We start from the raw sequence: 55672 nt of genomic DNA on the forward strand, positions 1-55672 counted from the left end.
GCCGCGAAAGCCAGCAGTATCTCAGCCCCTTGCCGGGACCCCCCTGGTGAATGGGTCAAATTGAGCGGGCGATCGCCATTTTGTCAAGCGCATTCGGCCCATCAATCGGCAACGCTTGCTGGGCGCGCGCGGACGAACTATTGAGCCTGCGTTAGCCATTTGGGCTGCGGCACAGCCTGCAGCAGGCTTTGCGTATAGTCGTGGCGAGGCGCCCCGAACAGCGCCGCGGTTTGGCCTTCCTCGACAATCCGTCCGTCTTTCATGACCATGATCCGGTCGGCAAAATGGCGCACGATCGGCAAGTCGTGTGTGATGAAAATATAGGAGAGGCCGAGCCTCGTCCTGAGGTCGGCCAGAAGGTCGATCACCTGCGCCTGGATAGAGACGTCGAGCGCCGAAACCGCCTCGTCGCAGACGATCAGTTCCGGCTCGCTGGCAAGCGCGCGCGCAATGGCGATGCGCTGTCGCTGGCCGCCGGAAAACTGGTGCGGGTAGCGCTCGGCGTGCTCCGGCAAAAGCCCAACCAATTCCAGGAGCTCTGCCACTCGAGCCTTCCACTTGTCCTTCGGCAGGATATCGCGGTGGATCACCCAGGGTTCGGAAATGATCGAATAAACGCGCATGCGCGGATTCATCGATCCGTATGGGTCCTGGAAGACCATCTGGACCTTGCGCCGAAACGCCATGAGGCGCTTCCCATTCATGTCGAAGATGTTCTCACCGGCAAAGACCGCCTTGCCGGCGCTTGGCGCGTTCAGCCCCAACAGCATGCGCGCGACGCTCGATTTGCCGGACCCGGACTCGCCGACGATGCCGAGCGTTTCTCCTCTCCTGACCTCGAAGCTTATGTCGTCCACCGCCTTGAACGTCCGCTTGCTGCTAAAAGCTCCGGAAGCAAGCTCATAGTGTTTGGTGAGATGTTCCACCTTGAGCAGCGTCTCGCCGGCGATCGCCGTCGAACGCTTGTTGGGCGCCTCCGCTGCGTTACCGTGGGGCAGGGCGGCGATGAGGCGGCGGGTATAGGCGTGCTGCGGATTGCTGAAGACCTCCCTGGCGATGCCCGTCTCGACGACCTTGCCGCCGTTCATGACGATAATCCGGTCCGCCATGGACGCGGCGACTTCGAGGTCATGGGTGATCATGATCAACGCCATGCCGGTTTCGCGCTGGAGATCGCGCAGCAGATCGAGGATCTGCGCTTGCACGCTGACGTCCAGAGCGGTCGTCGGCTCATCGGCGATCAGGATGTCCGGTTTCAACGCGATCGCCATGGCAATCATCACGCGCTGGCGCTGTCCGCCCGAGAACTGATGCGGATAGAAGTCGACGCGGTTTTGCGGCTCTGGAATGCCGACGCGCCGAAGCAGTTCTATCGTCTTGGCGCGTGCGCCCTTGCCGCTCTCTGCGCCGTGGCTCTCATAGACCTCCTCGATCTGGCGCCCCACCGTGTAGACCGGGTTCAAATAGGCGAGCGGATCCTGAAAGATCATCGCTATCCTGCGGCCGTTGATGCTTCGGCGCGCCTCGGCACCGAGGCCTGACAGTTCGACGCCATCGAAGAGGCAGGAGCCGGCCACGATGTCGCCTGGCGGACAGTCGATGAGATCCATCACCGTGCTGGTGCTGACGCTCTTACCCGAACCGCTTTCGCCGAGGATCACCAGCGTCTCGCCACGGCTGACGTGGAAAGAGACATCGTCGACGGCGCGTATCGGTTCATCGTTCGAAAGAAAATCGACGGTCAGACACTCCACCTTGAGAATGGTCGCGTTGCTCATCGGGCAGCTTTTCGCAATGTCTGAAGGCGCCAGCGTTGCTGCGGATCGGCGACGGTGCGCGCCCAGTTCGAGAGGATGTTGAGCGACAGCGTCGTCAGCATGATTGCAAGGCCCGGCCAGAATGCGATCCACCAGGCGGTGGCGAGATAGCCGCGGCCGTTTGCGACCATTGCGCCCCAGGTGAAGTCGGGTGGCTGAATGCCGAGGCCAAGGAAACTCAGCGCCGATTCCGACAAAATGACGGTCGCGAAATCAATGGCTGAAATCGTCATCAATGTCGGCAGGACCAGGGGGGCGATGTGCCGGATGATGATCCGGGCCGGCTTCGCGCCCATGGCTCGCGCCGCGCTGACGAACATGCGCTCGCGCAACTCCAGCACTTCCGCGCGCGCCGTTCTGAGGTAGATCGGCATGCGCGTCACGGCGAGAACGATCACCAGGTTGGTGATGCTCGGACCCAGCGTGTAGAGCACGATGAGCGCCAGCAGCAGCGAGGGAAAGCTCATGACGACATCGGCGAGGCGCAGGATGAGATGGCTGTACCAGCGCTCCGAATAGCCCGCTATCAGGCCCAGCGTTCCACCGACCAGCATCGACGCGAACACCGCCGCCGCGGCAATGCCGAATGTGTTCTGCGCGCCGACAATCAGCCTGGCCAGGATGGGCCGGCCGAGGGTGTCGGCGCCAAGGACGTAGATCCAGCCACTGGCCAGCGAGAACGGGGCAAGATTGCGCTGGCGCAGGCCCAGCCGCGAAGCGGCATCGCCCACCAGCCACGGGCCGAGGACCGCAGCGAGCACGACGATCACCAGGAAAATGGCGGCGGCGAGCGCAAGCCTGTCGCGCTTCAAATAGGCGAAAAGCACGCGGCCGCTGCCTGGAACGGCCGCCGGCTTGATGTCGGGGGTGATGATCGTCATGGCTCAGTACCGGATGCGCGGATCGAGAACCGCGTAGAGGAGGTCGATCGCGATGTTCAGGATGAAGATGGCGGTTGCCGTCACCAGGATGGTCGACTGGACGACGGCAAAATCGCGCTGGATGATCGAATCGATCATCAGCTTGCCGATGCCGGGCCAGCCGAATATCGACTCCACGACGACGGCGCCGTTGACGAGGCTGGTCGCCAGGTCGCCGGCGACCGTGACGACGGGCAGCAGCGAGTTGCGAAGCGCATGGCCGAAGATGATCTTCTGCCGCGGCAGGCCCTTGGCCCTTGCGGTCTTGATGTATGGAGAGGCAAGCGCCGACAGCATGGTTCCGCGCACGACCTGCACCAGGAGACCGAAAGGGCGAAGCATCAGCACGAAGGTCGGCATGATCCAGTGGACCCAGGTGCCGGTGCCCGATGTCGGCAAAAGCCCGAGCCCCACGGCGAAGACAAGGATGCCGACGATGGCGACCCAGAAATCCGGCGCGCTTGCGCCGGCCAGCGAGACGAGGCTGGCGATACGGTCGAAGATGCTGCCTGGCCACGCGGCCGCCAGCGAGCCGACAAGGATTGCCAAGGCGGTCGACAGCGTGATCGCGACGACGGCCAGCTTCAGCGTTTCCGGGAACGCCTCGAGCGCGACCTGCATCGCCGAGCGGTTCTGGCGCAGCGATTCACCGAAATCCAGCTGCAGCAGATCGCGCAGATATCCCAGAAACTGCCAATGGATCGGCTGATCGAGGCCGTTCAACCGCGCGAACGCGGCCCGAGCTTCTGCAGTCGAGTCCAGAGGCAGGTACAAGGCGGAAGGATCGCCGGTGAGCCGTGTCAGGAAAAAAACCAAGGTCAAAAGACCGATGACCGACAGGATGCTGTGCGACGCCCGGCGTCCAAGATAGATTATCATTTCGGATGCCCTTCGGCGGATATCGACGGAGGCAGCGGGTCAGGGGGCGCAGGGCGACGACCGCCTGGCACCCCCGTATCGCTCAGTCTTTGATGGCGATATTGGCCAGCGGTATTTCGCTGTTGGTGGTGATATCGGGCTTCCATTCCAGCCTGGTGCCAACCCGGGTATAGCCGATCATGTGGAACATCGGGATGTCCGCCACCACTTCGTTGCGGGCCTTGCCGAAGATCGCCTTGAAGCTGTTGGTGCGGGCTTCGCCGGTCGCCGCCAGTGCCTCGTCTATCTGCTTGTCGAATGCCGGATCGGCCAAGGTCGAGTAGCTGCCGCTCGATCGATAGAAGATCGGCACCGTGAAGGCCGCATCGCCCTTGTTGTTGTCATGCATCATCTGCAGGAGATTGGGGCCGCGCTCCGCCGGGAACGGCTTTTGCAGATAGCGCAGCCAGTCGGCGACATCGAGCATGGTCAGCTTCACGTTGAGGCCGGCATCCTGCCACATCGTCATCATCGCCTCCATCGCTTCGGCGCCGTTCGGATAGATGCCGTTTCGCCCGATGAGCTTGATCTCGGTGTCGACCGCGACGCCCGCCGCGCGCGCCTCTTCGATGAGCTTTTTCGCCTCTTCCGGATCATACGACCAAGGCTCGAGCGCATCGTCATGGCCGTTGATCCCGGAGACGACCATCTGCGACGCACGCTTGACGTCGTCGCCGAACAGCTGGGCAAGGCCTTCCCAGTCGATCGCCAGGTTGAGCGCCTTGCGCACGCGCAGGTCGTCGAGCGGCGGCTCGGCGGCATCGATGCGGATGGCGGTGGTTTCGGAGTTCAGGTAGGCGAAATCCGTCTCCGGATTGCTGGCGTCCTGGATGGCAATCGACGGTGTCAGGTCGGCTTCCCCGGTCTCCACCATGGCGGCTCGAATCGAGGATTCGGGTCGCCAGACATAGGTTGCCTTGGTGATCTGCGGCTTGTTGCCCCAATAGCCGTCGAACGCGTCCAGCACCACGGTCTGCGGGGAAAAGGTCGACAGCGTGAACGGGCCGGTGCCGACCGGATCGTTCACCGCCTGGTCGACCGGCGTCTTCGGCGAGACGATCATGACCACGCTCAACAGCGTCGGCATGATGGGCTCGGGCCTGTCCGACTTTATTTCGACGGTCAGCTTGTCGAGCGGCGTCAGCGTCAGTTTGGCATCGCCGAATTTCGCAATGTTGCTGCAGGTAAGCTTGCCGCTGATCATCCTGTTGATGGAGAAGACGACCGCATCCGCATTGAGTTCGGTTCCGTCCTGGAATTTGACGCCTTCGCGCAGCTTGATCCGCCAGGTGGTAGGATCCACGCTGGTCCACTCGGTCGCCAGTTTCGGCTGGGGCTGTCCGCTGTTCGGATCGATGACGGTCAACGATTCAACTACGTTTTGGCTGAGTATCTGGCCGACATTGGTGATGATGGTGCCGCAGGGCTCCAGATTGGCCGGCTGCTCCGGCAGGACGATACGGATCTCCTGCGCCGCTTCCTGTGCGACGGCCGATGGCGCGGCAGCGGTCATCATTGCGACAGCTGCAATCGTATGAATGCTTCTGTTCATGTCTCTCCTCCCTTGTTCTTCCATTTGGGATCTTCCGTTTTGGCTGTCGCACGAGACGATCCTCCTCATCCCGTGCTGCCGACAACTTGCCGATCTCGCGGCGGCTAGGCGGCGATCTTCTCGATCAGTCCGCGCAGCGCGTCTTTCTCCTGCGGCTTCAGATCCGTCAGCGGCGGCCGAAGCGGGCCGGGTGTTCGTCCGATGAGTTCGACGCCTGCCTTGATGATCGACACCGGATAACCTTGCTCGCGATCGCGCAGAGCCGCGAAGGGAAAGAAGAAGCTGTGCAGGATTTCTTCCATTGCAGCGCGATCACCTGTCCGCATCGCCCTGTAGAAGCGCTGTGCCAATTCCGGCACGAAATTGAAGACCGCGGAGGAATAAGTCGTCACGCCGGCGCCGTTGAAGCCCTCGGCAAACAGCTCATGCGTGGGCATGCCACCGATGTAGCAGAGCCGATCGCCGAGCTTTGCAGTGACGTGGCGGACAAGATCTATCTTGCCTGTGCCGTCCTTGAACCCGATGAGGTTTGGGCACGCGTCAGCAAGGCGGGCGACCGTGTCGGCATTGGCGACCGAGTTCGCACGGTTGTAGATGATGACGCCGAGGCCGGTGGACTGGCACACGGCCTTGACATGCCGAAAAATCCCCTCTTGCGAGGCCTCCATCAGATAGTGAGGCAGAAGCAGGAGACCGTCGGCTCCCGCAGCCTCGGCGCGGCGGGCGATTTCCGTGGCGAGCGCCGTGCCGTAACCGCAGCCGGCGATGATCGGCACGTCTCCCGAGGCATCCTTGGCCGCGCGGGTAACGTCGGCGACCTCTTCCGGCGACAGCGAGAAGAATTCACCGGTGCCGCCGGCCGCGAACAGGGCAGCGGCACCGAACCCCGACAGCCATTCGACATGCGCGCGATAGCTTTCGAGATTGAGGCTGAAATCCTCGTTGAAATGCGTGACCGGAAACGACAGCAGCCCTGAAGCGACACGCGACTTGATTTCATCTGGCGACAAAGGAACTCATCCCACAAATTAATATGATGTCACCTAGATTCATATGATGAGTATCCAGACGAGTCAACCGCCGGTGTTGTCCTGATTTGTCGGGCGCCGGACGGTCAGGGCGCGATAGCGCTTTATCCCGGTCACCAAATGGCGGCGCATCGCCTCACGCGCCTTTTCCGGGTCGCGGGCGAGGATCGCATCGGCGATTTCCCTGTGCTCCTGCAGAATCGGATGGTCGCGATTGGGCAAGGGGTCGACGCCGCCCATCATCGTCTTGAACTTCACCCGCGGGATCATCCGCCGGCCGACATGTTCGAGGAAGGCCTTGAACCTGGCGTTGTTGGTTGCGGCGGCGATCGCCATGTGGAACTGGAAGTCGGCATCGTCCGTGGGTTGCCCTTGCGCCATGAGGTCGGCGAACCTTTCGACCTGGGCCTCGATTTCGGCCTCTTGCGCCGGCGAACTGCGGGCGGCGGCAAGGCCGGCGGCCTCGACTTCGATGCCGATGCGCAGCTCGAGCTCTTCGATGATGTCCGAGATCTTGTTGGTTTCGTCGGTGAACAGCTTCAATCCCTCGTCGACGGGTTTCGGGCCGAGAACGAAGACGCCGGCGCCCTGCCGCGATTCCACCAGCCCATCGGCACGAAGCGCGGCAATGGCCTCCCGGACCACGGTGCGGCTGAACCCGAACCGGTCGATCAGCGCTGGTTCTGTCGGCAATTTATCGCCAGGCGCATAAAAGCCGGCTTCGATCTGGTCGCGCAGCGCATCGGCAACTTGAGAGACGAACGACCGCCGGGACGTTCGATGTTCGGCCTGCTGCATGGGTCCTCCCAACTTTGCCGGATCCTGAGGATCCATACTCCCAGTGCGGGCCAAAAGCGAGGTCATCATATGAAAATTCGTCGTCCGATGTCGAATATCTTAAGGTCATCGTATGGCTTCTGTGTTCAGCGTCGGCCATCAGATCTCCCGTCGTGCTGGGCACCGCGATCAGTGAAATCCACGCAGTGGCAGCTTTCAGGCTGCAGCCGGCAGGTGATCGCGGACCCACCTGACGATCTGTCCCGCCGTCATTGCGCCGGATGTGCGCGCAACCTCCTGCCCGCCATGGAAGAGGATCATGGTCGGGATGCCGCGGATGCCAAGCCTGGCTGCAACGGCCTGCTCATTGTCGGAATTGAGCTTGATCAGGCGAACATGCGGCTCCAGTTCGTTGGCTGCCGCTTCATAGGCCGGCGCCATCATCTTGCACGGGCCACACCATGGTGCCCAGATGTCGACGACGACGGGGAGGCTGCTTCGCGTGACCTGGCGATCGAAACTCTGTGCATCGACGTCTGCCGGGTGACCCGAGAACAGCTTGGAGCCGCACTTTCCGCATTTCGCGTCCCCGGCATCGCGTGCTGGCGGCAGGCGATTGACCCCGCCGCATTTGCCGCAAACCACCAGATTTTCCTGCGCCATGCCCATTTACCCGTCTTTATGCGCGTCGATCGTCGCCGTCACGATGCGGTCTTGAGTGGAGGATTCTGCGCAAAAGCGACCGCGTCCGAAACCTTGGCCAATTCTGCGGCGATATCGGCGAGCTTTCGATCGGCGTCGACATTGCGCCAGTTGGACGGGGTAGCCTTTCGCTGCAATTGCCGCGACAAGATATCGACTGTGGCGTCAGAAGGACCGCCACTGCGCTCGCTCACCCGCTGCCAAAGAACGAGCGGATCCGCCTCCAGCCAGAATCCGGCGAAAGCAACGTCTCTGCCGTTTGCAGCTTTCTCGATGCGGTTGCGATCGGCCGGCCGGTCAAAGACGGCATCGGCGACCACCGAACCGCCTTCGGCAAGGATCAAGTCGGCGCGCCATGCCATTTCGCGGTAGACGCGGTCCGACACATCAGGTCGATAAGCCCTGTCCGGCAGCTTCGTCTCGGCTGGCACCCCATGCAGGGCTTTGCGGATGCGGTCGCTTTCGACAATGCGTGCGCCGGGCGGCGCGCCAACATGTGCGGCGAGTGCCTCGGCAACGGCCGTCTTGCCGGAACCGCTCAAGCCGCCGATGGCGATCAGCCGAGGCGGCTTTTCCTGGAGAAGTGTTCGGGCAAGCTCGAAATAGGATCTGGCCTCGGCAAGCAGGCCGCCGGGCATGTCACCGCCTTCCTCGATCTGGGTTGCGGTGACATGCGCGCGCACCGCAGCCCGCACTGCCATGAAAAAAGGCAGGAGGATGAAGCCGTCCTCGTCGTCTGCTTCGTCGAGATAGCGGTTCATCACCAGGTTGGCGAGTTCCGGAAAGCCGCGATGCCAGAGGTCCATCAGCAGGAAAGCCAGGTCGTAAAGCACGTCGATGCTGGCGATCTGGTCGTTGAATTCGATGCAATCGAAGAGGCGGGGCTCTCCGTCGAAGAGACAGATGTTGCGCAGATGCAGGTCGCCGTGGCATCGCCGGATCTTGCCTGCCGCCTCCCGCCGGTCGAGCAACTCGCAATGACGGGCGAGGGCGGTGCGAAACATCCCGGTGAATGGCTTTATCTCGGCTTGCTCGAAAACATGGTTGGTGGCAAAGCCGGCTTCGTTGATGGCGAGCACGCCTGCCAGGTTCGAGGATCCGCTGCCCTTGTGGACCTCCGGCGCGCCGCGATGATAGCGCACGATCATGCGCGCGACATCCGTCATCAGCGCAGGCGTCAGTTCGCCACCGACTGCCATTCCGTCGAGCAGCTTCGACTGATCGAAGCGGACCATTTCGATCGCCGCATCGACCAGTTTGCCGCTTCCGTCGAAGGCCAGCTCGCCGCCGGCCTCGCGGGTGACGCGCCGCACCCCCAGATAGAGGCCGGGGGCAGTCCTGGAGTTGAGATCGACCTCCTTCTCGCAAGCGGCGAGCCGCAGCGCCGGGGTCGAGAAGTCGACATAGGGCAGCTTGACCGCTCGCTTGATCTTGTAGGCGCGCTGGCCAACCAGGAATATCCGCGAGATATGGGTCTCGATCGCCTCGACCGGTCCGCTCTCGCCATATGCGGCAGGGTCCATCAACATCGCGGCCACGGATTGCTGATCCTCGACGATCATCGGATGCCTCTTTGTTTTGTACCCAACCTGGGGAAGCCAGCGAGCGTGGTCGCTGAAATTCCACGCCATCAGGCCCTTGCTGCCACAGCGCCTGGATATAACCAGCCAGGTCACGAATGCGTTCCGTGATGCTGCTGCTCCGGTGTTCGGGGCGTATTCTTGGCGTCCTCCAGCGGCCTGAAACCTGTTGGCGTCGGCACGTGGGCATGTTGATACGGATCAAATGATGACCGGCGGCGTTCTTGACTCAGCGCTAGCAGCGCGCCGAGCCGTCTCGCTGTTGTTGCAACGACGATTGGGCTTTGGGGCAAAATCGGGAGCAGCCGCCATGGCTTTCAGGACGATACTTGCCGTTACGGGACCGCACGAGGGAGACGGTGATCTCAAGCCTGCCGCCGACCTGTGCAACGAGATCGGCGCCTATTTTGCTGTTCTGGTCGTTGCCGTAGCTGCGCCGCCACCAGTCGGGGAGTATGCCGCGGTCGTTTCAGAAGCCTGGCTCGACGAGCGTCGGGCCGTCGAGGATCTGTTGAAGAAGCGGACTGCTGACCTGTCGGCTTTTCTCGCCGGCAGCGTGCTTTCGGCCGATGTCTCCAGCGAATATCCGGAAGCCGGCTGGGCCGACGACACCATCGGCCGCCGTGCCCGCTATGCCGACATTACGGTCATTGGACCGGAGCTGCTCGCCAACGAAACGCTGAAAAGCAAAGCGATCGAAGGCGCATTGTTTTCTTCGGGAAAGCCCTTGCTGCTAATCCCCGCGGGGGCGCAGCCGACCCTGAAGCCGAAACGCGTGCTGATTGCATGGGACGCCCGTCTGGAGGCATCGCGTGCCGTCCGCGAATCCCTCGGCCTGCTGCCAGGCGCCGATGAGGTGCACCTCGTCATGGTCGATCCGGTGGAGGACGAGTACCGCCACGGGGCCGAACCCGGAGCCGACGTCGCCGCCTATCTCGCGCGGCATGGCGTGAATGTCACAGTCGACCGGCTGCCCAGCCTGGACCATTCAGTCGTCGACGTGCTTCGCCGGCACGCGCTCGACATCGCCGCCGACCTGATGGTGATGGGCGCTTACGGTCATTCCCGGTTGCGCGAGCGCATCTTCGGTGGCGTCACCGTCTCGATGCTTGAAGACCCGTCGATGCCGATCCTTATGGCGCGTTAGCCGCCGGCGCCCGTCATTGGCATCCCTTTTAAGTCCCAAGGGACACTGTTGCCGCCCATCTAGCCGTCTCATCGGTATCGGCGGAGCCGCGAATCTGTGGTAAGCCGCCGCTCAACCAACCAAAGGACGACACCTGTGAGCGAACCGACCGTGGCCGAGGCGACCGAAAGTATCTATGCCTCCCTCCGGGCGGACAATGCCGACATCGACGCGCATATCGCGACGCTTAAGGCGGCGATGACACGAGAAGGGATAAAACAGGCGGTGTTCGATCCGACCAGGCTTGCGCAGAACAACCGTTCGGGCCGCAAGCTGATGCAGGCTTATTTTCGGCAGCGCGGCGTGAGCGTGAGGTTTTCGGCCTCGTAGGGCGCACGCTGAGGCGCCACGGCCCGCCGGCAACCATTGTGGTCCAGGATCCGCCGGGGGGCTCAGGCAAGTCCGCTTTTGGCTTCTACCTTCTGTAGCCCGACTTTTGGCTTCCGACCCGCCCGACGTCAAAGTATGTGGGAAATCGGCCGCCAAATGGTCAATTCAATCACTTGCGCCGGCTGCCGAGTACATCGGTGACCGATTCGCCGCCTCTGGCCTACGGATTTGACCGGCTCGATCGCATGAATCTGCCGCTTTAAGCGCTTCAGCGCGGTAAGCCTTGTCTAACGCTCCGATCCGTCGAACCGACGCGAAGAACCGTGGATAGTCGCCCGAACACAAATCGAGCAAGCGGAGAAACGTCGCCACCTGATCGCCGTAGACGGAAGTCGCCGCGAGCTTCGCGTTGTTAATCGGAGCATTGAACCAGACATCGTATCCCCGGTATCCACGCCAGCGACTGTCGCGCATCTCTCGGTAGCGCATCCGCAGCCGTTCGATCGCGGCCATCTTCGCGGCCCGCTTCTGCTCAGAGGTAGCGCTGCCGTCATAGACATGGCTTAGCTCGTCCCGGGTCTGCGACACCAGCGCAAGAAATTGAGCTCTGCGCCTCCGGTCGGCTTTGTAACGGCGCAACTCGGCGGTATCACCAGCCGCGCGCAGCCATTTTCTCACGCCGGTTGTTTCGACGGCGACAGCGAACGCCTCGTTGAATGCGGAATCGTCCTTCACATAGACGCGTTGGTGGGCCAACTCGTGGAAAACTAGCCCTGCAAGATACGTTTCATCTTGGCTGAGCATCGTGCTTAGCAGCGGGTCACTTGACCAGCCAAGCGTGGAATATGCAGTGATGCCCGTCACATAGACGTCCAGGCCCTGTCTCTGAAGTTCGACAGCGGTTTCAATCGCAGACCTTTTGGAGAAGTATCCTCGGTACGGAACGCATCCGAACACCGGAAAGCACCATGTTCGTGGCGTCAGCGAGAATTCCGGCGCGGCGAAGATGGCCCATGTCACCGCGTCCCGACCAACGTTGACATAGCTGCGGTAGCTATCGTTGTCCGGCAGCGCTAGTTCATCTATCGCAAACTGTCGGATGGCGCTCGCCGATTCCATTCGAGCGCGCAATGTCCCAGGGATCGAAGGATCGTCGATCAGCTCTTCGACATCCTGGCGCGCCGCCATGATCTCCACGTGACCCTTCAAGGATTGTGCATAGTAGGAAATGCTCGTGCAACCTGCCAGGCCGGACATCACGATCGTCGCAGCAACCGAACGAAAAAATGCACGCATCACGGTTGCCCACGGCATTTGCTCACACGTCCGGATAGGGCAAACGTCGCAACTACGCCCGGTCCCAAACAGTGGCTCCAATTTGGTTGATGTCCTGGGATGAGGTTTAGGTTAGACGTTCGTCTTCGGCAAGATTGTCACAATGTGGTCATTCGCTGCCAAATTGCCGAATGTCCGCTATAAGCCGGACACGGCGGCATGCGAACTATCCGCCTAGCAGGTCTTTTTGTCCTGAAGCTTCCGGTCGCATACGGCCCAACGCTTGGTCCGCAATGCGCCTAATCTCTGTCGTAGGGGTAAACTTTGCCTTCGCCTGGAAGCGGACAACGCGGCAGACCCTGACGGGGTCGCGTTTGCGGCTCGAAGCCGTCATCCGAGTCTTCGCTCAGTTTATGGGTCCCGACCCGTGTTCCGCCTTTCGCAGCAGGCCCTCGAGGCGAGCCGCCCATTCCCTGTTCCCATCTCTGAACGGACCAAGCGCGTCGCCTGCAGGCTCCGGGAGATCGCTTGCAGCGACGGCGAGGCGGCGAGCCTCCTGATTATGTCCCGCGGCTGCTTGGCAGCATGCCTGAATGCGGAGGAGCGCCGGCCAATCAGGCCGCGCCTTAAGCGCCGCGCGTCCCGAGTTGAGCGCGCCCTCGACGTCGCCCGAAAAGAACAGCGCAAGCATCAAGAGGCTAAACCAGACCGCATTCTGGGGATCGTGGGGGTTGAGTTCGAGGCCGCGAGCCAACGGCTTTCGCGCACCGGCCGCATCGCCCACGAAAAGACGGGCCATACCGAGGACGAGATACCCCAAGGCAAAGCTCGGACCGAGTTCGATGGACCGTTCCGCTGCGAGGATCGCATGTTCGGCCCTGCCTGTGTAGGCTGACACAATCGCCAACGCATAGTGGGCATAGGGATTTCGAGCATCGAGATATATCGCCCGCAGGGCCGCATCGAGTCCTTCCTTCCCGTCTGCGGCGAGATTTTCCGTCCAACCATAGGCGATGAGGCCTGCGTTGACCCGCGCCAGCCAAATCTGCGCCTCGGGAAGCATGGGATCGAGTTCCGTTGCCCCTCGGAAGAATTGTCGTGCGAGACTGTGCGTCGGCTGCGTGACCTTGTGAAAGTTGAATGTGCCTTGCCGTACGAGATCCCAGGCGGTCACGTTGCCGGTGTGCGGAGCAACCTGAAGTCCATGGCGCAACAGCAACTCGGGCTCGACCGCCGCTGCGATCCGCTCGGCGATGGCGTCCTGCACAGCAAATACCTCGGCCACCGGAAGATCGTAATGTTCGGACCAGATGGTGGCGCCCTTCATTGCGTCCGCGAGGTGCACCGATATCCGCATCCGATCGCCGGCGCGACGGATGGCTCCATCGACAAGAAAATCGACGCCAAGGTCGCGCGCGATAGACTTCGGGTCCTTCGAGACATTCCCCCTTGCGAAACTCGCCCCGCGCGACGCGACGCGGAACCATCGGAACCGAGCGAGTGCCATGATCAGGTCGTCGGCGATACCGTCGGCCAGATACTGTCTCTCTGCACCGCCGCCGAGATTCTCGAAAGGCAGTACTGCAATAGCGGAGCTGGATCTCGCCTCTGAACGCCCTTCGCTACCGAGTCCGGCGGACCGGCTCTCTACCGGACCGGAAAATCTGTATCCGACCCGTGGGACCGTGACGATCCAGTCGCCGCCGTCTGATGCCGGGCCAAGCAGCTTGCGAAGGGCAGCAATCTGAACGGAAAGATTACTCTCCTCGACAGCGAGCCCAGGCCAAACGGCATCCATCAGCGCCGACTTGGTGATGACACGCCCATCTGCCGCGAGCAGAGCGGCAAGTAATGAAGCGCCGCGGGTGCCGATGGAGACGTGCCGATTCTCACGGTGAAGGCATCCGTCCTCGATAATGAACTCAAAGGGGCCGAATACAAGGTGCTGGGCGCTCATATTGGGAATGATACGCCCGATTTTGCAGTTTTTCGGAATTTTTCGGCGTCGTTTCAGGACTTGTGCCGACTCCGCGCGCAGATTCAGCTCCATGCAGCAGTTGAGGTGGTGAGAGCGATGAAGAACGAAACAATGCAACCGAAAAATGCTTCTTCGTTATCCGCGAAAATCGCACGCGGGAGTGACAGCTATATCGCCGAGCAAGGATCTGTCTATCGCTCGGGAGTGTCGGCGGAGAGCGTCGGATCTAGCATGCTGTGGCTCGGAACAATCTCGCTACCTGCAGGGCGACGAACCAGCGCCCATCGCCATCAGGGGCACGAGACAGCCCTTCTTATGACCGCAGGCAAAGAGATCGAGATCTGGTCGGGGGCCGCGCTCGAACGGTGCGATATGGTCCTTCCCGGCGACTACCTTTTCATTCCGGCCGGCGTTCCGCACGTGGCCGTCAATCGCAGCACGGAAAATGCCGAGTTCCTCGGTGCCCGCAACGACCCCGCAGCAAACGAGAGCGTCGTGCTGATGCCGGAGCTCGACGACATCGTACCCTAATCGGGCCGGGAGGTGCTCTATGACCATCATCGAACAACGTCTAGCTGCTATGGGCCTGGAACTGCCCGAGCCTCTGAAAGTTCGCGAGGGGCTGCATATGCCTTTCGCCTGGGTCCGGGTGCGCGGCAGCCGCGCCTACATCTCGGGTCACGTCGCGTGTAACCGGGATGGAACATTGGCAAGACCCCTCGGCAAGGTCGGGACCGAGGTTTCGCCAGAACAGGGTTACGCATCTGCGCGGCTCGTTGCCCTAGCCCATCTCGCGAGCCTCAAGCGGGCCGTCGGAAACCTCGATCGGGTTACTGCTTGGCTGCGCGTCTTCGCCATGGTGAATGTTGCTCCGGGTTTCAATGAGACACCACTGGTCACAAACGGCTATTCCGATTTGATACTGCGCCTATACGGGCCTGACGCTGGCGCCCACGCCCGCTCGTCCATCGGCATGGCCATCCCTTTGAATGCGCCCGTAAACTGCGAAGCCGAAGTGGAAATTGACGGGTGACCGCGTGCGGTTACAAGCTTTTAGAGTCCCTCTGATTGGGCCGATACCTGTGACCCCAGACGCAACCGCTTCCGACTCTCCACAACAGACGCCGGCGCAATCCTAGTATCGGCATTTATCCCATGTCCCGCGCAGCGGAACGGCAACTTCTCGACATCGCATTCCCGAAAGCTGACGGACGCCTCTCGGCCCCAAAATGACCATGAACGCCGAGGTTTGGTGGAAAACGAAACGTCCGCTGTCGGCGCGCCCTCCAGCAAATTTCCACCACATCCCAGAACTAACGATCGCTTCATCGGGATTGGTTGATAGTTTCGGCACGTCTTGGCATGACATGACTGCGGGAGGATGCCCCCTTGAGAATGAGATATCTGCTAGCAGCCTCACTCGTTGTGGCGATCGTCCTGACGCTCAGATGGGAATGGCGGGAGCCCCATCACTTCGAGGATGAGGTCATGCGAGCCGCGCTGGCGGAGGAAGTTCGCCGGGACGACACCCGTTGCCCGCTCAGCAGCAAAGCTGTGGAGCAGGCTCGGCCATGGGTTCTTGCAGCCTGCGCGGCAGGCGGGCTCGGCTGGCATGAGGCAGCGAAGAAATATGGCGACGATGCAGCCAGAGTGTTCCTCGTCTATGGCGAGGATGCGGATTTCGTGGAGGTTTTCGACCGCCTCGGCCATCCGGTCGTGCCGGTGATTGCTTACTTCGTGAAGAATGGATCGTCGCAGTACTTGTTGCAGGAAACCGTCGGTCAGGGCCTCTCGAGCCTGTGGGACGACCGGCAGGTGGGATTCGGCCTCGCCCAGATTTCGCCGGAGCAATATGGGCTTATTGCCATTCACGAGCTCAAGGATCGCGGGCATGAGATGCTGTCGGAGTTCGAGATCGTTGACGGAACAGCAGTCCGCAGACAGTTCACCCGCACGCTGCTTGGTGCGAAGAACATAGTCCTGGGCGGCGTTTCCGATCTGGAAGGGGTGATCACCCGCGGCGAGCGGCTTCCGACCTGGGGCGAGATGGGTTGGGCGGCCTTCGATGCGGCAATAGTCGTCGGGGGCATGGGCGCCGCAGCCAAGGCATTGCGCGTTGCGAGGGCACCGGTGGCCGCAGCTGGTCGCGGAACTGTGCGGATAGTACATCTGAGGGCTGCAGGCAAAGGTGCGTTCCAATCGCTTTCCGCCGTCGGTACCGCAGCCGGTGTCGCCGCCGTCGTCGCACTTCCCTATGTGGCGATCACGCGACCTCACCTTCTGACAAACGCAGCCGGTTGGATAGCCGAACAAGCAGGTCTCCCGGCCTGGCTCGGCGCCTTTGCAGCCTACCTTATACTCTGTCTTGTCCTGGCTTCTCTGCTGAGGATGGTTCTGGCGCCGCTGGCCTGGACGCTGCGAACGCTGGGCAAGATCGTTGGACGATTCGCCGGTGCCGGCGGTGTCCGATCCGCCTAAATCCCGCGCACAGCGCCAATGGTGCGCGAAGCAGACATAGTTTAGATGGCGCGGCCTCAGATTCTGCAAAATCGCGAGTGGGTATGTGCCGGAACAGCCGACCTGGGTTGGCGGGTGAAATGGCAGCAATAGCGTGTCGCAGTTAAATAGTTATGCGTCTGCCAGCTCCATCGAGCGGCCTAGATACTTTTCCATCTTTTCAGTGGGGATATCTGTGGGGCAGGCAGTATTCGGGATGCCTAACCCATTGTTTTTTCTGGTCGGAGTGGCAGGATTTGAACCTGCGACCCCATCGTCCCGAACGATGTGCGCTACCAGGCTGCGCTACACTCCGTGACCAGACCGCGGGCTTATAGCCGCCGTACTTCGTTCCTGCAAGCGCCAATGGCAGCGCTTCTGTCGCATTTCTTGCCGTTTCGCTCTAACGTCATACAGGTTTCAGTTCCCTGCGGGATAAACACCGCTTAACGGCTCGTGTTATAGGCATGGCCACCTGCGTTGAAACCACTCTGAATCCAGCCGCTTGGAGTTGCTGTCTTGTCCCTGAAGATTGTTAGCGAAGCCCTTCCCAACACTTTCGAGTTTGAAACCTCGGCGCTGATCAAGGCGTCCGGCTTTCGTGAGTATGATGCGCGCTGGTGGTTCGGCCATCCGGGCTCTGCAGAGCCACCTGAGCTCAACCTGATCGGTGTCCAGGCGCTCGGCATGGGGCTCGGCACGCTGATCCGGCGTTTGGGCGCCGGGCCGGACATCGTGACCGGGCATGATTTCCGCTCCTATTCGCTGGCGATCAAGCTGGCGCTGGTTTCCGGGCTGATGGCCGCCGGCGCGCGGGTTAGGGATATCGGGTTGGCGCTATCGCCGATGGCTTATTTCGCCCAGTTCGCGCTCGACACGCCGTCTGTCGCCATGGTCACCGCCTCGCACAACGAGAACGGCTGGAGCGGCGTCAAGATGGGGGCGGCGCGTCCGCTGACTTTCGGTCCGGAGGAAATGAGCGCATTGAAGGCGATCGTGCTTGCCGGCGACTTCGATCTGGTCGGCGGCGGCTCCTATGACTTCGTTGCGGATTTCCGCAAGATCTATCTCGACGACCTGACCCGCGACAAGCGCATAGCGAGAAAGCTCAAGGTGGTCGCCGCCTGCGGCAACGGCACTGCCGGCGCTTTTGCACCTGAAGCGCTGGAACGGATCGGCTGCGAGGTGATCCCGCTCGATGTCGAGCTCGATCATAGGTTTCCGAACTACAACCCCAATCCCGAAGACATGAAGATGCTGCACGCGATCCGCGACAAGGTGCTGGAGACAGGAGCAGACGTCGGGCTTGGCTTCGACGGCGATGGCGACCGCTGCGGCGTGGTCGACAATGAGGGCAACGAGATCTTCGCCGACAAGGTCGGCGTCATGCTCGCGCGTGACATTGCGCGCCTGCATCCAGGCTCGACCTTCGTCGTCGACGTCAAGTCGACCGGATTGTTCAATACCGACGCCGCGCTGCGCGCCGATGGCGCCGTCACCGACTACTGGAAGACCGGCCACTCCTACATAAAACGGCGCGTCGCCGAGCTTGGCGCTATCGCCGGTTTCGAGAAATCCGGTCATTTCTTCTTCAATCCGCCGATCGGGCGCGGCTATGACGATGGTCTGATCACAGCCATCGCCATCTGCGAGATGCTGGATCGCAGCCCGACAAGCAGCATGGCCGATCTCTATCGCGACCTGCCGCTGACCTTCGGCACGCCGACCATGTCGCCGCACTGCGCCGACGAGCTGAAATATCGCGTGGTCGAGCGGGTCGTTTCCGACTTTCAGGCCATGAAGCACGACGGCGCCATCTTCGCTGGCCAGAAGATCGCCGAGCTGATCACCGTCAATGGCGTTCGCGTCGTTGCCGAGGATGGCACCTGGGGCCTGGTGCGGGCGTCGTCGAACAAGCCGGAGCTTGTCGTCGTGGTGGAGAGCCCGGTGTCGTCGGAGCGGCGCCGTCAGATGTTCGAAGCCGTCGATGCGGTGCTGCGCCGCAGCCCCGAAGTCGGCGCCTACAACCAGACGTTCTAAGTTCTCTGGCTAAGGTCTCTGGTCGGCGGCGCCGGTGAGCCTCAATAGGGGCTCGCGACGTCGCCGGTCTCGACATAGACCGACTTCAACTGCGAATAGAGTGCCAACGCGGCAAGCGAGTTTTCTCGCCCGATTCCCGACTGCTTGAAGCCGCCGAAGGGAATTTCGACGGGCGTCAGATTGTAGGCGTTGATCCAGCAGGTGCCGGCCTGCAACTCGGCGATGACGCGGTGGGCGCGCGGCAGATCGCGCGTGAACACGCCGGCGGCAAGGCCAAATTCGGTATCGTTGGCGCGGTCGATCACCTCATCCTCACCGTCGAATTTCAGCACGCTCATGACAGGCCCGAAAATCTCCTCGCGCGCGATGCGCATCGTGTCGGTGACGCTGGTGAAGACCGTCGGCTCGACGAAGCAGCCGCCCTGGAAACCTTGCAGCGAAGGTACATTGCCGCCGCAGGCGAGCACAGCGCCATCCTGCTTGCCGGCCTCGATATAGCCGATGACCTTTTCATGCTGCGCCTTGGAGACCAGCGGTCCCATCTGCGTTTCCTGGTCCAGCGGATCGCCGATACGGATTTTCTTGGTCCGTTCGATCAGCCGTTCGACGAAACGGTCGTGGATGCCCTTCTGCACGAAGACCCGCGTGCCGTTGGAGCAGATCTGGCCGGTCGAATAGAAATTGCCGAGCATGGCGCCGCCGATGGCGTTTTCGAGATCGGCATCGTCGAAGACGATCAGCGGCGACTTGCCGCCAAGTTCCATGGTGGCGTGCTTTATCTTCGAGCCGGCGAGCGACAGCACCTTGCGGCCGGTCGGCACCGAGCCGGTCACCGAGACCTTGGCGACGACATCGTGGCCGACGAGGCCGGCGCCGACATCGCCATGGCCTTGCACGACGTTGAACAGCCCGTCGGGCAGGCCGGCCTCGGTATAGATTTCGGCGAGCGCCAGCGCCGACAGCGGCGTGTTCTCCGACGGCTTGAACACCATGGCGTTGCCCATGGCGAGTGCCGGCGCCGATTTCCAGCCGGCGATCTGGATCGGGTAGTTCCAGGCGCCGATGCCGACGCAGACGCCCAGCGCCTCGCGCCTTGTATAGGCAAAGGCGCCGCCGAGATCGACGGACTCGCCATTATAGGCAGCGACCGCGCCGCCGAAATATTCGAGGCAGTCGGCTGCCGATGGCGCGTCCGCCACCAGTGTCTCCTGGATCGCCTTGCCGGTATCCAGCGTCTCGATGCGCGCCAGGTCGGCATTGCGCACGCGCAATATGTCGGCGGCGCGGCGCAGGATGCGCCCGCGCTCGACCGGCTTCAGCCGCGCCCAGGCCGGTTGTGCTGCACGCGCTGCTTCGATCGCCAGTTCAAGCACGTTCGGCGTCGCCGAACGCAGCATCGCGATGGTCTCGCCGGTTGCCGGATAGATGACCGGCAGCGGCGCACCTTGCTCATCGTCGATGTAGCGTCCGTTGACATAGTGCGATGCCTTTGGCTGGGCGCGCATGGGACCTTCTCCAAACTGTCTTTCGATGGGACCGGCGGGCGGGCACCGCCGGATCATGGCTTATCGCATCGGCTCGAAGATCGGAATCGATTTTCGGAAGGCACGATGCGAGGACTAAAAAAGCGATAGAGCGCTTGTGCGTCCGAATGGACGCACGTCGTTCTATCGATCCGACACCTGCCAGCGCGGATTGATCCATGGTTCCTGGTTGGACGGCGCCAGCGGCGTGCGGCCGAGAATGTGGTCGGCGGCCTTTTCGCCGGTCATGATCGACGGCGCGTTCAGATTGCCGTTGGTGACGCGCGGGAAGATCGAAGAATCGGCGATCCGCAGCCCTTCGACGCCGATGACATGGCATTCCGGATCGACGACGCTCATCCGATCATCCTTGCGGCCCATCTTGCAAGTGCCGCAGGGGTGGTAGGCGCTTTCGGCGTGGTCGCGGATGAAGGCATCGAGATCGTCGTCCGACTGCACGTGCGAGCCCGGCGAGATCTCCTTGCCGCGATAAGGGTCGAATGCCGACTGGCCGAAGATCTCGCGCGTCAGCCGGATGCAGTGGCGGAACTCGATCCAGTCGTCCGGATGCGACATGTAGTTGAAGCGGATCACCGGCTTCGATCCGGGATCGGGCGAGCGCAGCGTGACCGAACCGCGCGACTTCGATCGCATCGGCCCGACATGCGCCTGGAAACCGTGCGCTTTCGCCGCCGCCTTGCCGTCATAGCGGACCGCCGCCGGGATGAAGTGATACTGGATGTCGGGATAGTCGACGCCGGCGCGCGAGCGCACGAAGGCGGCCGCCTCGAAATGGTTGGTTGCGCCGAGGCCCGATTTGAAGAACAGCCATTGCGCGCCGATCAGCGCCTTGGAGAACGGGTTCAGCACCGAATTCAGCGTGATCGGCTGCGTCGATTCCTGCTGGATGTAGAGTTCCATATGGTCCTGCAGGTTGCGGCCGACGCCGGGCCGGTCGGCGATCACCGGAATGCCGTATTCCCTCAGATGTTGGGCCGGGCCGATGCCGGACAGCATCAGGATCTTGGGCGAATTGATCGAGGAGGCGGCAACGATCACTTCACGTCGCGCCTTGATCACCTGAATCCGTCTGCGCACTTCGATCTCAACACCGGTGGCGCGTTGATTCTCGATGATCACCCGTCGGGCGAAGCCCTTGACCAGGCTTACATTTTTCCGCCTCAGCGCCGGCCTGAGATAGGCACTCGCCGCCGACCAGCGGCGGCCGCCGCGAATGGTCTGCTCCATCGGACCAAAGCCTTCCTGCTTCGCGCCGTTGTAGTCGTCGGTCAGCTCGAAGCCGGCCTGACGGCCTGCCTCGACGAAGGCGCCGTAGAGTGGATTCGTCCTTGAGCCGCGCTGCACCGTCAGCGGGCCGCCGTGGCCGCGCCAGCCATTCTCGCCGCCGTTGGCGTCCTCCATGCGCTTGAAGTAGGGGAGCACGTCGGCAAACCCCCAGCCAGCCGCGCCCTGTTCTGCCCAATGGTCGAAATCGCGGGCGTGACCGCGTACATAGACCATGCCGTTGATCGAGGACGAGCCGCCGATGACCTTGCCGCGCGGCGTCGCCAGCACACGGCCGCCGAGATGCGGCTCCGGCTCGCTGGCAAAACCCCAGTCGTAGAGGCTCATATTGAGCGGGATCGACAGCGCCGACGGCATCTGGATCAGCGGCCCGATGTCGCTGCCGCCAAATTCGATGACGATCACCGAATATTTGCCATCCTCCGACAGCCGGTAGGCCATGGCCGAGCCGGCCGAGCCGGCGCCGATGATGACGAAATCCGCCTCAAGACCGTCTGCCATCATTCGCCTCGTGGAAAGCGCTTCTGCTCTTCGAGCAGGTCGAGGTTCATGTGGTTGCGCATGTAACGTTCCGAGGCCTTCTGCAGCGGCTGGAATTCCCAGGGGTAATGCGTGCCGTTGCGCAGCGCCGGATAGACCACCCAGCGGCGCGCCTGGCTGGCGCGTACGGCGGCATCGAAGGCAGCCATGTCCCAGCGCGCCCGGACCTTATCGGTGAAAGAAGCCACCAAAGCCGCGTGCGCCGGGTCGGCGGCGCGGTTGGTCAATTCCCGCGGATCCGATTCAAGATCAAACAGTTGCGGCGGATCGATCTCGCAATGGATGAATTTGTAACGGCCCTCGCGGATCGCTACCATCGGCGCGTTGGAGCCTTCGGCCGCATATTCCATCAGCACAGGTTCAGTGCGCGTCTTGCCGTCGAGCAGCGGCAGCAGCGACTGGCCGTCGGTCCATGGCGCAATCGCGCTCATGTCGATGCCGGCGAGGTCGCAAAGCGTCGGCACGACGTCGAGATTGGAGACCGGTGCGTCGATCAGGATGGCCGAAATGTCTCTTCCGGCGATCATCAGCGGCACCCGCGCCGAGCCCTCGAAGAAGCACATCTTGAACCACAGGCCGCGCTCGCCGAGCATGTCGCCGTGATCGGAGCAGAACAGGATGATCGTGTCGTCGAGCATTCGCGTGCGCTCGAGCACCGACAGCAGTTCGCCGACCTTGTCGTCGAGATAGGAGATGCTGGCGAAATAGCCGCGCCGCGCGCGGCGGATCTGCTCGCCGGTGATGTCGAAACTGTCATAGTCGCTGGCGCGGTAAAGCCGCTGCGAATGCGGATCCTGTTCGTCATAGGGGATGAAGCCGACTTCCGGCACGAGCGCCGGGCAATCCTCGTAGAGATCCCAATTGCGCCGGCGCGCGACATAGGGGTCGTGCGGATGGGTGAAGGAGACGGTCAGGCACCACGGCCGGCGCGCGGCATCGTCCGAGACGCGGGCGAAATCATAAAGCTTCTGCACCGCGTGAAAGGCGACCTCGTCGTCATATTCCATCTGGTTGGTGATCTCGGCGACACCGGCGCCGGCCACCGAACCGAGATTATGATACCACCAGTCGATCCGCTCGCCGGGCTTGCGATAATCCGGCGTCCAACCGAAATCGGCCGGATAGATGTCGGTGGTCAGCCGCTCCTCGAAGCCATGCAACTGATCCGGCCCGACGAAATGCATCTTGCCGGACAGGCAGGTGTGGTAGCCGGCGGCACGCAGATGATGCGCATAGGTCGGGATCGACGAGGCGAATTCGGCGGCATTGTCATAGACCTCGGTGCGCGACGGCAACTGGCCGCTCATGAACGCCGCACGGCCCGGCGCACAGAGCGGCGAGGCGGTGTAATTGTTCTTGAAGCGCGCCGAACGAGCCGCCAGCGCCTTCAGATGCGGCGCATGCAGGAAGTCCGCCGGCCCATCCGGGAACAATGTGCCGTTGAGCTGATCGACCATGACGATCAGAAAATTGGGTCGCTTCGACGTCACTGCGCGCTCCGCCGGTTGAGTTTCGTTTCGAGATAGTCCTCGATCAGCGCGATCGCGGTCGCGGCATTGGGCACGCCGTCCTTCAGCGCGCGCCTGATGTAGAGCCCGTCGATCAGCGCCGCTGTCGCCTCGGCGACGCGGTCGGCTTCGCTTCTCGGCAGGATGCCGGTCAGCCCGCTCAACAGATTGGAATGCAGGCGTCGCGCATAGACCTTGAGCAGCCGGCGCAGCGCTGGCGATTTCTGCGCCTCGACATAAAAGGCGAGCCAGGCGGCTATCGTTTCCGGCTGGAACTGGGCGTCGGAGAAATTGACCGCGACCACCGCCGAAACGCGCTGGCGTGGCGTGCTGGCCGATCGAAGTGCGCGCCGCATGTCGGCGGTCAACTCGGCCAGGATGTGCCGCATCGTCGCCAGCAAAAGTTCGTCCTTGGCGCCGAAATAGTGATGGGCGAGCGCCGAGGACACCCCGGCGCGCCCGGCGATTTCCGACATCGTCACATCAAGCGAACCGCGCTCGCCGATCGCCGAGATCGTCGCGTCGATCAGCGCCCTGCGGCGCAGCGGCTCCATTCCGATTTTCGGCATCTTTGCTCCGGTCCGTTGCCGCAAGATTATTTTTTATTGACGGATCAATCAACAAAAATCCGACGCGATTTTGTGGCAAATGTCAGCTGCCGTGACCAGATATCAAGATCAAGCGGTTGTGTGGTTCTGGCCCCTTTACGAAGTCGCTGGAACGGTTCATTCTTGAACAATGTTGATAGCGCGCCGCGACATCGCGTAGCCCCGGCCCGCAGGGATGGAGATAACCATGACAGCATGCATCGTCGGCTGGGCGCATTCGCGCTTCGGCAAGCTCGAAGGCGAGACACTGGAGGGCCTCATTACCAAGGTGGCTAGCGAGGCGCTCGATCATGCCGGCATCGGTCCGGACGAGGTCGACGAGATCGTGCTCGGCCACTTCAATGCCGGCTTTTCCGCACAGGATTTCACCGCAAGCCTGGTCCTGCAGGCCGACGACCGGCTGCGCTTCAAGCCGGCGACGCGCGTCGAGAACGCCTGCGCCACCGGCTCGGCGGCGGTCAGGCAAGGCATCCGCGCCATCGACGCCAATGCGGCTCGCATCGTGCTGGTGGTCGGCGCCGAGCAGATGACGACGACATCAGGTCAGGAAATCGGCAAGAATCTTCTCAAGGCCTCTTATCTGCCCGAGGAGGGCGACACGCCGGCAGGCTTCGCCGGCGTTTTCGGCCAGATCGCCCAAGCCTATTTCCAACGCTATGGCGACCAGTCGGACGCCCTGGCGATGATCGCCGCCAAGAACCACAGGAACGGCGTCGACAATCCCTACGCGCAGATGCGCAAGGATTTCGGCTATGAGTTCTGCCGGCACGAGAGCGAGAAGAACCCCTTCGTCGCCGGTCCCCTGAAGCGTACCGACTGCTCGCTAGTGTCGGACGGCGCCGCCGCGCTGGTGCTTGCCGACACGGCGACGGCATTGAAGATGCGCCGCGCCGTCGCTTTCCGCGCCAACGAGCATGTGCAGGATTTCCTGCCGATGTCGAAGCGTGACATCCTGGCATTCGAGGGTTGCGAGCAGGCCTGGAATCAGGCGCTGAACAAGGCCGGTGTGACGCTCGACGATCTGTCCTTCGTCGAGACGCACGACTGCTTCACCATCGCCGAGCTGATCGAATATGAGGCGATGGGCCTGGCCAAACCGGGCGAGGGCGCAAAACTGGCGCTGGACGGCGAGACGGCGAAGGACGGCCGGCTGCCGGTCAATCCGTCAGGCGGGCTGAAGGCCAAGGGCCATCCGATCGGCGCCACCGGCGTGTCGATGCACGTGCTGAGCGCCATGCAGCTCGTCGGCGAGGCCGGCGGCATCCAGGTGCCCGGAGCAAAGCTCGGCGGCATCTTCAACATGGGCGGCGCCGCCGTCGCCAACTATGTTTCCATTCTCGATCGGATCAGATAAAAACCGCCCGCATTACGGCGCCGCGCGCCCTTCCGGGCGCGCAAAGGACGCTGTAACACTTTGATTTTACGCATGATCCTTTTCGAAAATCGAATCCGATTTTCGAGGTCGTGCGTTAGCGGGGAATTCATGACAAATCCGGTTCTGGTCGAAGTTTTGCGCGGCGCCGAGGTCGAGAGCGCGCATCGTGGCGCCATTGCGGTCTTCGATGCCGATGGCAAGCCGGTCTGGGAAATCGGCGATACGGCTCGCCCGGTGTTCCCGCGCTCGGCGGTCAAGGCGATCCAGGCGCTGCCGCTGGTCGAAAGCGGCGCCGCCGATGCGTACGGTTTCGGCGACCGCGAACTGGCGCTGGCCTGCGCTTCGCATTCGGGCGAGCCGGCGCATGTCGAACTGGCGCGGGCGATGCTGGCCAAGGCCGGGCTGGACGTGGCGGCGCTGGAATGCGGCGCCCATTGGCCGTCCAGCCATGACGCGACAATTGCGCTCGCCCGTGCCGGCACCTCGCCAAACGCGCTGCACAACAATTGTTCCGGCAAGCATGCGGGTTTTGTCTGCACCTGCGCCCACGCCGGCATCGCCTATCGCGGCTATGTCAAGTCCGGCCATGCCTCGCAAGAGCTGGTGCGCGATGCGATGCAAGCGGTGACCGGTGCCGCTCATGATGTCGATCATTGCGGCACCGACGGCTGCTCGATCCCGACCTATGCCGCGCCGCTGCGCAGCTTCGCGCTCGGCTTTGCCCGCATGGCGACAGGTATCGGCTTTGAGCCCGTGCGCGCCAAAGCCGCAAAGCGGCTGCTTTCCGCCTGCATGGCCGAGCCGTTTCTGGTCGCCGGCACGGGCAGGGCCGATGTGGCGCTGATGCAGGCCGGGTCAGGCCGGATTTTTGTGAAGGTAGGGGCAGAAGGCGTCTATTGCGCGGCACTTCCCGAGCTTGGCCTTGGCATTGCGCTGAAATGCGATGATGGCGCCGGCCGCGCCGCTGAAGTCACGGTCGCGGCCGTGCTGGCCAGGTTTTTGCACGCCGACAAGGCGCTGGCGGCGATACTGATCGAACAGGCACATCCGCCCATAGAAAGCCGGATCGGCGCCAAGGTCGGCTCACTCCGCCCTACTGCTGCGCTGGACTGAGAACGGGCATTCAACTCGCATGATTGCGTCCGACGGTCAGTTGCGCAAAGCCACACAAATTCCCAGCGTCCTGCCGTCGCGCCGCAGGAATCGTGTCACGCCGGATCGGCAGATCCGGTTTGCCGGCAATAGCTTGTGGAGTCGCCACGCGAGGCATAAGCTCGACTGATGAGCAGAGCCTTCACGCGCGAAGAAGATAGCGAAAACGCCATCGCCGGCATCGGCGAGCGGCCGATCAGCCACCATCGCAATCTGGTGACGCAACGCGGCCTGGCGCTGATCGACGCCGAACTGGCTGCCCTGCGCGACGATCTGGGCAGAGCGGAAAAGAGGGCCGACCGCGAGCGCATCGCGCTCATCTCGCGTGATCTGCGCTACTGGACCGCGCGGCGTGAAAGCGCCGAGCTTTCCGTGCCGGAACCGGGCAGCGACCTGGTTCGCTTCGGCATGGGCGTCACGCTGGAAGGCGATGACGGCAGGAAGGTGCACTGGAAGATCGTCGGCGAGGATGAGGCCGATCCGGCCAAGGGGACGATTTCCCATGTTTCACCGATGGCCCTGGCCTTGTTCGGCAAGAAGGTCGGCGAAATTGCCGTGGTGAACGGCAAGGAGTGGGAAATCGTCAAGCTCTCCGACAATTAGACATCGATCTTGATGACATGGTCGCGGAAGAACGCCGCAGCACCAGCCTCGTCGATCTCGCCGGCGGCAACGCCCATGACGAACTCATAGATCGTGCCGTTGTCGGCCGTCAGCACATAGCCGTTGACAATCAGGAACGCGCCGGCGGCGATGATGGCCGTGCGCTTGTTGCCGTCGACGAAGGCGTGATTTCTGGCGATGCCGAAGATATAGGCCGCGGCCAGATCCTCGATCGATGGATCACCATAGTTGGCCTTGTTCTCGGCTCGGGCGAGCGCCGATTCGAGGGCATTCTCATCCCTCAAACCGTGCGCGCCGCCGTGCCGACGCAACTGCTCGGCGTGCATGGCTTCGACCGCACGCCGGCTCAGGAACTCCCAGCTCATTCGGCGAGCTTCTGAAGCGCGACCTTGTATTTGTCCATGACTTGGCGAGCAGCTTCCATCTGCCGCTCGAAGCTGTCGTCCACTGGCCGAAGGGCGATGCCCTTGCTCGTTTCGACGATCTCAAGCTGATCGCCGGCCTTCAGATTCAGGTGATCGAGAATTTCCTTGGGCAGGATCACGCCTTCGGAATTGCCGATTTTGCGAATGGTCGTGTTCATGGATTCAACCCTTGTTGCAACGCCAATTATAACTCAAATTGTCGGTCGTTGCAACATGGATTATAACAAGTTCAGCCGGCCTGCAGCAGCCTATCCATCAGCCGCTCCGCCGCTTCCGGGATGACGGTGCCTGGCGGGAAGATTTCCACAGCACCCGCCTGCCGTACCGCCTCATGATCTTGCGGCGGGATGACGCCGCCGGCGACGATCAGCATATCGTCGCGGCCAAGCTTCTTCAGCGCGTCCCTGAGTTCGGGAATGAGCGTCAAATGACCCGCCGCCAGCGACGAGGCGCCAATGATATGCACGTCGTGCTCGACGCCAAGCCTGGCGATCTCGTCCGGCGTCTGGAACATCGGCCCGACGGTGACGTCGAAGCCTAGATCGGCAAAGGCGGTGGCGATCACTTTCTGGCCGCGATCGTGGCCATCCTGTCCCATCTTGGCGACGAGAATGCGTGGCTTGCCGCCGGACTTCTCCTCGAACGCGACGATCTTGTCCTGCAGCCGATCGACCGCCGGATTGTCGCCGAGCGCCTTGCGATAGACGCCGGAGATCGTCTGGACGGAGGCGACATGGCGGCCAAAAACCTTTTCCAGCGCCAGTGAAATCTCGCCGACCGTGGCGTTGGCGCGAGCCGCGCGAATGGCGAACTCCAGCAGATTTTCGCCGCTCTCCGCAGCCCGGCTCAGCGCACTCAGTGCGCTCTCGACGGCGCCGACGTCGCGCGTGCCTTTCAGCCGCTGCAGTTTCGACAATTGCCGGGCCCTGACTTCGGCGTTGTCGATCTTCAGCACGTCGACTTTGATATCCGTCTCGGGACGATAGGCGTTGACGCCGACCAGGACCTGCTCGCCGGAATCGATCCGCGCCTGCGTGCGCGCGGCGGCCTCTTCGATGCGCAGCTTCGGGATGTTTTTTTCGGTTGCGGCGGCCATGCCGCCCAGGCTCTCGACCTCTTCGATATGGGCAAGCGCGCGCGCCGCCAGGTCATGCGTCAGCCGTTCGAGATAGGCAGAGCCGCCCCACGGGTCGATGATGCGGGTGGTGCCGGATTCCTTTTGCAGGATGAGCTGCGTGTTGCGGGCGATGCGGGCCGAATGGTCGGTCGGCAGCGCCATCGCCTCGTCGAAGGCGTTGGTGTGCAGCGATTGTGTATGACCCTGCGTCGCCGCCATCGCCTCGATCATGGTGCGAATGATGTTGTTGTAAGGGTCCTGCGCCGTTAGCGACCAGCCCGAAGTCTGGCAATGGGTGCGCAGCGACAGCGAGCGCTCGTCCTTCGGCGAGAAGTTCTTCAGCATCAGGGTCGACCACAAAAGGCGGGCTGCCCTCAGCTTGGCGACCTCCATGAAGAAGTTCATGCCGACCGCCCAGAAGAAGGACAGGCGCGGCGCAAAACGGTCGATATCGAGACCCGCCGCGACACCGGCGCGGGCATATTCGATTCCATCGGCGATCGTGTAGGCGAGCTCGAGGTCGGCGGTCGCCCCTGCCTCCTGCATGTGATAGCCGGAGATCGAAATCGAATTGAACTTCGGCATGTGCTGCGACGTATAGGAGAAGATGTCCGACACGATCCGCATCGAAGGTTTTGGCGGATAGATGTAGGTGTTGCGCACCATGAACTCTTTCAGAATGTCGTTCTGAATGGTCCCGGCGAGGTCCTTTTGCGCAACGCCCTGTTCTTCCGCGGCGACGATGTAGAGCGCCATGATCGGCAGCACCGCGCCGTTCATGGTCATCGACACCGTCATCTCGCCGAGCGGGATGCCGTCGAAGAGCTGGCGCATGTCGAGGATGGAATCGATGGCGACGCCTGCCATGCCGACATCACCGGCAACGCGCGGATGATCGCTGTCGTAGCCGCGATGCGTGGCAAGGTCGAAAGCGACCGACAGTCCCTTCTGGCCGGCCGCGAGGTTGCGCCGGTAAAAGGCGTTCGACTCTTCCGCCGTCGAGAAGCCGGCATATTGCCTGATCGTCCACGGCTGCTGGACATACATGGTCGGGTAGGGGCCGCGCACGAATGGCGGCAGGCCCGGATAAGTGTCGAGATGCGGCAACCCCTTGAGGTCGCCCTGGTTGTACAGATGCTTGATGGCCAGTCCTTCCGGGGTCATCCGCTGGCCCTTGACCTCAATCGGCGCCCGGCGCGGCGCCGACCAGCCGATCTGGCTGAAATCCGGAATCATGATGCTGCTCCGATCGATTGATCGATACGGATCGGAAACAGCGGCTCGCACACCGCGACGCCCTCGGTGACCGAGGGCCGCCGCTCCGCCGCCAAGGTTTCGACCGGACGTTCGATCTTCGACGGGTGAAGCGTCGTGCCGATGATGGCCCGGTCGCCCGTCTGATAGGCAACATTGCGGCGTGCGGCGGCCGCCTGAACCCGTTTCTGGATGTGTCCTTGCTGCAGGCTGGACAGCACGCCGCCTTCCGCCTCGATCCGCTGGAATTCTTCCCACGCCGCTTCGCAGAGTTCGGCAGTCAGCGCTTCAACGGCGCCCGAACCGCAAGCAGGGTCGGCGACATGATCGATATGGCTTTCGTTGGCCATGATCAGTTGCGTATTGCGGGCAATACGGCGGGCAAAGCCCGCCGGCAGGCCATGCGCGATCGTATGCGGCAGGATGGAGATCGAGTCCGCCCCGCCGGCTGCCGCGGCAAAAGCGGCGATCGTGGTGCGCAGTATGTTCGTCTCCGGGTCTGCCGAAGTCATCATGCGGAACGATGTCTCGGCATGGATGTTGGCGGTGGCGGCGGAGATCGAGCATGCCTCCTGGACCCGCGCCCACAGCCTGCGCAGGGCCCTGACCTTGGCCATCGATACGAACTGGTCCTGGTCGACGCTCAGCGCAAAGCCGATATGGGGCGCCGCATAGACAAGCGGCTGGCGCGCCTCCTCAAACATCCGGAGATAGGAGACCGCCGAAGCCATCATGGTACCCAGCTCCTGCGCTTCGGTGGCACCGGCATTGTGGAAGACGCGTCCGTCTGCCTCCAGCAGGACCCCGGGCACGCCCATCGAGAAAAAGTGCGCCAGGGACTGCGGCATCGATGCCTGCAAGGCCTCTATCGACATCCGCAACCGGCCGGTTCCGGCAAAGATCGCCGCCGGGTCGATGCCGAAGGATAGGTTGAGCTTTGCCGGGTCTGACCGGCGCTTGCTCAAGAACGCAACCAGCCAGTCGGCCACGGCGCGGCTCCAGGGATGCGCGTCGATGCGGACCTGGATGCGGTTGAGCGGCACGCCGTCCAGCACGGTCTCCAGCGCCTCGGCAGTCCTCGGCAGGCCGTAGCCGAACGCATTCGGCGCGCCTTCGAAGACAAGCGACAATCCGGTGGCGCCCTGTGCGACGTCCTCCAGGGCCTGGGCTTGGGCGCGGCCGACATCCGGATCGTCGATACGCTGGCTGACGATCCACGGCGATCCGGGGTTTGCCCGTGGGAGAGGCTCTGCGGTGACCGAACGATCATAAAGCGGTTCGATGCGGATGCCATCGTCCGTATGGGATACGAGTTTTTCCTCGAAGGATCCGCCGGCCAGGGCTTTTTCCGCAAGGGCCAGCCACCGCTGCCGGTCAGGGTTCGGAAGTTCGGCATCGTGGTTCAAGGCACCGGCCATCCGCTCTCCTCGTCTTCTCGGCCGATAGGCCTGGAACGTCAGTCTACGGTTCCCCGTCGCATATCACAATGCAACACGCGCCCTGCGACGGTGAACCGTCAACCGATTGCCAAACATGGGCAAAATCCGCAAGCTCCAAAACCCAATTTCGACCATGGCCATTGTCGCTGCGCAATGGCGTCATTATACCTGCGGCGAGCCCCGCTACTTTCAATAGATCAGGGCATTCAACACTTCAGGTTGCGGAGACCCGACACATGGCTGACGACATCAGTATTTTCATCGGAGCCAGCCGAAAGCCTGATGACAGCTACCAGCGCGCCGAAAACCTGCTGCTTCAGTATGGCAATCGTCATGGCCTGGTCACCGGCGCGACCGGCACCGGCAAGACCGTGAGCTTGCAGATTTTGGCGGAAGGTTTCTCCAATGCCGGCGTGCCGGTCTTCTGCGCCGACATCAAGGGCGATCTGTCCGGTATCGCCATGATGGGCGCGGCACAGGATTTTCTGGTCAAGCGCGCCGAGCAGGTCAAGCTCGATCCCTATGATTTCCAGGAATTTCCGGTCATATTCTGGGATCTTTTCGGCGAGCAGGGCCATCCGATCCGCGCCACCGTCTCGGAAATGGGGCCGCTGCTGCTGTCGCGGCTTATGAACCTGTCCGAGGCGCAGGAAGGCATCATGAACATCGCCTTCCGCATCGCCGACGAGGAAGGCTTGTTGCTGCTGGACCTGAAGGACCTGCAAGCGCTTCTTGCCAACATCGCCGAACGCGCCGAAGAAATCGGCGCTCGCTACGGCAATGTGACGAAACCTTCGGTTGGCGCAATCCAGCGCACGCTGCTGGTTCTGGAGCAGCAGGGCGCGACGAACTTCTTCGGCGAGCCGGCATTGCGGATCGCCGACATCATGCGCACCACCCGCGACGGGCGCGGCGCGATCAGCGTGCTGGCCGCCGACAAGCTGATGATGAATCCCCGGCTCTATGCGACATTCCTGTTGTGGCTGATGTCGGAACTGTTCGAGGAGCTGCCCGAAGTCGGCGATCCCGACAAGCCAAAGCTGGTCTTCTTCTTCGACGAGGCGCACCTTCTGTTCGACGACGCGCCTAAGGTGCTGATCGACCGCGTAGAACAGGTGGTCCGCCTGATCCGTTCGAAGGGCGTCGGCGTCTACTTCGTCACCCAGAATCCGCTGGATATCCCCGAAACCGTTCTGGCCCAGCTCGGCAACCGGGTGCAGCACGCCCTGCGCGCCTACACGCCACGGGAGCAGAAGGCCGTGAGGACCGCCGCCGAGACGTTCAGGCCCAATCCCGACTTCGACTGTGCTACCGTGATCACGCAGCTCGGCACCGGCGAGGCGCTGGTCTCGACGCTGGAAGCCAAAGGTGTTCCGTCCATGGTCCAGCGGACGCTGGTTCGCCCGCCGTCCTCGCGACTTGGCCCGATCACGCCTGATGAGCGCCGCACGCTGATCACCGAGAGCCCGGTTGCGGGACAGTACGACCAGACCGTCGATCGCGAATCGGCTTTCGAGATGCTGCAGAAAAAAGCCAAGGATGCGCTGGAGGCGGAGGCGCAGCAGCAGGAGAGCGGCGGCTCGCGCTGGACCATTCCAGGCTTCGGCAATGACGATCCCGCCCCCCAGCCCACCGGCGGCAGGCGAGCACCGGCGCCGCGAGCGTCCAATCGCCAGTCGGTGGCGGAGGCGGCGATCAAATCGGTGGTTCGCTCGGTCGGCACGTCAGTTGGACGGGCGATCGTGCGCGGCATCCTCGGCAGCCTGGCTAGGGGGCGGCGCTGAAAGCACCGCATCGGACCAAAAAACTGGGCACCGGTTTTGCTAGGATCCGATGCTCAGGGAAAAGCATCGGACCGGCAAGTTGCGGCACCGAAAGTCCACCGCTCCAGCGCTTTCGACCAGCTCAGAAGATCGACTCCGAGATCGCCCCCGCCGGGCCGAGCAGGATCGATCCTTCCGGGACGCCCGCATCGATCGGAATGGCTTTGCGGTCTGCCGTGGCAACTAGTTCCTGACCGACACCGGAGGTAACGATCACCGGCGTCTTGTTGGGCACACGGTCATAAAGGTCGATAATGTCCTGATTTATCAAGCGAACGCAGCCAGATGACACCGATTTGCCTATGGAAAACCACTCCGGCGAGCCGTGCAGGCGGTAAAGCGTGTCCTCGTTGCCCTCGAAGAGATACAGCGCGCGCGCTCCGAGCGGATTGGTGAGCCCGCCGGGCATGCCGCCATTCTCTTCGCTGTATTTTGCGTACTCGGGCTGGCGGGCGATCATTTCGGCCGGCGGCGTCCATTTCGGCCACTTCTGCTTCCACTGGACGACGGCATCGCCAGACCATTCGAAACCGGCGCGACCCAGCCCGACCCCATAACGAATGGCTTGTCCGCCCGGACGCACGAAATAGAGGTGGTGGCCGGCCGTATCGACGACGATGGTGCCGGGCGCTTGGCCGGTCGGATCGGGAACGATCTGACGCAGAAATTGCTCGTCGATTTTCTCGTAGGGTATGCCCGGCAGCTCGAACCCATTGTCGCTGACCGGACCGTACATTGTTGCATAGTCCATGAGCGGCGGCTCGACGCTGGCTGGCGGCGGCGGCTCGACAGGCCGGCCTGCCGTCGTGGTGCAGGCGGAAACCGCAATCGAGGCGGCGCCGAGCGCAGCGGCGTTGAGAAAGCCGCGACGGCTCAGGCGATAGGGGTCGATTTCGGTTGTGAACATCGTTGCCTTTTTAAGTCTCATATCGAAACAGAACATGAATACGCCAATCAGTGCGGCGCGCCAGCCCTACCAATGCCTGGCGCGATAGGTGGTTCCGATTCTGGCCTGAGGGTGAACAAACAAAGGCAAAGCTGTGACGGTTCAGCCCCTGTTGCGCCGAGGCAACAGGCCCACAGCGCCGCGCGTAATGATCCTTTCCAAAAATCGATTCCGATTTGGGCTCATGTGTCAGCCTGCGGCGAGCAGGCCTTCGAGCGAGGGTAGGATCAGGGCCGGCGGAAAGTCCCGGTATTCCTCGGGCTGGTCGGAGCGGTTGATCCAGACTGTCCGGAAGCCGAATTTGGTGGCGCCGGCGACGTCCCAGCGGTTGGATGACTGAAACGACACCGCACCCGGATAGAGACGCCAGCCTGTCGTGACCATGTCGTAGACCGACGGATCGGCCTTGAAGCGCTTGACGGCCTCGACGGAATAGATGTCGTCCAGAACCTGGTCGAGCGCGGCCGATTTGACCGCCGCTTCCAGCATTTCAGGCGAGCCGTTGGATAGGATCGCCAGCTTGGCGCCAGATGCTTTGAGCGCCTTGAGCACGGCCGGCACCTCCGGATAGCAGTCCAGCCGCCAATAGGCGTCGAGCAGCTTGGCCCTCAGTCCCTTGTCCGCGGAGGGAACCTTGCGCAAGGCGAAATCCAGCGCCTGTTCGGTGAGTTGCCAGAAATCGGCGTAGGCGCCCATAAGCGTCCTCACCCAGGAATATTCCAATTGTTTGGCGCGCCAGATCTCCGACAGGAGTTGGCCGTCCGGTCCGATCTGGTCGGCATGACGGCGGACGGCTGCGTGCACGTCGAACAGCGTTCCGTAAGCGTCGAAAACGTAAGCCGCATGTTGCATGGTGACAGTTTTGCGGCGAGGCAAGGCCAGGCGCAAGCACGGATTGCAATTTCGCATGCCGCTGGCCTTAACAAATCTCAGCCATATCAGTTGACGGCAGACGCCAAAGCATCTTCCAATGGCGAGACAGGACAGCTCTGAAACGCGGAATCAAGCGATGACACTGGCGGCTGCGGCGCAATCCGCGACATGGACCTTCGTGGATGGCGACTGGTATGAAGGCAACGTCGCCATTCTGGGGCCGCGCAGCCATGCCATGTGGCTCGGCACCAGCGTGTTCGATGGCGCCCGCTGGTTCGAGGGCGTCGCCCCCGACCTCGACCGCCACGCCGCGAGGGTGAACGCCTCGGCGATCGCGCTTGGTCTCAAACCATCCATGAGCGCCGAAAAGATCGTCGGGCTGACCTGGGACGGGCTGAAGAAGTTCGACGGCAAGACGGCGGTCTACATAAGGCCGATGTACTGGGCCGAGCATGGTGGCTATATGGGCGTGCCGGCCGATCCGGCCTCGACCCGTTTCTGCCTTTGCCTCTATGAATCGCCGATGATCCCGCCGTCGGGCTTTTCGGTCACCGTCTCGCCGTTCCGGCGCCCGACCATCGAGACCATGCCGACCAACGCCAAGGCCGGCTGCCTTTATCCCAACAACGGTCGTGCCATCCTCGAAGCCAAGATGCGCGGCTTCGACAACGCGCTGGTGCTCGACATGCTGGGCAATGTCGCCGAGACTGGAACCTCGAACATTTTCCTGGTCAAGGATGGCCATGTCCTGACGCCGGCGCCGAATGGCACGTTCCTGTCCGGCATCACCCGCTCGCGGACGATGACGCTGCTTGACGAGTATGGCTTCAAGACCATCGAAAAGGCGCTGTCGGTGCGCGAATTCCTCGAAGCGGACGAGATATTCTCGACCGGAAACCACTCGAAAGTCGTGCCGGTTACCCGCATCGAGGATCGCAGTCTCCAGCCCGGGCCTGTAGCGAAAAAGGCGCGCGAACTCTATTGGGAGTGGGCGCATTCGACTTCGGCCGGCTGACTGGCTAAAAAGCGAACCGGCGCTTCGTTCCGGAGTTGCTCCACACCAATCCAGACCTATGTTAGTCCGGTATCGACACCGGATTTTTCCACGAGGAGTACGACCGATGGCTTTTGAATTGCCCGCCTTGCCCTATGACTACGAGGCATTGCAGCCTTACATGTCGAAGGAGACGCTGGAGTATCACCACGACAAGCACCACAAGGCCTATGTCGACAACGGCAACAAGCTGGCTGCCGAAGCCGGGCTCGGCGATTTGTCGGTCGAAGAGGTTGTGAAACAATCCTTCGGCAAGAACCCCGGGCTCTTCAACAATGCCGGCCAGCACTACAATCACATCCACTTCTGGCAGTGGATGAAGAAGGGCGGCGGCGGCAACAAATTGCCCGGCGCGCTGCAAAAGGCGTTTGACAGCGATCTTGGCGGTTACGACAAGTTCAAGGCCGATTTCATCGCCGCCGGCACCACCCAGTTCGGTTCGGGCTGGGCCTGGGTTTCGGTCAAGGACGGCAAGCTGGCGATCTCGAAGACCCCGAACGGCGAGAACCCGCTGGTCCATGGCGCGACCCCGATCCTGGGCGTCGATGTCTGGGAGCACTCCTATTACATCGACTATCGCAACGCCCGGCCGAAATATCTCGAAGCCTTCGTCGACAGTCTCATCAACTGGGACCATGTCCTCGAGCTCTACGAAAAGGCGTAGGCCTGACTGAGTTGCATAAGAGCCCCGGCAAAACCGGGGCTTTTCTCTGTGTGCCAAATGATCGGCCGCCCTTTTCCAACGACCGTCGCGAAAAATTCACACAAGCGTGAGGCGAATTTCCGGAATTTTCAAGCCAGTTTTGCCGTTATCGATCAGTCGGACCTTCACCCGAAACATCTTCACCATGGAGCCAGTTGAATGAGAAAGCTTATCCTCGCCATCTCGATGCTCGCCTTCGCCGGTTCGGCGGCGTTTGCCGATCCGATCCAGGAGCGGCAGGCCATTATGAAGGAACGTGGAAAGATCGCCGGCCAATTGTCGAAAGTCGTCAAGGGCGAGACCCCTTATGACGCAGCGGCCGTGCTGGCGGCGTTGAAGGCACTGGAGGCAAACGCCGAGAAGTTCCATGCAAAAGTCGACACTCTTTTCCCGGCTGGCAGCGGCAACGGCGACACCACCGCTGCCCCAAAAATCTGGGAGGATATGGCCGGCTTCAAGGCGGTGGAAGGCAAATATCTCGCCGACGTCAAGGCTGCGGCGGCCGCCGCTCCTGCCGACGTCGATGCCTTGAAGGCGGGGTTCAACACCATAGGCGGCGATTGCGGCACCTGCCACCAGACATACAGGATTAAGAAGGGCTGATAGCGGGCGATGCGCCTGCTGAAAAAACTCGTCGGCGCCGCTCTCGTTCTGGGCGCCGCCGGCGCGGTCGCCGGCTGGTTCCTGTCGGCACCGGTCAGGCTCGACAGCGAGACCCTGGCGCAGCTCGGCCCCGGCGATGCCGCCAGGGGCAAGCGCATTTTTTATGCCGGCGGCTGCACGTCCTGTCATGCGAAGCCAGGCTCGCAAGGCGACGCCCGCCTTCAACTGGCCGGCGGTCTCGAACTCAAGACGCCGTTCGGCATCTTCGTGCCACCGAACATCTCACAAGATGCCGAGGACGGTATCGGTGGCTGGTCAGTCGAAGATCTCGCCAACGCCATGCTGAAGGGCGTGTCGCCGAGCGGCGAGCACTTCTATCCGGCGTTTCCCTATGCATCCTACGCACGCATGAAGCCGGCCGACATAGCCGATCTCCATGCCTTCCTGAAAACGCTTCCGGCGGTGGCGGGCAAGGCGCCGCCCAATTCACTGGGGTTCCCGTTCAACATCCGTCGCGGCATCGGGCTGTGGAAACGTCTCTATTTGAGTGACCAGCCGGTGGTTTCCTTCCCCGATGGCACGCCGGATCCGGTGATGGCCGGCCGTTACCTGGTCGAAGGGCCTGGCCATTGCGGCGAATGCCACACGCCGCGCGATTTTGCTGGCGGCACCAGGAAGAGCGAGTGGCTGGCCGGAGCCACCGCTGCCGAAGGCAGCGGCATCGTGCCGAACATCACCTCGGGCGAAGGCGGGCTCAGTGACTGGTCGGAGGCCGACATCGCCTACTTTCTGGAAACCGGCTTCACGCCTGATTTCGATTCCGTCAGTGGCGCCATGGTCGACGTGCAGAGAAACATGGCCGAGCTGACGCCCGAGGACCGGGCGGCGATCGCGGCCTATCTGAAGGCCGTCCCGCCGCACCCCAACGGCTATCCCCCACGCAAGCCGGCGAATTAGTTAGCACCCGTCAGCCGGCTGGTTCTGGCCCATTCTCAGGCCGGCCAGCCTTCATCAGGTCGAGGATCTTTTCAAGCCGGGCGACGACATCGCTGGTTTCCAGAAGCTGCTGCTTCTGTTCGATACTGATCGACAGCAGCGGCGCGAGCGTATCGGCCAGGACACCGGGATCGCCGATGGAGGGCAGGCCGAGTCGCGCCTTGGGCCTTCGTGGAAGCGAGGAAAAATCGATGTTGGCATAGCTCTGATATGTATCGAGAACCGCGCTCGAACGTGCTGCCGCCTCCGCCGATTGGCGACGCTGCTCTTCGACCGGCGCGACCTCCGCCGCCAGAAAGTCGGCGTTGACCAGGTGAAGGATCGCGGCTCGCTGGAGGCCGGAGACCGAGACCTTGAGTATCCCATCCACCTGCGTCTGGCAGTTTATCACGCTAGCCGTGACACCCACCGGATAGAGAGAATCAAGGTTGCCGGGATCGTCGTCGGTCGCCTGCCTCTGTGCGACCACAAGAACGCGGCGGTCGCCTGCCATCGCGTGCTCCACCGCGCGCCGCGTTTTGTCGCGGCCCACGAAGACCGGAACAGTCATTTGCGGAAAGAGCACGAAATCCCGCATTGGAAAAATCGGCAGATCCGCGCCAGAGGACCGGGGCGGGCTGGCCTCGGTCGCCGGGTTCCTAGGCCCGGCTCCGACTGGTTGGCTCGCCTGAATCCTTGCAGCCAATACGTTCCAGTCGCGCAAGCCGAGGACCTTGGCAATGAGCTCGAGGCTTTCGCTGTGGGACAGCGAAACGGATTTGGCGCTCAACGCTTCGGACAGCGTTTGCGCCATGGCTTTTGCATCGCGGAAATCGCGCATGGAATCATCCTTTGCTTCGAAGAACGGAAGACGTCAGAGCTTGCGTTACTGACCCGTTCGTTCGGGCAAAGGGAGCCTGAAGTGGCTCGATACATTCACCTTACCCGGGAGGGCGCAAGCAGCAGGTTGTATTCACCTGTTTGGAAGGTGCGCTGAAGGTCCGTTGTTGTCAATCCTGCCCGCGCTGCATTCCACGCTCCCGATTTACAGGTGGCGGTCGCCGAGGAAATCGAAGCCGGTTTCAAAGAAATGATTGTAGTTGCAGGTCATTTCCTCGCCGGGCGCGATGTCGCGCAGTGCATAAGTCTCGTCGGGCGAGGCGACGTCGCAATTCGGGTCATCGGCATGGTTCATGAAGCGGGCGTCGTCGGCTTCGAAGACGACGAAGTTCGGGTCGCGCCGATCGGGATAGGAATAGCGATCGAGATAGGCTCTGACCGGCCCGGTTTCGCGCTCATAGACCTCGACAGGGATGCGCCGGTCGTAATTGGGATGGAGCTTCCAGACCAATGTGCCGCGGGGAATGTGGTTCTTGGCAAAGACACCGATGCCCTGGATGGGCGATTTGTCGAGATAGACGTCGACGAGCAACATTGCGGACCCTTGCCGTGACTGAATGATTTTTGGGTGGCGCGGCTGCGAGAAGCCGCGCATTGGCTAGCGCGCAGCTATGGCAATTGCGAGCGGAAAATCGACATGGCCTGACCCGTGGTGCGCAAGATCAAGCTTCTACAGCGCCGTCTGTGCGTCCAAAAGGGTCGGCGGCGCTGTGGTGGCAAGGTCGGCCTTGCCCGCCACCTTCAGCGCAAACGCATAGGTGAAGGCGATTTCCTCGAGCCTGGAAAACCGGCCGGATGCGCCGGCATGACCGGAGTCCATATTGATCTTGAACAGCACCGGATTGTCGCCGGTCTTGCGGTCGCGCAGCCGCGCCACCCACTTGGCCGGCTCCCAATAGGTGACACGCGGGTCGGTGAGGCCGGCAAGCGCCAGGATCGGCGGATAGTCGAGCGCGGCGACATTGTCATAGGGCGAGTAGGCGGCGATCGTTCGGTAGTCCTCCTCCGAGGTGATCGGATTGCCCCATTCGGGCCATTCCGGCGGCGTCAGCGGCAGGGTCGCGTCGAGCATGGTGGTGAGCACGTCGACGAACGGAACCTCGGCGACAACACCGCCGAAGCAATCCGGCGCCATATTCGCGACGGCGCCCATCAGCAGGCCGCCGGCCGAGCCGCCCTGAGCGACGATGCGGTCATGTTGCGTATAGCGTTCGGCGACGAGGTGGTGGGCGACTGCGATGAAATCGGTGAACGTGTTCATTTTGTGGGCCCGCTTGCCGTCGTCGTACCAGCCATAGCCCTTGTCCTTGCCGCCGCGGACATGGGCAATCGCGTAGACGAAGCCGCGGTCGACCAGCGATAACAAATTGGTGTTAAAGGCGGCCGGGACCGTGATGCCGTAGGAGCCGTAGCCGTAAAGCAGGCAAGGCGCTGATCCGTCGAGCGGCGTGTCGCGATGGTGGATGAGCGAGACCGGCACCAGTTCGCCGTCGGCTGCGGGCGCCATCAGCCGCCGCGTCACGTAATCGTCCGGGTCGTGGCCGGACGGAACTTCCTGGGTCTTCAGCAGCACGCGCTCGCGGGTTCGCATGTTGTAGTCGAAGACCTGCGCCGGCGTTGTCATGGACGAGTAGGAAAAGCGCATGATCTCGGTATCGTATTCATAGGATCCCGACAGGCCGAGCGAGAAGGCTTCCTCGTCGAAGGAGATGAGGTGTTCCTCGCCGCTGTTGCGGTCATGCACGACGATGCGCGGCAGGCCTTCCTTGCGTTCAAGCCTGACCATGTGGTCCTTGAAACCGATTACCGAAAGGATCAGCCGGCCCGCTTCGTGCGGCACCAGCTCCTGCCAGTTGGCGCGCACCGGGTCGCTTGCCGGCGCAGTCATGATCTTGAAATCCTTGGCGCCGTCGGCATTGGTGAGAATGAAGAAGGCATCGCCGCCTTCTTCGAGGTCGTATTGCAGGCCGGTCTCGCGCGGCGCAACCAGCTTCGGTTCGGCGAACGGCTCGCTGGCGCTCATGATGCGATATTCCGAGGTCTCGTGGTCGTTGATGCCAACCATGATCCACTCGTTGGAGCGTGTGCCGCCGACATTCATGAAGAAGCCCGGATCGGTTTCTTCGTAGATCAGCCGGTCGTTCTCAGGACTGTCGCCAAGGGCATGGAACAGCACCTTGGAAGGACGGTGGTTGGCATCGAGGCGGGTGTAGAAAAACCCGTCATTTCCGGCATCCCACACGCCGCCGCCACCGGTATCCGGAATCCTGTCCGCCAGATCGTTGCCGTCGGCGAGATCGCGGACGCGAAGCGTGTAAAATTCGGAACCCTTGTCGTCGAAGGCCCAGAGAAGCTTGCGGTGATCGGTCGAATGGTCGACACCGCCGAGGCGAAAATAGGCCTTGCCTTCGGCCTCAAGATCGCCGTCGAGCAGGATCTCTTGGTCGCCGCCCTCGCGCGGCGTGCGGAAATAACGCGGCTGCTCGCCGCCAAGCTTGAAAGATGACCCATAGGCGTACGGCCCATCCTTCATCGGCACGGACGAATCGTCCTCCTTGATGCGGCCCTTCATCTCCTTGAAAAGCTGCTTCCGCACCTGGGCGGTCTCGGCCATGAGGGCTGCCTGATAGACGTTCTCGGCTTCGAGATGGGCGCGGATCTGCGCGTCGAGCAGCGACGGATTCCTGAACATCTCTTGCCAGTTGTCGGCTCTCAGCCAGGCATAGTCGTCCGTCCGGGTCACTCCATGATGCACATCGAAGACCGGTCGCTTCTCTGGTTGCGGCGGGCTGGCAGTCGGAAATGCTGGGGGTCGGGTCATTGCGTCTCGCTGTGGAAGTTACTTGTATGGAGAATGAACACGCCGATCAGCGCAGGTTCAAGTGCCGGGGTATATGTTTGCGCCGGGCTCCAGAAGATGAGCCGGAGGAGAGGGAAAAATGAAGTTCCGTTTTCACGCTGCTGCGGCTTTCGCCGTCGCTTCGACAGTCTTGGCCTTTATCGGCCAATCTCATGCAACCGTGTTCGCAGCTTGGCAAGTGACCAACCTTCCGTTTGGCGACACGCTCAACGTGCGCAAGTATCCGGCGGGATCGTCCCAGAAACAGGCGGCCTATCCCAACGGTGCCGTTTTGCAGATGACCGGGAGATGCACCGGCGGCATAAACCTGCTCGACATCGCCAAGCAGCCGGTTTGGAAGCAGGAACAGAAGATCCGCTATCGCTGGTGCGAAGTCTGGCACGATCCGGCACACAACGGCAATTTCATCACCGGCTGGGTCTACGGAAAATACATAACCCCACATTGATGGACGGTGCCGGTCCGCAGGCTGATTTCTGGCTTGCTTGCAACAGCAAATCGCAACCTATGGTTTTGCGGACTCTAAAAACAACCAGATAGCCTGCACCACAACCAAGCATAGCCAAGCATTGAGATTTTTTTACTGGCTCTCATGGATGTAACGGCAGCTTGACTGGGCGTCCGCCGCTGCTGGTCTGCCCAGAAAATATCGCAAAGTTACAGAGTGCACGAAAGGTTGAAGCTGATCGTCGAATATTTTATTGCCATCGATGAATACAGCGCAAGAAGCGAATTGACTTACTTGGTTTAGTGGCTCATTAGGATGCTGCGACGCGAATCGCAGAGGCTCTTTCCTGCAAAAATTTCGCGCGATGCCCGACCTATCAAAAATAGGGCGCAGGTAGAAACAACTCACGTTGGGGCCAGGAAGCCATGGATATTATCGAAACACCTTCCAGAAATAGTGATGCGCTGATCGAATTGACGGCCGACGTCGTGGCCGCCTATGTCAGCAACAATCCGGTGCCGGTCGGCGAGCTGCCTAGCCTCATCGCCGATGTCCATGCCGCCCTTGGGCGCGTGGGCGGGGCCAGTGAACAGCCTCCTGCCGACAAGCAGAAGCCGGCAGTAAACCCGAAACGCTCCGTCCATGACGACTACATCGTCTGTCTTGAAGACGGCAAGAAGTTCAAGTCGCTCAAGCGTCACTTGATGACCCACTACGGTCTGACGCCCGACGAGTATCGTGAAAAATGGGGCCTGGACGCCAGCTACCCGATGGTGGCTCCCAACTATGCTGCCGCCCGCTCACAGCTCGCCAAGAAGATGGGTCTCGGCCGCAAGCGCAAGGGGCGCTGATACCGGCTCCCTTCCCAACCTGGGTTAAATGATCAACGGCGCCTCCGGGCGCCGTTTTGATCTTAGGGCGATGCTCGAGCAATCGATATGATCAGGCGGTCTGCTTCAAGGCCGCCTCTGCGTCGCGCTTGATGCGCTTGACCATGGAACGAAGACCATTGGCGCGTTGCGGCGACAGGTGCTCGTCGAGGCCAAGTGCCTTCAGCGTGGCTTCGGCGTCGGTTTTCTGGATCTCGCTGGCGGGTCGTCTGGAAAACAGCGCCAGCATGATAGCGACGAGGCCGCGCACGATATGGGCGTCCGAATCGCCGGCGAAGGTGACGACTGGGTCGGGCCCCGGACCATACTCGGTGGTCAGCCAGACCTGGCTGACGCAGCCGGGCACCTTGTTGGCAGGGTTGCGTTCCTCATCGGGGAATGGCGGCAGGGCCTCGCCCAGTTCGATCACATAGCGATAGCGGTCTTCCCACTCGTCAAGCAGGCAGAAGTCGTCGCGGATCGTCTGGATCGTCGTAGTCATCACTCCGGATATAGTCATCCGGCGACGCCGCGTCACGGAAAAAGAGGAAAAGCGCGTCGCGTGAGGCCGGTCAAATGCGACGCGCTTTAGCGCGGACGGCCTGCGGACGGTGACAGATGCGCTGAAAAATATCTCAGTTTTTCGCCGGCAACTCGACTTTCGCCGGCAACACGAAGTCTTCCGGCACGCTGCCGGTCGTTGTCGCCGTGTCGGGTTCGGCGGTCTTGTCGTCCAACATGGCGGCCGCGATCCTGGCTGTCTCCCTGGCCCGGGCGGTGATCGTGTGCATTGCGGACTTGCCGGTCTCGCAGACGTCGGGCTTGCGCCCGCATATGCCGGCAATGTCGCCGACCGCCTCACGTGCCGCAAACAACGCCTGGATCGGCCCGACGCTTTGGTGGCCGGTCTCGTCGGAGCCGACATTCAGCGGCAGCGCCAGAAGCACCAGCGAAAACCAGAAAGCCATTCTGATCAGAAAGCCCATCTGTAAGCCCTCATTCGTGACCGGATCATGCGTTCATGCGACATGACCTCTTTATGGATACGATAGTGGCATGAACGCGCAAAGGACGACTTGCCCGGTCAGCGAAAATTTTCCTCAAATTTTAGGCAGATTCGAAACGAAGCATTTTGCAATGGATTTGTCTCAAATCCAGCCGATTTTCTTCACTTAAGGTTAACCATCTATCCAACTGTTTTCCCTATGTATTTCCCAGAAGTTCGGCTTACCGGGGGCGACTGTCAAAGGCGGGAGGGCGGTTCGCCCGGATAACGCTCCATTTACTATGGCCGCAATTGCCAAGGTTTGCCCCGTGCCGGCCTCCCAATATCTGCCTCAGGCCGGGCATTGATCGGTCCTGCCTTATCCATTCCTTAAACGCTGGATGCGAGTTTCAGATCGACAAAAGCATCTGCGAAGCAGGGCTGTTCACGACCAGGTGCGAGTGCGTTGAGTTGAGTTCGATAAGGGCCAGATACGTTGAGTTGCCCGGCGCGATGGCAGCCGGTTGCGAACGTATGGTTCATCCGTCGATCCTCGGACAGAACGACCGCCGGTGCCAGAGGCGGTTTATCGGTGTCATGCTGGCCGCTCCGTTCTTTGCCGCAGGCGCAGCAGTCACGCTGGTCACCTCGGGCATGGGCGTGGCCGTGACCATGGCTGCGATCTTTGCGACGTTCGGCCTCTGCTGGTTTGCTGCCTTGCTGGTGGCAGCATCGGGCAAGATGGCGTTCGCCGGCCAGGTCGCCGTAGTGATGGGCAGTCTTGCTCTTGCCGGTGTCATCGCCGCGGCGGGCGGGATGGCCTCGCCGGTCGCCATGCTTGTCGTGGCGCTGCCGTTCGAAGCCTGGTGGATCGGCGCGTCTCGTCGCGCTGCACTCTGGGGTGCCCTATCCGCATGTGTCGTTATCCTGCTGCAGGCTTTTGCCGGTTCTGTCTTCCCGTTCGGTCCGGCCGAAATCGCCGCCTGGCATTGGCTGCTGCCGCTGGCCTGGGCGCTCACCCTCGTTCCCCGCGTCGCCGCGCTTGGCAGCCCGGCCGGCGCGCAGCTTGATCCGGCGACCGACGATCGGCTCGAGAACATCATCGACGCCGTTGTCCTGCGGGCCGGCCGGCATGGCGAGGTTCTGGATGCGTCGGCAAAGGCGCGCACGATCCTGAAGCTGCAGCCGGAACTGCTGTTCGGTACCGGCCTGTTCGACCGCATCCATCTTTCCGATCGCGTCGCATACCTCAGCGCGCTGGCCGACATGCGCGATGGCGCGCCGGCGCGCCGGCTGGATCTTCGCGTTCGGCTGCCGCAAAACGGCAATGGCCCGACGGCGGACAATTACCGGCCGTTTTCGCTTGAATTGGCGCGCGGGGAAGAGCAGCAGGACGTCCTCACGTTCGTCCTGCGCGAAAACGACGAACTCGCCGGCTTGCGCGAAGAGCTTGCCGCTGCGAAAGAGGCGGCCGCGTCTGCCGAAGTGGCAAAGGGACGGTTTCTGGCGGTCGTCAGCCACGAACTGCGCACGCCGTTGAACGCCATCATCGGTTTTTCCGACATGCTGCTGCATGAGATGTTCGGCACCTTCAAGGATCCGCGCCAGAAGGAATATGTCGGCCTGGTCAAGGAGTCCGGCCAGCATCTGCTTGCCGTCGTCACCTCGATACTCGACGTATCGAGGATCGAGGCCGGCGCCTACGCAACCGAGCCGGAACCATTCCGTTTCATCGAAGCGGTCGAAATGTGCCAGTCGATGATGCGCTTGCAGGCCGACGCAAAGAGCATCGATCTACAGGCCCAGATCGCACCGGATGCAGGCGAGATTAACGCCGACCGTCGTGCCGTGCAGCAGATACTCATCAACCTCGTCTCTAACGCCATCAAGTTCACGCCCGATGGCGGCGATGTCGTCGTCGGCGCCAAGCGGATCGGCTCGCGACTGCATTTCTGGGTCAGGGACACCGGCATCGGCATCGCCGAGGAAGATTTTGCCAATCTCGGCAAGCCGTTCATGCAGATCCAGAACGACTATACGCGCCGCTTCGAGGGCACCGGGCTCGGCCTGTCGCTGGTGAAGGGTCTGGTGGCGCTGCACGAGGGCACGATGTCGATCGAAAGCATGCCGGGGGAGGGCACCACGGTCACGATCAGCTTGCCGGTGAACGGACCGAAAGGACGTTCGAACGACAAGCCCGGCGTACTGCCGATGCCTGCAGCCAAGGCGGAGACGAAAGGGGACAGGCATGGCTCGCTCCGCAAAACAGCCTAGGGCGGTCAAGCGCCGCGGCAATGCCTTCCAACGCAGCGCGGTCGCCCTCGGCAGCCAGATTTCACGCAATCCGGTTCTGGTTGGCGGTTCGACCGCCTTCCTGGTGACGCTGTTCTACGTCTCGGCGAACGCTTTGTGGTATCAGCCCTTTCCTCATGCCGGCGCGTTTTTTGCGACCAGGAGCATGGAGGGCTTTCCTCGAGCCGGCGCCGACGAGCCTGAAACCACCATCAACATCGTGCGGCCGGAGCCGGCCCCGATCAAGAGCGATCCGATCGTCGAGCAGGTCCAGGGCATATTGAAGGATCTCGATTTCTATTCCGGCACCGTCGACGGTATTTCCGGCCCCAACACGCGTAAGGCAATCCAAGCCTATCAGCAGAAGGTCGGGCTCAACGCTTCCGGCGAGATCGACAGCATTCTGCTCGATCAACTGGGCGCCATGCCAACCGCCTCGACGGTCGTGCCACATCCGGCACCCCGTCCGGACGACATGGCCGCGATTCCCGTCTCGGCTTCGCCGGCAGATGCGCCGGCGCAGGCACCCGACGCCCGCATCATCAAGATCCAGGCCGGGTTGAAGGCATTCGGCAATGACGACATGCAACTCGATGGCGTGGTCGGGGCCCGCACCAAGGCAGCGATCAGGGAGTTCCAGTCGCTGTTCGGGCTGCCTGAGACCGGCGAGCCGGACGAGGTCGTCTACGTCAAGATGCGCGAGATCGGCCTGACCAACTGATGAGCGGAGGCGGGCGGTTTTGGTTTCACCCAAACGCAAAGCGCTCTAAGTACCGTCCGATGTCTTTCAGAATGCTGCCATGCGCGTAACCACCGATCTTTGGGTGTCGGCCCTGCTGCGCCGGGTTTTCGGCGCCGGCGGCTTTGCCGCCGTGGTCAAGCGCGGCGCAACCGAGGCCGGCGCCGTCTTCGTGCTGGCGCGTGGCCGCATGGGCGAGATTGCCTTGTTTGGCCCGGCGCCGCAGACGAGCTACGATTCAGCCAAACCCGACGACCGTTACTTCAGTCTGCTCGGCGCCGGCGACGATGCCGCCGTGTTTGACGCGCGACTGGAAAGGGAGAAGAAATTCGATCCCGACATCTGGGTGGTCGAGATCGAGGCCGGCTCTGTTCCCGTCGAGGAGCTTCTTTCCGTCAAGTCGCAATAGCGATATGCAGACAAAGGCTTAGAGCGTTCGCTTGAATCTCTTTTCAGGCGCGACGGCGGGTCAAACGCGACGCGCTTTAGGGCTGGCGGCAGCATTGTCGCTGTCCGCTTTGCGGACGTCGGCGTTTGCCGCGATCGGTCCGGCATTGCGAATGGCCTTCGACAGTGTCTCGGCTTTCCAGCCGCGTAGCCTGTCCAGCGCTGCGTCGCGATGCAGCAGCCGGTAGCGGTCGAGGAAGATGCGGATGGCCTGCGGATGCGAGAACTCTGTGGGATAGACGGCGGCGGTGATCAGGAACGCCCTCTCTTCGCCGAGATCGAGCGCGCGCAGGGCGGCCAGCAGCGACGTGTAGCTCCGGTGCGCGGTGAGCGACCGTGCCGTTGAAAAATCGATCTCGAGCGCGTCGGCCAGTGCTGTCTGGAAGAATGCGGCATTGCCGGTCAGCGCCGTCTCGCGCAGTTTGACATAGGTGTTAGCGCCGGCGAACGGATTGATCGTCGCGCCGCCGCTTTCGGCATCACGCATCATCGACCGCAGCCGGCGCCGTGCAGCCTCGGCGGCGGCGCCGGGCACCTGCTGGCTGCTATCGGCGACGACTTCGGCGCTTTCGGGCACCGCCTTGGCGTTCGCCTCAGGCTGCCGCACGCTCACCAGCGTCGGCTTTTCAAGCGCCCTGATCAGGTGGGCGATGGTCGGGTTCAGATCCTTGCGGCGCGCAATGGCGCGCGCATGCGGCAGGCCATGGCGGCCGATCAGCGCGATGAGGTCGATATCGCTGAGCGCGCGCGAGCGGATGAGCAGCGGCGCGGCAACGTCGACCGGCTCCTCGCAAAGCCGCCGGACCAGCGCAGCGGGCGCATATTCGCATTCGGAAAGGGCGGCGGCGACGTAGCGGCGCGATTCGACCGACACATCGGCGAAAAGCGGCAGCGTCAGATCCTCAAGTTGCGCGATCTCCCGGCGCGAAGGGCGGGTCAGCGAACAGAACGCCGACACCGTGGCGCGGAACAGCCTTTCGGCCTTTCCCGATTCAGCCCGTATAGCGATTTGCCTGAAATCCGCAGATGACACGAAGGATACGCCTGACACTCGACACAATCTTGACCATGCTCGACCGGGACTGTGTCGGTTTCGCATTTGCCACGGGTCAGGACTTCCTGACCTCAGAACAAAGATCAAATTAGCGGCGATCCGTTAGCGTTCCGTTAACCTACTGGCTCCTTAATCAGATTGGAGGCGTTGCGTTGTGCTCCGGGGCAACCGAGAGGAATGCACGAACCATGGGCATGGTACTGTCTTTCGTGCCGCGACCGGCGGCAACCAATCGAGCAGACCGAAACACCGGAGCGCCGGCGGCGGTGATCATTTTCCCCGGCGTCCGCTACGAGCAACCGCCACTGGCGGGCGAGACGCGGCCAGGCGCCGGTCCGGACAAGCCGGGCTCGTCAAAGACGATGCCGGGTTCGTCAAAGACGATGCCGGGGACGTCGGGGACGTTGCCTGTTCCGCATCACTAAAGCGCGTCGCGGCTGGCTGGGCGCGCAAGGATGCTCTATCCCCTTGAACGACCGCCGCGGCGGGTCGCAAGGCATGGGGCCGGAACCGGCAGCATGTTTCGGTTGACGTCAGTAGTCCTGCAGCTCGCAGGAACTCTGCTCGAGAAATCGCGACACGGTCGGCTTCCAGCTGTCGTCGGGCACGAAGGAGCGGATGACGAACATGCCTTCGTCGATCGGCGCTTCGACGAAGATTGCCCCTTGCAATTCCTCCGGGAGATCCTTGCGGATCTCGATCATCTGCGCCGGCGTCAGTACGATACTGTCCAGCACCCTTCCGGTCGCACTGTGGTCGTTGAAGGAGTAGATGTTATGGCCGCTGCGGTCATAGACCGATACGGACCAGAACGGGACGTTTCCCGGTGCCTTCACTCGAACCATCCCATCGGACAGATCGAAGCGGCAAGCCGCAGCATAAAACAGCGGATCGACCGATTTCACCACAGGCGTACCGCCGGCCTCAGCGTCGAGCCTGGTCATCCGATAAAGGTTGGAGGCCATGGCCAGCCGCGACCAGGCATTGCGTTCGGAAAATTCCGGGGCGAGCAGCAGCACGATGATGTGTACGATGCCGGCGCCAAGCAGGCCGAGCAGGATCGCGTGCAGCAGCCTACGCATTGCAGCCGACCTTCACGATCTGCGGCAGCGTGACATCCGAAAGGCCCGTGCTGCTGGCGATCGGCGTGTCGTAGAATGTCAGCACGAGATACATCCGGCCGAAGCCGTCGGAAAGCAGCCAGTTGCCGGGCGCGGGGCGGTTGCTGACGGAAATAAGCACGGAATTGTCGGGCTGGCGCAGCACCTGGTAGGACTGAAGTGCCGCAAGCCTTGGCTTGCCGGTCTCGACCACGCCGAGCGACCGATCGGCGGCATAGAGGGTCCAGAACCGGGCCGTGGGAAACCCGCCTTCGATTTCATAGGCGCATTGGCGTTTCAATAGTTCGCCATCTGAATCGCGTTCGGCGATAAACGACAGGCCTTCTGCCTGCCCGAGTGCAAGGACGCCCTCGCGCGCCACGCGGGCTTTCGAATAAGGATCCGCCGTCTGCGTGCCGATATCGGGAAACGCCGTCCATTGGCCGATCCTGATCGCGCCAATGCCATCCTGCGTCTTGAGAGCGTACCAGACGCTGCCGCCGCCGCCGCCGATGGCTATGGCAAGCGCGAGGAGCGTCAGGAATGCGTTCTTGAGCATGAAGAGCCGCGGGCAAGAGGAGTGCCGCTCGGGGATATCGCGGGGCAGGGGGCCATGGCAAGCGGACCTCTGTGGAATTGCGGCGCGAGGGATGGCCTGGCCCGTCGTGCCGGCATCAAAGCGCCGACAGCGTCTCCGGTGTCGCAGGCGCCTGGAGGACGGGCGCCGACTGGAACAGCCTGGTGATGTCCCTGAGCGCCCGCGTCGTCTGGCTGGACAGCACCGGCGGCCGCTCGGCGGCAGTGTCGGCCGCTGCCTGCTCGGCATTCTTCTTTTCCGCTTCCTCGGCCTTGGCGGCGATCTCTTCGTCGACGAAGGGATGATCGAGGCCGGGGATCGGCTTGAGGTCGATATTCTGGTGCGCATAGACCATCAGCCGCTGCCAAACCATCGCCGGCAGCGAGCCGCCGGTCATGTTGTTGGTCGGGGTGAAGTCGTCATTGCCGAGCCACACGGCAGCCGTATAGTTGCCGGTAAAGCCGACATACCAGGCGTCGCGGTAAGACTGCGTTGTGCCGGTTTTGCCGGCTGAAACGATATTGGGAAGCGCAGCGCGCCGCGCCGTGCCCATCACCGGCACCGCCGCCAGCATGGTGTTCATGGATTTCAGCGCCTGCTCCGAGAGCACACGGCGCGGCGGCGGCGCATCCTTGGCGAAATCGTAAACCACCTCGCCGGTGCGGGTGACGAGCTGGGTGACGCCATGCCGGGAGCCGACTAAGCCGTTCTGGGCGAACACGCTAAAGCCTGTCGCCTGGTCCATCACGGTCATGCCCGATGTGCCGAGCACCATCGTCTTGTGCGATTCGAGCGGCGATTCGACGCCCATGGCTTCCGCCATCGCCTTGATCGGCTTGATGCCGAGATGATTCTTGGCCAGCCGCACCGGCACGGTGTTGACCGATTTGGCCATCGCCGTGATCAGCGTGACCTTGCCGGCCCGTCCGTCATTGTAATTGTGCGGCGACCAGGCACCCCAGGAGATCGGCGCGCCGGAAACGACGGAGTCCGGCGTGAAGCCGTGCTCCATCGCCGTTGCGTATACGTAGGGTTTAAACGATGAGCCGCTCTGGCGCAGCGCCTTGGTGGCGCGGTTGAACTGGCTGGCACCGTAGTCGCGGCCGCCGACGATCGCCCTGACTGCGCCATTGGTTTCGATGACGACCATGGCGCCTTCGGTGACGTTGTATTCCTTGCCGAACTGGCGGAGATGGAACTCCATCGATTCTTCCGCCGCCTTCTGGATGTTGGCGTCGAAAGTGGTGTGGGCGACCAGCGAATGCTGGCCGGACTTCGCGACGATCTTCTTGACCTCTTCGAATGCCCAGTCGAGGTAGTAATCCGGGCTCTTCTGCTCGCCGCGGTCGACGATTTCAGCCGGATGCAGCCGCGCCTGCAGCACCTGACCCTCGCTCATGAAGCCGCCTTCGACGAGATTCGACAGCACCACATTGGCCCGCGCCCTGGCAGCAGGCAGGTTGATGTGCGGCGCGTATTTGGTCGGTGCCTTGAACAGGCCGGCCAGCATCGCCGCTTCGGCGAGGTTCACATCCTTGACGCTTTTGCCGAAATAGAAATCGGCGGCCGCTTCGATGCCGAATGTGCCGCCGCCCATATAGACGCGGTCGAGATAGAGCTGCAGGATCTCCTTCTTTGACAGATTGGCCTCGAGCCACAGCGCCAGGAAGGCTTCCTTGACCTTCCGCTCCAACGTCCGTTCATTGGTCAGGAACAGGTTCTTGGCCAGCTGCTGGGTGATGCTCGAGCCGCCCTGCACCACGGAATTCGCCCGCACATTCGCGAAGATCGCCCGCGAAAGGCCGAGCGCGTCGATGCCGTAGTGATCGAAGAAACGCCGATCCTCGGTGGCCAGCACCGCCTTGATGACCTGGTCGGGCATCTCGTCGACCGGCACCGAATCGCGCTGGATGATGCCGCGCTGGCCGATCTCATTGCCGTAGCGGTCGAGGAAGGTGATGGCGAAATCGCCCTGGGCGCGCCAGTCGCCGGCGGTTTCCTGGAAGGCCGGCAAGGCGAGCGCCAGCATGACGACGATGCCGCCGGCGCCGAGCGTGAAACCTTCGCTCAACAGTTCGATGATGCCGCGGCGCCAGCCGGAGACGCGGAAGCGCCGGAAAAAAATGGTGGCCGCTTCCCAGAACCGGCGCGCCTTGAAGCCGGTCTCGTAGAGCGAGGAATCGAACCACGCATCCGCCGCCAGCAGTCTTGCGGCAATCGGACCCCTTCTCCTGCGTGTTTTCAAAGGACTGGCCATTCCAAGATCCGGCTGCGGCTACGCCTCCCACTGAGAAGCGGCACTCCTACCAGACTATTTGTCCATTTTGGCCTCGCTCACAAGGGTGAGGGGGCTTTCGCGGTACAGTTTGTTTATACCAGGGTCGGGCCTGCCACCTCTGCCACCTCGCACTCACTTAACGCGCCGCGATAAAGCGCATGAAATGCGCCACGTCGGCATCGCTTGGCTCCTGGCCGGTGAAACTGCGCAGATAGGCGGCGAGATGACTGACCCTCGCCTCGACCGGTTCCTTGAGGTCGAGCACATAATAGCCGATCTGCATGTAGTAGAGCACACGGGCGCGGATGAAGGCATCCTCTTCGCCGTAGCCATGCCGGCGATACATGTCGCGGATCGCGCCCAGTCGGTCATTGTCGGCCAGGTCGATGGCCCGGCGCACGTCCTCGGAGCGACGCGCCCATTCCCGGATGGCGAAGTCGAGCCTGGGATCGAACAGGCGCTCGTCGGCCCAGCATTCGAACACGTTCATGACCCCCATGATGATGCTTTCGGCCGGCCGCTGCGCGCGTTCGATGATCGACTTGGTGTTGGTGTCCCGCCAATGCGCAAGCAACTGGTCGAGCAGGTCCTGACGGCTCTCGAAATACCAGTAGAAGCTTGAGCGCGATACGCCGAGCTTCTGGCCAAGCGGCAGCACGCGCACGCTTTCGATGCCGTCTGAAATCAGTGTCTGGAGCGCAAGATTGATCCAGTCCCGGCGCGTCACCTTGGTGTTGCCGGACGCCGGCTCGTCCTGCGGGGAAATCATGATCATGGCCGCACAATAGGCATGAGGGCGAACTGCATACAACCGTACTAGACACATATGTATAGTGCAAGTATCCTGTCTGCCTCAACGAACTGGGCGAGCGGCCGACGCGCGTCATCGCGGCTCCTGCCTACGATCCGCAGGGCAGGGCAATACGGCAATGAGGAGTATCCGCCATGGTCGATGACGCAGCACGCAACCTCAGGCGCGAACGCAGGCGCGGACGAACCGGCGAGGCCGGCAGCGAGACCAGCCGCCGGCCGGACTATCGTTCGCTGAAGAACCCGTTTCTGCCGCAGCCGATCTTTTCGGCCGATCAGGTCGCCGCGATCCACGACACGGCGCTGCACGTGCTCGAGCAACTCGGCGTCAAGGTGCTGCTGCCGGAGGCGCGCGCTATTCTTGCCCGTGCCGGCGCTTTGGTCGACGAGGACAGCCAGATGGTGCGCATCGGCCGCGACATCGTCGCGGCGGCGCTGGGCTCGGCGCCGAAATCGATCCGCGTCCATGCCGGTGACCGTGCCCGCGACCTGACGCTCGAACTCGGCTCGATGACGTTCCTGGCAGGATCCGGGGCGCCGAACGTCACCGATCTGGAGCACGGCCGGCGGCCGGGAACGCTTGCCGCTTTCGAGGATCTCATCCGCCTGGTGCAGCATTTCGACGTGCTGCACATGCTGGGACCTTGCATCGAGCCGCAGGACATCGACAACCGCTTCCGCCATTATGCCGTCAACCGCGCGCAGTTGACGCTCTCCGACAAGCTGCCGTTCGTCTTCGCGCGCGGCACGCCGCAGGTCGAGGACGGCTTCGAGATGCTGCGGCTGGCGCGCGGCCTGTCCGAGGACGAATTCCGTTCGGGCGCTCATTGCTACACCGTCATCAACACCAACTCGCCGCGTCAACTCGACATTCCGATGGCGCAAGGCATCATCGACTTTGCCAAGGCGGGGCAGGTGCTGATCATCACGCCCTTCTGCCTGGCCGGCGCCATGGCGCCGATCACCGTGGCCGGCGCGCTGACGCTGCAGCACGCCGAAGCGCTGGCCGGGCTGACGCTGGCCCAGATCGCGCGGCCTGGCGCGCCGGTCGTCTATGGCTCCTTCTCCTCCAATGTCGACATGAAGTCTGGAGCGCCGGCCTTCGGCACGCCGGAGCACGTCAAGGCGACGCTCGGCGCCGGTCAGCTTGCACGCTTCACCGGCCTTCCCTGGCGGTCCGGCGGCGGCAGTGCCGCCAACATTTCGGACGCGCAGGCAGCCCACGAAACGCAGTTCGCGCTATGGGGTTCGGTGCTCGCCGGCGCGACGGTCTGCATCCATGCTGCCGGCTGGCTCGAAGGCGGGTTGAGCGTCTCGTTCGAGAAGCTGATCACCGATATCGAGGCGCTGCAGACCATCGCGGAACTCTGCGCGGCGACGCCCGGCGACGAGGCCGCGATCGGCTTCGAGGCTATCGCCGAAGTGCAGCCGGGCGGGCATTTCTTCTCGGCCGGGCACACAATGGCGCGCTACCGCACCGCATTCTACGAGCCGCTGGTCGCCGACTGGTCGAATTTCGGCAACTGGACGCATGCCGGGTCAAGAACCGCCACGGAGCGCGCCACCGGCATCTGGAAACGGCTGCTGGCCGATTTTCGGCCGCCGGCTTGCGCCGCTGCCACATCAGGTGTTCTCGACGAATTCATTGCGCGGCGCATGGAAGAGGGTGGCGCAGCACCGGTCTCGTGATGTAGTTCAGCAAGCGCGCGTTACATGGGGCGCTTGTCGCCTGCCTTCTGCGGGTCGCGGCGGATCGTGCCGGCATCGGCTTTTCTGTGCTTGTCGGCGGCGAGTCTGCGAATGCGATCGAAGCGGCTTTCCTCGGCCACTTTGGTCTTTACTACAGCATTTGGCTTCGGGACGAATG

Annotated in this window: 52 protein-coding genes and 1 tRNA gene (1 of these 53 cut by a window edge); 21 read left to right on the plus strand and 32 right to left on the minus strand. The window is 62.3% G+C overall.

The genetic code is table 11. The annotated features are described in order from the left end of the window. Positions 1–137: 137 nt before the first annotated feature. The 8 genes from AC0L2Z_RS24155 to AC0L2Z_RS24190 all read right to left on the minus strand — a co-directional run bounded on the left by AC0L2Z_RS24155 (position 138) and on the right by AC0L2Z_RS24190 (position 9276). Positions 138–1778, minus strand: a complete 1641-nt coding sequence (locus tag AC0L2Z_RS24155; RefSeq protein ID WP_023801376.1) for an ABC transporter ATP-binding protein — start codon at positions 1776–1778, stop codon at positions 138–140. Then, positions 1775–2698 (minus strand): ABC transporter permease, encoded by a 924-nt coding sequence (locus tag AC0L2Z_RS24160; RefSeq protein ID WP_287244352.1) that lies wholly within the window; start codon positions 2696–2698, stop codon positions 1775–1777. Before AC0L2Z_RS24160 ends, AC0L2Z_RS24155 begins: the two co-directional genes overlap by 4 nt. 3 nt (positions 2699–2701) lie before the next feature. Next, the gene (locus AC0L2Z_RS24165) at positions 2702–3616 is read right to left on the minus strand and encodes an ABC transporter permease (protein ID WP_128168008.1); all 915 of its coding nucleotides are present in this window, start codon (positions 3614–3616) and stop codon (positions 2702–2704) included. A gap of 82 nt (positions 3617–3698) precedes the next feature. Continuing rightward, positions 3699–5207: an ABC transporter substrate-binding protein gene (locus tag AC0L2Z_RS24170; protein ID WP_128247490.1), complete on the minus strand. Its 1509-nt coding sequence runs from the start codon at positions 5205–5207 to the stop codon at positions 3699–3701. 104 nt (positions 5208–5311) lie between these two features. Beyond that, positions 5312–6217 carry a 5-dehydro-4-deoxyglucarate dehydratase gene (kdgD, locus tag AC0L2Z_RS24175; protein ID WP_128168010.1) on the minus strand — a complete coding sequence of 302 codons (906 nt, stop codon included), beginning with the start codon at positions 6215–6217 and terminating at the stop codon, positions 5312–5314. Positions 6218–6280: 63 nt separating this feature from the next. Further along, positions 6281–7033 carry a FadR/GntR family transcriptional regulator gene (locus AC0L2Z_RS24180; protein ID WP_128247489.1) on the minus strand — a complete coding sequence of 251 codons (753 nt, stop codon included), beginning with the start codon at positions 7031–7033 and terminating at the stop codon, positions 6281–6283. A gap of 195 nt (positions 7034–7228) precedes the next feature. After that, positions 7229–7675 carry a thioredoxin TrxC gene (gene trxC, locus AC0L2Z_RS24185; RefSeq protein WP_473530754.1) on the minus strand — a complete coding sequence of 149 codons (447 nt, stop codon included), beginning with the start codon at positions 7673–7675 and terminating at the stop codon, positions 7229–7231. A 38-nt stretch (positions 7676–7713) separates the two neighbouring features. Beyond that, positions 7714–9276, minus strand: coding sequence for a bifunctional aminoglycoside phosphotransferase/ATP-binding protein (locus AC0L2Z_RS24190; RefSeq protein WP_473530755.1), 1563 nt, complete (start codon positions 9274–9276; stop codon positions 7714–7716). Positions 9277–9604: 328 nt separating this feature from the next. On the opposite strand from AC0L2Z_RS24190, the gene AC0L2Z_RS24195 reads away from it, so the two are divergent. Together AC0L2Z_RS24195 and AC0L2Z_RS24200 are read left to right on the plus strand one after the other, a co-directional pair. Then, entirely contained in the window at positions 9605–10441 is an 837-nt protein-coding gene (locus AC0L2Z_RS24195) for a universal stress protein (RefSeq protein ID WP_128247487.1), read from the plus strand. 135 nt (positions 10442–10576) lie between these two features. Then, positions 10577–10810: a hypothetical protein gene (locus AC0L2Z_RS24200; protein ID WP_023801385.1), complete on the plus strand. Its 234-nt coding sequence runs from the start codon at positions 10577–10579 to the stop codon at positions 10808–10810. Between the two features lie 165 nt (positions 10811–10975). Here the strand turns inward: AC0L2Z_RS24200 and AC0L2Z_RS24205 are convergent, their stop codons facing one another. After that, positions 10976–12106 (minus strand): aminopeptidase, encoded by a 1131-nt coding sequence (locus tag AC0L2Z_RS24205; protein WP_473629512.1) that lies wholly within the window; start codon positions 12104–12106, stop codon positions 10976–10978. Between the two features lie 385 nt (positions 12107–12491). Beyond that, positions 12492–14042, minus strand: a complete 1551-nt coding sequence (locus AC0L2Z_RS24210; RefSeq protein WP_473477230.1) for a winged helix-turn-helix domain-containing protein — start codon at positions 14040–14042, stop codon at positions 12492–12494. 117 nt (positions 14043–14159) lie between these two features. Between AC0L2Z_RS24210 and AC0L2Z_RS24215 the strand changes: the two genes are divergently transcribed. The 3 genes from AC0L2Z_RS24215 to AC0L2Z_RS24225 all read left to right on the plus strand — a co-directional run bounded on the left by AC0L2Z_RS24215 (position 14160) and on the right by AC0L2Z_RS24225 (position 16541). After that, positions 14160–14594, plus strand: a complete 435-nt coding sequence (locus tag AC0L2Z_RS24215; protein ID WP_473477233.1) for a cupin domain-containing protein — start codon at positions 14160–14162, stop codon at positions 14592–14594. A 19-nt stretch (positions 14595–14613) separates the two neighbouring features. Then, positions 14614–15096 (plus strand): RidA family protein, encoded by a 483-nt coding sequence (locus tag AC0L2Z_RS24220; RefSeq protein ID WP_473477236.1) that lies wholly within the window; start codon positions 14614–14616, stop codon positions 15094–15096. 362 nt (positions 15097–15458) lie between these two features. Further along, on the plus strand, positions 15459–16541 hold the full coding sequence (locus AC0L2Z_RS24225; protein WP_473629513.1) for a hypothetical protein: 1083 nt from the start codon (positions 15459–15461) through the stop codon (positions 16539–16541). Positions 16542–16798: 257 nt separating this feature from the next. Here the strand turns inward: AC0L2Z_RS24225 and AC0L2Z_RS24230 are convergent. Beyond that, positions 16799–16875 (minus strand) — tRNA-Pro (locus AC0L2Z_RS24230). 203 nt (positions 16876–17078) lie between these two features. On the opposite strand from AC0L2Z_RS24230, the gene AC0L2Z_RS24235 reads away from it, so the two are divergent. Beyond that, entirely contained in the window at positions 17079–18599 is a 1521-nt protein-coding gene (locus AC0L2Z_RS24235; RefSeq protein ID WP_473629514.1) for a phosphomannomutase/phosphoglucomutase, read from the plus strand. 41 nt (positions 18600–18640) lie between these two features. On the opposite strand, the gene betB is transcribed toward AC0L2Z_RS24235, so the two are convergent. The 4 genes from betB to betI form a co-directional block, all read right to left on the minus strand. Continuing rightward, a complete protein-coding gene (gene betB / locus AC0L2Z_RS24240) occupies positions 18641–20104 on the minus strand; it encodes a betaine-aldehyde dehydrogenase (protein ID WP_473629515.1) in 1464 nt (487 codons plus the stop codon). Between the two features lie 162 nt (positions 20105–20266). Beyond that, positions 20267–21928 (minus strand): choline dehydrogenase, encoded by a 1662-nt coding sequence (gene betA / locus AC0L2Z_RS24245; protein ID WP_473629516.1) that lies wholly within the window; start codon positions 21926–21928, stop codon positions 20267–20269. Continuing rightward, complete coding sequence (gene betC, locus AC0L2Z_RS24250; RefSeq protein ID WP_473629517.1) at positions 21928–23457, minus strand: choline-sulfatase; 1530 nt, start codon at positions 23455–23457, stop codon at positions 21928–21930. The genes betA and betC overlap by 1 nt, the downstream gene beginning before the upstream one ends. Further along, positions 23454–24044, minus strand: coding sequence for a choline-binding transcriptional repressor BetI (betI, locus tag AC0L2Z_RS24255; RefSeq protein WP_473629518.1), 591 nt, complete (start codon positions 24042–24044; stop codon positions 23454–23456). The genes betC and betI overlap by 4 nt, the downstream gene beginning before the upstream one ends. Positions 24045–24270: 226 nt before the next feature. On the opposite strand from betI, the gene AC0L2Z_RS24260 reads away from it, so the two are divergent. The 3 genes from AC0L2Z_RS24260 (at position 24271) to greA (ending at position 27213) form a co-directional block, all read left to right on the plus strand. Then, positions 24271–25437, plus strand: a complete 1167-nt coding sequence (locus AC0L2Z_RS24260; RefSeq protein ID WP_473629519.1) for an acetyl-CoA acetyltransferase — start codon at positions 24271–24273, stop codon at positions 25435–25437. Between the two features lie 129 nt (positions 25438–25566). Further along, on the plus strand, positions 25567–26571 hold the full coding sequence (locus AC0L2Z_RS24265; RefSeq protein WP_473516826.1) for an asparaginase: 1005 nt from the start codon (positions 25567–25569) through the stop codon (positions 26569–26571). A 168-nt stretch (positions 26572–26739) separates the two neighbouring features. Continuing rightward, entirely contained in the window at positions 26740–27213 is a 474-nt protein-coding gene (gene greA / locus AC0L2Z_RS24270; RefSeq protein ID WP_077382045.1) for a transcription elongation factor GreA, read from the plus strand. Here greA and AC0L2Z_RS24275 read toward each other — a convergent pair. The 4 genes from AC0L2Z_RS24275 to AC0L2Z_RS24290 form a co-directional block, all read right to left on the minus strand. Then, positions 27210–27599: a type II toxin-antitoxin system death-on-curing family toxin gene (locus AC0L2Z_RS24275; RefSeq protein WP_473629520.1), complete on the minus strand. Its 390-nt coding sequence runs from the start codon at positions 27597–27599 to the stop codon at positions 27210–27212. The genes greA and AC0L2Z_RS24275 overlap by 4 nt on opposite strands. After that, entirely contained in the window at positions 27596–27817 is a 222-nt protein-coding gene (locus AC0L2Z_RS24280; protein WP_023800850.1) for an AbrB/MazE/SpoVT family DNA-binding domain-containing protein, read from the minus strand. The genes AC0L2Z_RS24275 and AC0L2Z_RS24280 overlap by 4 nt, the downstream gene beginning before the upstream one ends. Before the next feature lie 71 nt (positions 27818–27888). Continuing rightward, on the minus strand, positions 27889–30012 hold the full coding sequence (gene scpA, locus AC0L2Z_RS24285) for a methylmalonyl-CoA mutase (protein WP_473629521.1): 2124 nt from the start codon (positions 30010–30012) through the stop codon (positions 27889–27891). After that, on the minus strand, positions 30009–31448 hold the full coding sequence (locus tag AC0L2Z_RS24290) for a methylmalonyl-CoA mutase subunit beta (RefSeq protein ID WP_473629522.1): 1440 nt from the start codon (positions 31446–31448) through the stop codon (positions 30009–30011). The genes scpA and AC0L2Z_RS24290 overlap by 4 nt, the downstream gene beginning before the upstream one ends. 257 nt (positions 31449–31705) lie before the next feature. Between AC0L2Z_RS24290 and AC0L2Z_RS24295 the strand changes: the two genes are divergently transcribed. Beyond that, positions 31706–33253 (plus strand): helicase HerA-like C-terminal domain-containing protein, encoded by a 1548-nt coding sequence (locus tag AC0L2Z_RS24295; RefSeq protein ID WP_473629523.1) that lies wholly within the window; start codon positions 31706–31708, stop codon positions 33251–33253. A 121-nt stretch (positions 33254–33374) separates the two neighbouring features. On the opposite strand, the gene AC0L2Z_RS24300 is transcribed toward AC0L2Z_RS24295, so the two are convergent. Beyond that, positions 33375–34199 carry a L,D-transpeptidase gene (locus tag AC0L2Z_RS24300; RefSeq protein WP_473629524.1) on the minus strand — a complete coding sequence of 275 codons (825 nt, stop codon included), beginning with the start codon at positions 34197–34199 and terminating at the stop codon, positions 33375–33377. A gap of 228 nt (positions 34200–34427) precedes the next feature. Then, a complete protein-coding gene (locus AC0L2Z_RS24305) occupies positions 34428–35090 on the minus strand; it encodes a haloacid dehalogenase type II (protein WP_023800845.1) in 663 nt (220 codons plus the stop codon). A 157-nt stretch (positions 35091–35247) separates the two neighbouring features. Here AC0L2Z_RS24305 and AC0L2Z_RS24310 point away from each other — a divergent pair, with 157 nt between their 5' ends. The 4 genes from AC0L2Z_RS24310 to AC0L2Z_RS24325 all read left to right on the plus strand — a co-directional run bounded on the left by AC0L2Z_RS24310 (position 35248) and on the right by AC0L2Z_RS24325 (position 38428). Continuing rightward, on the plus strand, positions 35248–36126 hold the full coding sequence (locus AC0L2Z_RS24310; protein ID WP_091590841.1) for a branched-chain amino acid aminotransferase: 879 nt from the start codon (positions 35248–35250) through the stop codon (positions 36124–36126). Positions 36127–36232: 106 nt separating this feature from the next. Further along, positions 36233–36829, plus strand: coding sequence for a superoxide dismutase (locus AC0L2Z_RS24315; protein ID WP_077382015.1), 597 nt, complete (start codon positions 36233–36235; stop codon positions 36827–36829). Positions 36830–37027: 198 nt separating this feature from the next. Continuing rightward, on the plus strand, positions 37028–37471 hold the full coding sequence (locus AC0L2Z_RS24320) for a c-type cytochrome (protein ID WP_473629525.1): 444 nt from the start codon (positions 37028–37030) through the stop codon (positions 37469–37471). A 9-nt stretch (positions 37472–37480) separates the two neighbouring features. Next, positions 37481–38428, plus strand: a complete 948-nt coding sequence (locus tag AC0L2Z_RS24325; RefSeq protein WP_473629526.1) for a c-type cytochrome — start codon at positions 37481–37483, stop codon at positions 38426–38428. A gap of 10 nt (positions 38429–38438) precedes the next feature. Here the strand turns inward: AC0L2Z_RS24325 and AC0L2Z_RS24330 are convergent, their stop codons facing one another. The 3 genes from AC0L2Z_RS24330 to AC0L2Z_RS24340 form a co-directional block, all read right to left on the minus strand. Continuing rightward, positions 38439–39287, minus strand: a complete 849-nt coding sequence (locus AC0L2Z_RS24330; RefSeq protein ID WP_473629527.1) for an LON peptidase substrate-binding domain-containing protein — start codon at positions 39285–39287, stop codon at positions 38439–38441. Between the two features lie 204 nt (positions 39288–39491). After that, positions 39492–39881, minus strand: coding sequence for an SET domain-containing protein (locus AC0L2Z_RS24335; protein WP_091590843.1), 390 nt, complete (start codon positions 39879–39881; stop codon positions 39492–39494). Positions 39882–40016: 135 nt separating this feature from the next. Continuing rightward, positions 40017–42167 carry a S9 family peptidase gene (locus AC0L2Z_RS24340; RefSeq protein WP_473629528.1) on the minus strand — a complete coding sequence of 717 codons (2151 nt, stop codon included), beginning with the start codon at positions 42165–42167 and terminating at the stop codon, positions 40017–40019. A 118-nt stretch (positions 42168–42285) separates the two neighbouring features. On the opposite strand from AC0L2Z_RS24340, the gene AC0L2Z_RS24345 reads away from it, so the two are divergent. Together AC0L2Z_RS24345 and AC0L2Z_RS24350 are read left to right on the plus strand one after the other, a co-directional pair. Next, positions 42286–42654 (plus strand): SH3 domain-containing protein, encoded by a 369-nt coding sequence (locus AC0L2Z_RS24345; RefSeq protein ID WP_473629529.1) that lies wholly within the window; start codon positions 42286–42288, stop codon positions 42652–42654. Positions 42655–43079: 425 nt separating this feature from the next. After that, positions 43080–43505: a Ros/MucR family transcriptional regulator gene (locus AC0L2Z_RS24350; protein WP_023800837.1), complete on the plus strand. Its 426-nt coding sequence runs from the start codon at positions 43080–43082 to the stop codon at positions 43503–43505. Between the two features lie 91 nt (positions 43506–43596). On the opposite strand, the gene AC0L2Z_RS24355 is transcribed toward AC0L2Z_RS24350, so the two are convergent. Next, entirely contained in the window at positions 43597–44025 is a 429-nt protein-coding gene (locus AC0L2Z_RS24355) for a SufE family protein (RefSeq protein WP_236371830.1), read from the minus strand. A gap of 133 nt (positions 44026–44158) precedes the next feature. Beyond that, entirely contained in the window at positions 44159–44509 is a 351-nt protein-coding gene (locus AC0L2Z_RS24360) for a DUF5330 domain-containing protein (protein WP_473629530.1), read from the minus strand. A 533-nt stretch (positions 44510–45042) separates the two neighbouring features. Between AC0L2Z_RS24360 and AC0L2Z_RS24365 the strand changes: the two genes are divergently transcribed. The 3 genes from AC0L2Z_RS24365 to AC0L2Z_RS24375 all read left to right on the plus strand — a co-directional run bounded on the left by AC0L2Z_RS24365 (position 45043) and on the right by AC0L2Z_RS24375 (position 47948). Then, positions 45043–46782 (plus strand): PAS domain-containing sensor histidine kinase, encoded by a 1740-nt coding sequence (locus AC0L2Z_RS24365; protein WP_473629545.1) that lies wholly within the window; start codon positions 45043–45045, stop codon positions 46780–46782. Then, positions 46757–47521: a peptidoglycan-binding domain-containing protein gene (locus AC0L2Z_RS24370; protein WP_419696553.1), complete on the plus strand. Its 765-nt coding sequence runs from the start codon at positions 46757–46759 to the stop codon at positions 47519–47521. Before AC0L2Z_RS24365 ends, AC0L2Z_RS24370 begins: the two co-directional genes overlap by 26 nt. Positions 47522–47600: 79 nt before the next feature. Continuing rightward, a complete protein-coding gene (locus tag AC0L2Z_RS24375; protein WP_128172662.1) occupies positions 47601–47948 on the plus strand; it encodes a DUF1491 family protein in 348 nt (115 codons plus the stop codon). A gap of 60 nt (positions 47949–48008) precedes the next feature. Here the strand turns inward: AC0L2Z_RS24375 and AC0L2Z_RS24380 are convergent, their stop codons facing one another. Next, the gene (locus AC0L2Z_RS24380; protein ID WP_473629531.1) at positions 48009–49019 is read right to left on the minus strand and encodes a hypothetical protein; all 1011 of its coding nucleotides are present in this window, start codon (positions 49017–49019) and stop codon (positions 48009–48011) included. Positions 49020–49234: 215 nt separating this feature from the next. Here AC0L2Z_RS24380 and AC0L2Z_RS24385 point away from each other — a divergent pair, with 215 nt between their 5' ends. Then, positions 49235–49465 carry a hypothetical protein gene (locus AC0L2Z_RS24385; RefSeq protein WP_473629532.1) on the plus strand — a complete coding sequence of 77 codons (231 nt, stop codon included), beginning with the start codon at positions 49235–49237 and terminating at the stop codon, positions 49463–49465. Positions 49466–49573: 108 nt separating this feature from the next. On the opposite strand, the gene AC0L2Z_RS24390 is transcribed toward AC0L2Z_RS24385, so the two are convergent. The 4 genes from AC0L2Z_RS24390 to AC0L2Z_RS24405 form a co-directional block, all read right to left on the minus strand. After that, the gene (locus tag AC0L2Z_RS24390; protein WP_027152781.1) at positions 49574–50122 is read right to left on the minus strand and encodes a DUF1254 domain-containing protein; all 549 of its coding nucleotides are present in this window, start codon (positions 50120–50122) and stop codon (positions 49574–49576) included. Then, positions 50115–50699, minus strand: coding sequence for a DUF1214 domain-containing protein (locus AC0L2Z_RS24395; RefSeq protein WP_128172665.1), 585 nt, complete (start codon positions 50697–50699; stop codon positions 50115–50117). Before AC0L2Z_RS24395 ends, AC0L2Z_RS24390 begins: the two co-directional genes overlap by 8 nt. A 115-nt stretch (positions 50700–50814) precedes the next feature. After that, positions 50815–52974, minus strand: a complete 2160-nt coding sequence (locus tag AC0L2Z_RS24400; RefSeq protein WP_473629533.1) for a transglycosylase domain-containing protein — start codon at positions 52972–52974, stop codon at positions 50815–50817. Between the two features lie 157 nt (positions 52975–53131). Continuing rightward, positions 53132–53770: a TetR/AcrR family transcriptional regulator gene (locus AC0L2Z_RS24405; RefSeq protein ID WP_473629534.1), complete on the minus strand. Its 639-nt coding sequence runs from the start codon at positions 53768–53770 to the stop codon at positions 53132–53134. Positions 53771–53940: 170 nt separating this feature from the next. Here AC0L2Z_RS24405 and AC0L2Z_RS24410 point away from each other — a divergent pair, with 170 nt between their 5' ends. Continuing rightward, a complete protein-coding gene (locus AC0L2Z_RS24410) occupies positions 53941–55494 on the plus strand; it encodes a trimethylamine methyltransferase family protein (protein WP_473629535.1) in 1554 nt (517 codons plus the stop codon). Between the two features lie 20 nt (positions 55495–55514). Here the strand turns inward: AC0L2Z_RS24410 and AC0L2Z_RS24415 are convergent, their stop codons facing one another. After that, positions 55515–55672, minus strand: partial view of a hypothetical protein gene (locus AC0L2Z_RS24415; RefSeq protein WP_167366301.1) — the 3' portion only. Its footprint extends 7 nt past the window's final position; the window shows 158 of its 165 coding nt (coding positions 8–165); its start codon lies off the right edge, out of view; its stop codon occupies positions 55515–55517.

It is taken from the genome of Mesorhizobium sp. WSM4850 (assembly GCF_055811735.1).

Excerpts from the sequence above, each read along its gene's own strand:
- AC0L2Z_RS24155 (WP_023801376.1), bottom strand. The coding sequence starts at position 1,778 with ATGAGCAACGCGACCATTCTCAAGGTGGAGTGTCTGACCGTCGATTTT.
- AC0L2Z_RS24160 (WP_287244352.1), bottom strand. The coding sequence starts at position 2,698 with ATGACGATCATCACCCCCGACATCAAGCCGGCGGCCGTTCCAGGCAGC.
- AC0L2Z_RS24165 (WP_128168008.1), bottom strand. The coding sequence starts at position 3,616 with ATGATAATCTATCTTGGACGCCGGGCGTCGCACAGCATCCTGTCGGTC.
- AC0L2Z_RS24170 (WP_128247490.1), bottom strand. The coding sequence starts at position 5,207 with ATGAACAGAAGCATTCATACGATTGCAGCTGTCGCAATGATGACCGCT.
- AC0L2Z_RS24180 (WP_128247489.1), bottom strand. The coding sequence starts at position 7,033 with ATGCAGCAGGCCGAACATCGAACGTCCCGGCGGTCGTTCGTCTCTCAA.
- trxC (WP_473530754.1), bottom strand. The coding sequence starts at position 7,675 with ATGGCGCAGGAAAATCTGGTGGTTTGCGGCAAATGCGGCGGGGTCAAT.
- AC0L2Z_RS24190 (WP_473530755.1), bottom strand. The coding sequence starts at position 9,276 with ATGATCGTCGAGGATCAGCAATCCGTGGCCGCGATGTTGATGGACCCT.
- AC0L2Z_RS24195 (WP_128247487.1), top strand. The coding sequence starts at position 9,605 with ATGGCTTTCAGGACGATACTTGCCGTTACGGGACCGCACGAGGGAGAC.
- AC0L2Z_RS24205 (WP_473629512.1), bottom strand. The coding sequence starts at position 12,106 with ATGCGTGCATTTTTTCGTTCGGTTGCTGCGACGATCGTGATGTCCGGC.
- AC0L2Z_RS24210 (WP_473477230.1), bottom strand. The coding sequence starts at position 14,042 with ATGAGCGCCCAGCACCTTGTATTCGGCCCCTTTGAGTTCATTATCGAG.
- AC0L2Z_RS24215 (WP_473477233.1), top strand. The coding sequence starts at position 14,160 with ATGAAGAACGAAACAATGCAACCGAAAAATGCTTCTTCGTTATCCGCG.
- AC0L2Z_RS24220 (WP_473477236.1), top strand. The coding sequence starts at position 14,614 with ATGACCATCATCGAACAACGTCTAGCTGCTATGGGCCTGGAACTGCCC.
- AC0L2Z_RS24225 (WP_473629513.1), top strand. The coding sequence starts at position 15,459 with ATGAGATATCTGCTAGCAGCCTCACTCGTTGTGGCGATCGTCCTGACG.
- betB (WP_473629515.1), bottom strand. The coding sequence starts at position 20,104 with ATGCGCGCCCAGCCAAAGGCATCGCACTATGTCAACGGACGCTACATC.
- betA (WP_473629516.1), bottom strand. The coding sequence starts at position 21,928 with ATGGCAGACGGTCTTGAGGCGGATTTCGTCATCATCGGCGCCGGCTCG.
- betI (WP_473629518.1), bottom strand. The coding sequence starts at position 24,044 with ATGCCGAAAATCGGAATGGAGCCGCTGCGCCGCAGGGCGCTGATCGAC.
- AC0L2Z_RS24260 (WP_473629519.1), top strand. The coding sequence starts at position 24,271 with ATGACAGCATGCATCGTCGGCTGGGCGCATTCGCGCTTCGGCAAGCTC.
- AC0L2Z_RS24265 (WP_473516826.1), top strand. The coding sequence starts at position 25,567 with ATGACAAATCCGGTTCTGGTCGAAGTTTTGCGCGGCGCCGAGGTCGAG.
- greA (WP_077382045.1), top strand. The coding sequence starts at position 26,740 with ATGAGCAGAGCCTTCACGCGCGAAGAAGATAGCGAAAACGCCATCGCC.
- AC0L2Z_RS24275 (WP_473629520.1), bottom strand. The coding sequence starts at position 27,599 with ATGAGCTGGGAGTTCCTGAGCCGGCGTGCGGTCGAAGCCATGCACGCC.
- AC0L2Z_RS24280 (WP_023800850.1), bottom strand. The coding sequence starts at position 27,817 with ATGAACACGACCATTCGCAAAATCGGCAATTCCGAAGGCGTGATCCTG.
- scpA (WP_473629521.1), bottom strand. The coding sequence starts at position 30,012 with ATGATTCCGGATTTCAGCCAGATCGGCTGGTCGGCGCCGCGCCGGGCG.
- AC0L2Z_RS24290 (WP_473629522.1), bottom strand. The coding sequence starts at position 31,448 with ATGGCCGGTGCCTTGAACCACGATGCCGAACTTCCGAACCCTGACCGG.
- AC0L2Z_RS24295 (WP_473629523.1), top strand. The coding sequence starts at position 31,706 with ATGGCTGACGACATCAGTATTTTCATCGGAGCCAGCCGAAAGCCTGAT.
- AC0L2Z_RS24300 (WP_473629524.1), bottom strand. The coding sequence starts at position 34,199 with ATGTTCACAACCGAAATCGACCCCTATCGCCTGAGCCGTCGCGGCTTT.
- AC0L2Z_RS24305 (WP_023800845.1), bottom strand. The coding sequence starts at position 35,090 with ATGCAACATGCGGCTTACGTTTTCGACGCTTACGGAACGCTGTTCGAC.
- AC0L2Z_RS24310 (WP_091590841.1), top strand. The coding sequence starts at position 35,248 with ATGACACTGGCGGCTGCGGCGCAATCCGCGACATGGACCTTCGTGGAT.
- AC0L2Z_RS24315 (WP_077382015.1), top strand. The coding sequence starts at position 36,233 with ATGGCTTTTGAATTGCCCGCCTTGCCCTATGACTACGAGGCATTGCAG.
- AC0L2Z_RS24320 (WP_473629525.1), top strand. The coding sequence starts at position 37,028 with ATGAGAAAGCTTATCCTCGCCATCTCGATGCTCGCCTTCGCCGGTTCG.
- AC0L2Z_RS24325 (WP_473629526.1), top strand. The coding sequence starts at position 37,481 with ATGCGCCTGCTGAAAAAACTCGTCGGCGCCGCTCTCGTTCTGGGCGCC.
- AC0L2Z_RS24330 (WP_473629527.1), bottom strand. The coding sequence starts at position 39,287 with ATGCGCGATTTCCGCGATGCAAAAGCCATGGCGCAAACGCTGTCCGAA.
- AC0L2Z_RS24335 (WP_091590843.1), bottom strand. The coding sequence starts at position 39,881 with ATGTTGCTCGTCGACGTCTATCTCGACAAATCGCCCATCCAGGGCATC.
- AC0L2Z_RS24340 (WP_473629528.1), bottom strand. The coding sequence starts at position 42,167 with ATGACCCGACCCCCAGCATTTCCGACTGCCAGCCCGCCGCAACCAGAG.
- AC0L2Z_RS24345 (WP_473629529.1), top strand. The coding sequence starts at position 42,286 with ATGAAGTTCCGTTTTCACGCTGCTGCGGCTTTCGCCGTCGCTTCGACA.
- AC0L2Z_RS24350 (WP_023800837.1), top strand. The coding sequence starts at position 43,080 with ATGGATATTATCGAAACACCTTCCAGAAATAGTGATGCGCTGATCGAA.
- AC0L2Z_RS24355 (WP_236371830.1), bottom strand. The coding sequence starts at position 44,025 with ATGACTACGACGATCCAGACGATCCGCGACGACTTCTGCCTGCTTGAC.
- AC0L2Z_RS24360 (WP_473629530.1), bottom strand. The coding sequence starts at position 44,509 with ATGGGCTTTCTGATCAGAATGGCTTTCTGGTTTTCGCTGGTGCTTCTG.
- AC0L2Z_RS24365 (WP_473629545.1), top strand. The coding sequence starts at position 45,043 with ATGGTTCATCCGTCGATCCTCGGACAGAACGACCGCCGGTGCCAGAGG.
- AC0L2Z_RS24370 (WP_419696553.1), top strand. The coding sequence starts at position 46,757 with ATGGCTCGCTCCGCAAAACAGCCTAGGGCGGTCAAGCGCCGCGGCAAT.
- AC0L2Z_RS24375 (WP_128172662.1), top strand. The coding sequence starts at position 47,601 with ATGCGCGTAACCACCGATCTTTGGGTGTCGGCCCTGCTGCGCCGGGTT.
- AC0L2Z_RS24385 (WP_473629532.1), top strand. The coding sequence starts at position 49,235 with ATGGTACTGTCTTTCGTGCCGCGACCGGCGGCAACCAATCGAGCAGAC.
- AC0L2Z_RS24390 (WP_027152781.1), bottom strand. The coding sequence starts at position 50,122 with ATGCGTAGGCTGCTGCACGCGATCCTGCTCGGCCTGCTTGGCGCCGGC.
- AC0L2Z_RS24395 (WP_128172665.1), bottom strand. The coding sequence starts at position 50,699 with ATGCTCAAGAACGCATTCCTGACGCTCCTCGCGCTTGCCATAGCCATC.
- AC0L2Z_RS24400 (WP_473629533.1), bottom strand. The coding sequence starts at position 52,974 with ATGGCCAGTCCTTTGAAAACACGCAGGAGAAGGGGTCCGATTGCCGCA.
- AC0L2Z_RS24405 (WP_473629534.1), bottom strand. The coding sequence starts at position 53,770 with ATGATCATGATTTCCCCGCAGGACGAGCCGGCGTCCGGCAACACCAAG.
- AC0L2Z_RS24410 (WP_473629535.1), top strand. The coding sequence starts at position 53,941 with ATGGTCGATGACGCAGCACGCAACCTCAGGCGCGAACGCAGGCGCGGA.